This is a genomic window from Megasphaera sp. MJR8396C (assembly GCF_001546855.1).
GTDB lineage: Bacteria > Bacillota > Negativicutes > Veillonellales > Megasphaeraceae > Megasphaera.
The window spans coordinates 1-50,777 of sequence record NZ_KQ958147.1 but is presented as its reverse complement, the minus strand read 5'-3'; the positions used below and the strand labels follow the sequence as shown (position 1 = coordinate 50,777).

Annotated in this window: 51 protein-coding genes and 1 pseudogene; 8 read left to right on the top strand and 44 right to left on the bottom strand. The window is 45.8% G+C overall.

Annotated elements, in window-relative coordinates:
- Positions 1 to 132: 132 nt before the first annotated feature.
- The 10 genes from HMPREF3201_RS01400 to HMPREF3201_RS01355 form a co-directional block, all read right to left on the bottom strand.
- Entirely contained in the window at positions 133 to 402 is a 270-nt protein-coding gene (locus HMPREF3201_RS01400; RefSeq protein ID WP_062411388.1) for a TIGR04076 family protein, read from the bottom strand.
- Between the two features lie 87 nt (positions 403 to 489).
- On the bottom strand, positions 490 to 1,254 hold the full coding sequence (locus HMPREF3201_RS01395; RefSeq protein WP_062411387.1) for a TatD family hydrolase: 765 nt from the start codon (positions 1,252 to 1,254) through the stop codon (positions 490 to 492).
- The gene (gene metG, locus HMPREF3201_RS01390) at positions 1,254 to 3,197 is read right to left on the bottom strand and encodes a methionine--tRNA ligase (protein ID WP_062411386.1); all 1,944 of its coding nucleotides are present in this window, start codon (positions 3,195 to 3,197) and stop codon (positions 1,254 to 1,256) included. The genes HMPREF3201_RS01395 and metG overlap by 1 nt, the downstream gene beginning before the upstream one ends.
- Positions 3,198 to 3,232: 35 nt before the next feature.
- Positions 3,233 to 4,078: a 16S rRNA (cytidine(1402)-2'-O)-methyltransferase gene (gene rsmI / locus HMPREF3201_RS01385; RefSeq protein WP_062411385.1), complete on the bottom strand. Its 846-nt coding sequence runs from the start codon at positions 4,076 to 4,078 to the stop codon at positions 3,233 to 3,235.
- A gap of 45 nt (positions 4,079 to 4,123) precedes the next feature.
- Positions 4,124 to 4,855, bottom strand: coding sequence for a tRNA1(Val) (adenine(37)-N6)-methyltransferase (locus HMPREF3201_RS01380; RefSeq protein ID WP_062411384.1), 732 nt, complete (start codon positions 4,853 to 4,855; stop codon positions 4,124 to 4,126).
- Complete coding sequence (locus tag HMPREF3201_RS01375) at positions 4,845 to 5,690, bottom strand: PSP1 domain-containing protein (RefSeq protein ID WP_062411383.1); 846 nt, start codon at positions 5,688 to 5,690, stop codon at positions 4,845 to 4,847. Before HMPREF3201_RS01375 ends, HMPREF3201_RS01380 begins: the two co-directional genes overlap by 11 nt.
- Positions 5,691 to 6,677, bottom strand: a complete 987-nt coding sequence (locus HMPREF3201_RS01370; RefSeq protein ID WP_062411382.1) for a DNA polymerase III subunit — start codon at positions 6,675 to 6,677, stop codon at positions 5,691 to 5,693.
- 106 nt (positions 6,678 to 6,783) lie between these two features.
- On the bottom strand, positions 6,784 to 7,473 hold the full coding sequence (locus HMPREF3201_RS01365; RefSeq protein ID WP_062411381.1) for a dTMP kinase: 690 nt from the start codon (positions 7,471 to 7,473) through the stop codon (positions 6,784 to 6,786).
- Positions 7,463 to 8,932: an aminotransferase class I/II-fold pyridoxal phosphate-dependent enzyme gene (locus HMPREF3201_RS01360; RefSeq protein ID WP_062411380.1), complete on the bottom strand. Its 1,470-nt coding sequence runs from the start codon at positions 8,930 to 8,932 to the stop codon at positions 7,463 to 7,465. The genes HMPREF3201_RS01365 and HMPREF3201_RS01360 overlap by 11 nt, the downstream gene beginning before the upstream one ends.
- Positions 8,933 to 8,947: 15 nt before the next feature.
- Positions 8,948 to 9,403: an NUDIX hydrolase gene (locus HMPREF3201_RS01355; RefSeq protein ID WP_062411379.1), complete on the bottom strand. Its 456-nt coding sequence runs from the start codon at positions 9,401 to 9,403 to the stop codon at positions 8,948 to 8,950.
- Positions 9,404 to 9,625: 222 nt separating this feature from the next.
- Between HMPREF3201_RS01355 and HMPREF3201_RS01350 the strand changes: the two genes are divergently transcribed.
- Both HMPREF3201_RS01350 and HMPREF3201_RS01345 read left to right on the top strand, forming a co-directional pair.
- Positions 9,626 to 10,459 (top strand): pyridoxamine kinase, encoded by an 834-nt coding sequence (locus HMPREF3201_RS01350; protein WP_062411378.1) that lies wholly within the window; start codon positions 9,626 to 9,628, stop codon positions 10,457 to 10,459.
- A gap of 104 nt (positions 10,460 to 10,563) precedes the next feature.
- Positions 10,564 to 11,118: a biotin transporter BioY gene (locus tag HMPREF3201_RS01345; RefSeq protein WP_062411377.1), complete on the top strand. Its 555-nt coding sequence runs from the start codon at positions 10,564 to 10,566 to the stop codon at positions 11,116 to 11,118.
- A 301-nt stretch (positions 11,119 to 11,419) separates the two neighbouring features.
- Here the strand turns inward: HMPREF3201_RS01345 and HMPREF3201_RS01340 are convergent, their stop codons facing one another.
- The 7 genes from HMPREF3201_RS01340 to nifJ form a co-directional block, all read right to left on the bottom strand.
- Positions 11,420 to 12,511 carry a glycerol dehydrogenase gene (locus HMPREF3201_RS01340; protein WP_062411376.1) on the bottom strand — a complete coding sequence of 364 codons (1,092 nt, stop codon included), beginning with the start codon at positions 12,509 to 12,511 and terminating at the stop codon, positions 11,420 to 11,422.
- A gap of 23 nt (positions 12,512 to 12,534) precedes the next feature.
- Positions 12,535 to 12,810 (bottom strand): hypothetical protein, encoded by a 276-nt coding sequence (locus HMPREF3201_RS01335; protein WP_062411375.1) that lies wholly within the window; start codon positions 12,808 to 12,810, stop codon positions 12,535 to 12,537.
- 10 nt (positions 12,811 to 12,820) lie between these two features.
- Entirely contained in the window at positions 12,821 to 13,111 is a 291-nt protein-coding gene (locus tag HMPREF3201_RS01330) for a NifU family protein (protein WP_062411374.1), read from the bottom strand.
- 14 nt (positions 13,112 to 13,125) lie between these two features.
- Complete coding sequence (locus HMPREF3201_RS01325) at positions 13,126 to 14,577, bottom strand: 4-hydroxyphenylacetate 3-hydroxylase family protein (RefSeq protein ID WP_062411373.1); 1,452 nt, start codon at positions 14,575 to 14,577, stop codon at positions 13,126 to 13,128.
- 35 nt (positions 14,578 to 14,612) lie between these two features.
- Positions 14,613 to 15,029, bottom strand: coding sequence for a MaoC family dehydratase (locus HMPREF3201_RS01320; protein WP_062411372.1), 417 nt, complete (start codon positions 15,027 to 15,029; stop codon positions 14,613 to 14,615).
- A gap of 34 nt (positions 15,030 to 15,063) precedes the next feature.
- The gene (locus HMPREF3201_RS01315; protein ID WP_062411371.1) at positions 15,064 to 16,203 is read right to left on the bottom strand and encodes an acyl-CoA dehydrogenase; all 1,140 of its coding nucleotides are present in this window, start codon (positions 16,201 to 16,203) and stop codon (positions 15,064 to 15,066) included.
- Positions 16,204 to 16,334: 131 nt separating this feature from the next.
- The gene (gene nifJ, locus HMPREF3201_RS01310; RefSeq protein ID WP_369794823.1) at positions 16,335 to 19,859 is read right to left on the bottom strand and encodes a pyruvate:ferredoxin (flavodoxin) oxidoreductase; all 3,525 of its coding nucleotides are present in this window, start codon (positions 19,857 to 19,859) and stop codon (positions 16,335 to 16,337) included.
- A gap of 400 nt (positions 19,860 to 20,259) precedes the next feature.
- Between nifJ and HMPREF3201_RS12095 the strand changes: the two are divergent.
- Both HMPREF3201_RS12095 and HMPREF3201_RS01305 read left to right on the top strand, forming a co-directional pair.
- Positions 20,260 to 20,421, top strand: a pseudogene (locus HMPREF3201_RS12095) (helix-turn-helix domain-containing protein); the annotation flags it as partial.
- Positions 20,422 to 20,466: 45 nt separating this feature from the next.
- On the top strand, positions 20,467 to 21,063 hold the full coding sequence (locus tag HMPREF3201_RS01305; protein ID WP_062411370.1) for an IclR family transcriptional regulator: 597 nt from the start codon (positions 20,467 to 20,469) through the stop codon (positions 21,061 to 21,063).
- Positions 21,064 to 21,711: 648 nt separating this feature from the next.
- On the opposite strand, the gene HMPREF3201_RS01300 is transcribed toward HMPREF3201_RS01305, so the two are convergent.
- The 13 genes from HMPREF3201_RS01300 to HMPREF3201_RS01240 all read right to left on the bottom strand — a co-directional run bounded on the left by HMPREF3201_RS01300 (position 21,712) and on the right by HMPREF3201_RS01240 (position 39,440).
- Positions 21,712 to 22,473: an HpcH/HpaI aldolase family protein gene (locus tag HMPREF3201_RS01300; protein ID WP_062411369.1), complete on the bottom strand. Its 762-nt coding sequence runs from the start codon at positions 22,471 to 22,473 to the stop codon at positions 21,712 to 21,714.
- 42 nt (positions 22,474 to 22,515) lie between these two features.
- Positions 22,516 to 23,922: an FAD-binding oxidoreductase gene (locus HMPREF3201_RS01295; RefSeq protein WP_062411368.1), complete on the bottom strand. Its 1,407-nt coding sequence runs from the start codon at positions 23,920 to 23,922 to the stop codon at positions 22,516 to 22,518.
- A gap of 33 nt (positions 23,923 to 23,955) precedes the next feature.
- Entirely contained in the window at positions 23,956 to 25,248 is a 1,293-nt protein-coding gene (locus tag HMPREF3201_RS11275) for an MFS transporter (RefSeq protein ID WP_072271984.1), read from the bottom strand.
- A 46-nt stretch (positions 25,249 to 25,294) separates the two neighbouring features.
- Entirely contained in the window at positions 25,295 to 26,977 is a 1,683-nt protein-coding gene (gene ilvD, locus HMPREF3201_RS01285; RefSeq protein ID WP_062411366.1) for a dihydroxy-acid dehydratase, read from the bottom strand.
- Between the two features lie 233 nt (positions 26,978 to 27,210).
- A complete protein-coding gene (locus tag HMPREF3201_RS01280) occupies positions 27,211 to 28,479 on the bottom strand; it encodes an MFS transporter (RefSeq protein ID WP_062411365.1) in 1,269 nt (422 codons plus the stop codon).
- Positions 28,480 to 28,539: 60 nt separating this feature from the next.
- Positions 28,540 to 30,516, bottom strand: a complete 1,977-nt coding sequence (locus HMPREF3201_RS01275) for a YjhG/YagF family D-xylonate dehydratase (RefSeq protein ID WP_277752667.1) — start codon at positions 30,514 to 30,516, stop codon at positions 28,540 to 28,542.
- Between the two features lie 102 nt (positions 30,517 to 30,618).
- Positions 30,619 to 31,890 carry an MFS transporter gene (locus HMPREF3201_RS01270; protein ID WP_062411364.1) on the bottom strand — a complete coding sequence of 424 codons (1,272 nt, stop codon included), beginning with the start codon at positions 31,888 to 31,890 and terminating at the stop codon, positions 30,619 to 30,621.
- An 18-nt stretch (positions 31,891 to 31,908) separates the two neighbouring features.
- Entirely contained in the window at positions 31,909 to 33,222 is a 1,314-nt protein-coding gene (locus HMPREF3201_RS01265; protein WP_062411363.1) for a nickel pincer cofactor-dependent isomerase, group 22, read from the bottom strand.
- Between the two features lie 60 nt (positions 33,223 to 33,282).
- The gene (locus HMPREF3201_RS01260) at positions 33,283 to 34,170 is read right to left on the bottom strand and encodes a dihydrodipicolinate synthase family protein (protein ID WP_062411362.1); all 888 of its coding nucleotides are present in this window, start codon (positions 34,168 to 34,170) and stop codon (positions 33,283 to 33,285) included.
- A 26-nt stretch (positions 34,171 to 34,196) separates the two neighbouring features.
- A complete protein-coding gene (locus HMPREF3201_RS01255) occupies positions 34,197 to 35,357 on the bottom strand; it encodes a UxaA family hydrolase (protein ID WP_062411361.1) in 1,161 nt (386 codons plus the stop codon).
- Positions 35,358 to 35,359: 2 nt separating this feature from the next.
- Entirely contained in the window at positions 35,360 to 35,656 is a 297-nt protein-coding gene (locus HMPREF3201_RS01250; RefSeq protein ID WP_062411360.1) for a UxaA family hydrolase, read from the bottom strand.
- Between the two features lie 650 nt (positions 35,657 to 36,306).
- Positions 36,307 to 37,620 (bottom strand): nickel pincer cofactor-dependent isomerase, group 22, encoded by a 1,314-nt coding sequence (locus tag HMPREF3201_RS01245; protein ID WP_062411359.1) that lies wholly within the window; start codon positions 37,618 to 37,620, stop codon positions 36,307 to 36,309.
- Positions 37,621 to 38,468: 848 nt separating this feature from the next.
- On the bottom strand, positions 38,469 to 39,440 hold the full coding sequence (locus tag HMPREF3201_RS01240; RefSeq protein ID WP_062411358.1) for an alpha/beta hydrolase: 972 nt from the start codon (positions 39,438 to 39,440) through the stop codon (positions 38,469 to 38,471).
- Between HMPREF3201_RS01240 and HMPREF3201_RS12090 the strand changes: the two genes are divergently transcribed.
- Positions 39,385 to 39,624: a DUF4922 domain-containing protein gene (locus HMPREF3201_RS12090; RefSeq protein ID WP_227163209.1), complete on the top strand. Its 240-nt coding sequence runs from the start codon at positions 39,385 to 39,387 to the stop codon at positions 39,622 to 39,624. The two genes, HMPREF3201_RS01240 and HMPREF3201_RS12090, sit on opposite strands and share 56 nt — an antisense overlap.
- Positions 39,625 to 39,639: 15 nt before the next feature.
- Here HMPREF3201_RS12090 and HMPREF3201_RS01235 read toward each other — a convergent pair whose 3' ends face one another.
- The 12 genes from HMPREF3201_RS01235 to HMPREF3201_RS01180 all read right to left on the bottom strand — a co-directional run bounded on the left by HMPREF3201_RS01235 (position 39,640) and on the right by HMPREF3201_RS01180 (position 45,979).
- The gene (locus tag HMPREF3201_RS01235) at positions 39,640 to 40,197 is read right to left on the bottom strand and encodes an NAD(P)H-dependent oxidoreductase (protein WP_082709366.1); all 558 of its coding nucleotides are present in this window, start codon (positions 40,195 to 40,197) and stop codon (positions 39,640 to 39,642) included.
- Positions 40,198 to 40,246: 49 nt separating this feature from the next.
- Positions 40,247 to 40,726: a flavodoxin gene (locus HMPREF3201_RS01230; RefSeq protein WP_062411356.1), complete on the bottom strand. Its 480-nt coding sequence runs from the start codon at positions 40,724 to 40,726 to the stop codon at positions 40,247 to 40,249.
- Between the two features lie 325 nt (positions 40,727 to 41,051).
- Positions 41,052 to 41,420 carry a 50S ribosomal protein L7/L12 gene (rplL, locus tag HMPREF3201_RS01225; protein ID WP_062411355.1) on the bottom strand — a complete coding sequence of 123 codons (369 nt, stop codon included), beginning with the start codon at positions 41,418 to 41,420 and terminating at the stop codon, positions 41,052 to 41,054.
- A 61-nt stretch (positions 41,421 to 41,481) separates the two neighbouring features.
- On the bottom strand, positions 41,482 to 42,039 hold the full coding sequence (rplJ, locus tag HMPREF3201_RS01220; RefSeq protein WP_062411354.1) for a 50S ribosomal protein L10: 558 nt from the start codon (positions 42,037 to 42,039) through the stop codon (positions 41,482 to 41,484).
- A gap of 175 nt (positions 42,040 to 42,214) precedes the next feature.
- Positions 42,215 to 42,931, bottom strand: a complete 717-nt coding sequence (gene rplA / locus HMPREF3201_RS01215) for a 50S ribosomal protein L1 (protein ID WP_062411353.1) — start codon at positions 42,929 to 42,931, stop codon at positions 42,215 to 42,217.
- 56 nt (positions 42,932 to 42,987) lie between these two features.
- Entirely contained in the window at positions 42,988 to 43,413 is a 426-nt protein-coding gene (gene rplK, locus HMPREF3201_RS01210) for a 50S ribosomal protein L11 (RefSeq protein WP_044505050.1), read from the bottom strand.
- A gap of 89 nt (positions 43,414 to 43,502) precedes the next feature.
- Positions 43,503 to 44,042 (bottom strand): transcription termination/antitermination protein NusG, encoded by a 540-nt coding sequence (gene nusG, locus HMPREF3201_RS01205; RefSeq protein WP_062411352.1) that lies wholly within the window; start codon positions 44,040 to 44,042, stop codon positions 43,503 to 43,505.
- 15 nt (positions 44,043 to 44,057) lie between these two features.
- Positions 44,058 to 44,291, bottom strand: coding sequence for a preprotein translocase subunit SecE (gene secE / locus HMPREF3201_RS01200; protein ID WP_062411351.1), 234 nt, complete (start codon positions 44,289 to 44,291; stop codon positions 44,058 to 44,060).
- Between the two features lie 47 nt (positions 44,292 to 44,338).
- Positions 44,339 to 44,488: a 50S ribosomal protein L33 gene (gene rpmG, locus HMPREF3201_RS01195; RefSeq protein WP_014015374.1), complete on the bottom strand. Its 150-nt coding sequence runs from the start codon at positions 44,486 to 44,488 to the stop codon at positions 44,339 to 44,341.
- 213 nt (positions 44,489 to 44,701) lie between these two features.
- Entirely contained in the window at positions 44,702 to 45,058 is a 357-nt protein-coding gene (locus tag HMPREF3201_RS01190) for an HI0074 family nucleotidyltransferase substrate-binding subunit (protein WP_062411350.1), read from the bottom strand.
- Between the two features lie 230 nt (positions 45,059 to 45,288).
- Positions 45,289 to 45,474 carry a ferredoxin gene (locus HMPREF3201_RS01185; protein WP_044505044.1) on the bottom strand — a complete coding sequence of 62 codons (186 nt, stop codon included), beginning with the start codon at positions 45,472 to 45,474 and terminating at the stop codon, positions 45,289 to 45,291.
- Between the two features lie 232 nt (positions 45,475 to 45,706).
- Positions 45,707 to 45,979, bottom strand: coding sequence for a heavy-metal-associated domain-containing protein (locus HMPREF3201_RS01180; protein WP_062411349.1), 273 nt, complete (start codon positions 45,977 to 45,979; stop codon positions 45,707 to 45,709).
- Between the two features lie 220 nt (positions 45,980 to 46,199).
- Here HMPREF3201_RS01180 and HMPREF3201_RS01175 point away from each other — a divergent pair, with 220 nt between their 5' ends.
- A complete protein-coding gene (locus HMPREF3201_RS01175; RefSeq protein ID WP_062411348.1) occupies positions 46,200 to 47,579 on the top strand; it encodes an amino acid permease in 1,380 nt (459 codons plus the stop codon).
- A gap of 231 nt (positions 47,580 to 47,810) precedes the next feature.
- Here HMPREF3201_RS01175 and HMPREF3201_RS01170 read toward each other — a convergent pair whose 3' ends face one another.
- Positions 47,811 to 48,458 carry a flavodoxin family protein gene (locus tag HMPREF3201_RS01170; protein WP_227163210.1) on the bottom strand — a complete coding sequence of 216 codons (648 nt, stop codon included), beginning with the start codon at positions 48,456 to 48,458 and terminating at the stop codon, positions 47,811 to 47,813.
- Positions 48,459 to 48,633: 175 nt separating this feature from the next.
- Between HMPREF3201_RS01170 and HMPREF3201_RS01165 the strand changes: the two genes are divergently transcribed.
- Entirely contained in the window at positions 48,634 to 48,963 is a 330-nt protein-coding gene (locus HMPREF3201_RS01165) for a winged helix-turn-helix transcriptional regulator (RefSeq protein WP_062411347.1), read from the top strand.
- On the opposite strand, the gene eno is transcribed toward HMPREF3201_RS01165, so the two are convergent.
- A complete protein-coding gene (gene eno / locus HMPREF3201_RS01160; protein ID WP_062411346.1) occupies positions 48,954 to 50,249 on the bottom strand; it encodes a phosphopyruvate hydratase in 1,296 nt (431 codons plus the stop codon). The genes HMPREF3201_RS01165 and eno overlap by 10 nt on opposite strands.
- 144 nt (positions 50,250 to 50,393) lie before the next feature.
- Between eno and HMPREF3201_RS11970 the strand changes: the two genes are divergently transcribed.
- The gene (locus HMPREF3201_RS11970; RefSeq protein WP_156423309.1) at positions 50,394 to 50,591 is read left to right on the top strand and encodes a hypothetical protein; all 198 of its coding nucleotides are present in this window, start codon (positions 50,394 to 50,396) and stop codon (positions 50,589 to 50,591) included.
- The last annotated feature ends 186 nt before the right edge of the window (positions 50,592 to 50,777 follow it).

The window sequence follows — 50,777 nt, the reverse complement described above, 5'->3', positions numbered from 1 at the left end:
GGTGCTCTACCACTGAGCTACTTCCGCATGTAGTGTGTGTCTGTTTCAGAACACTTGAATATCATACCAAATAAAGTAACTCCTGTCAAGCATTTTTCCGTTCCCTTTTTTCCCATAAAATCACGATTTCGATTATTCGATGACTTTCGCCTTAAACACCAAGGCTACGTCGGCATCGGAACAGCAGAATTCCGCTTCTCCTGCCGGCTGTCCCGGAAGTTTTCCGCCATAGCGAAGGATGTCGATATAGGGAAAGGCACAGTGCATAGCCATGGGACAAATTTTACCTCGATCGCTGTCATAATCAAAGGTTTCGCCGATATGGTGGCCGCGATGGCAGCCCATGGTACCCAATTTTCCCGTAACGGTCAATTCTATTTTCGGTCTCTTTCCTCGTTCCATAAAAGAAGCAGCTCCTTTCTCTTATTTCCCCGTAGGGAAAGACGCGGGGCAGAAAGGTTATCCGCCCCGCGTCTGATATGTATGTCATTAAAGATTAAACAGTCTTCTGCCGTTTTCGGCCGTGATTCGGACCGCTTCTTCGGCACGGATGCCGCGAAGGGCTGCCAGTTCTTCGGCCACATAGCGGACATAGGCCGGTTCATTGCGCTGACCGCGATGGGCCTGGGGCGTCAAGTAGGGGCTGTCCGTTTCGATGAGGATCCGGTCTAAGGGAAGGTTTTCAGCGACCCGTCTGGCCCGTTTTGAATTGGGATAGGTCAGTGGCCCGTCAAAGCCGAAGTAAAAGCCCATACGGAGGAGCTCAGCCGTCATTTCAAGGCTTCCGGAGTAACAGTGGAAGACACCGCGGATTCCCTTACCGTATTGGCGAAGGATATCCAGCGTGTCGCCATGAGCCTCGCGGTCGTGAATGATGATCGGCACGTCGAGCTCGACGGCAAGCTTCACCATGTCGATGAAGACGGCCTGCTGGACGTCACGTTCCGGTTCCGGCCAATGATAGTCTAAGCCCACTTCGCCGATAGCGACGACTTTTTGCTCGCCACGAACCCACTGACGCAGCTTGGCAGCATCGTCAGGCGTCGCCGTTGCCGCCAGCTCGGGATGGATACCCACGGCGGCATAGACGCCGTCATGACCATTGGCAAGGTCGATGCAGGCCTGAGACGTAGCCATATCCGTTGCCGGGCACAGCATCAAGCCGACGCCGGCCTCGGCTGCCCGGGCCAATACGTCCGGACGGTCCGTATCGTAAGCGCTGTCATTGATATGACAGTGCGTATCGAACAACATTATCGTACGCGGCTGCCGGGAGCCATGCCGTCGACAAAGGCTACCTGCAAGTTGTCGTTGCCGTCAGAAGCTGCCAGGAGCATGCCCTTCGATTCGACACCGCAGAGTTTGACCGGCTTCAAGTTAGTGACGACGATGACGCAGTGACCGATGAGGTCTTCCGGTTTATAGTACAGGGAAATACCGCTGACGATCTGCCGCGTTTCGACACCGAGGTCGACTTGCAGTTTCAGCAGTTTTTTAGCCTTAGGAACTTTTTCGCAAGCTACGATTTTACCGACGCGGAGGTCGATTTTACCGAAGTCATCGATGGTGATTTCCGGTTTTACCGGTTCCTGAGCAGCCGGGCAGACAGGTTCGGCTTCTTCCTTCTTATCGTTCTTGGCTTCAGCGATTTCTTCGTCCAAGTCATAGCGCGGGAAGAGGGCCTGACCCTTTTCAACTTTCGTATCGGCCGGATACAGCCCCCACTGCTGCGCATCCTGGAGGTTGGCTTTAGCGAAATCGCCAAGTCCCAACTGATGCCACATATCGGCAGCACTGACGGGGATGAAGGGGCTGACCAGAGCAGCGATGATGCGCTGTGCTTCGATCAAGTTGTACAAGACCGTCTGCAGGCGCTGCGCCTTGGCTTCATCTTTAGCCAGGACCCACGGCGTCGTTTCGTCGATGTATTTATTGCTGCGGCGGATGAGAGTCCAGACGTCGTTAATGGCGTCGTTGATCTTCATGTCGTCCATGAGCGTTTCAAACTGCTTAGCCGTGTCGACGGCGCAGGCTGCCAAATCATCGTCCACAGCTTCTTTTACGGTCGGACCAGCGACGACACCGCCTTCGTATTTTTCGACCATGGCCAGGGTACGCTGCAAGAGGTTGCCCAAGTCGTTGGCCAGGTCGGAGTTGATGCGGTTGATAAAGGACGGCAGAGAGAAGTTACCGTCTTGGCCGAGACGGATTTCCTTCAAGAGGTAATAGCGAAGGGCATCGGCACCATAGCGGTCGATCAAGGGAATGGGATCGACGACGTTGCCCAAGGATTTACTCATCTTGGTCCCATCGACGATGAGCCAGCCGTGACCGAAGACCTTTTTCGGCAGGGGAAGTCCGCAGCTCATGAGCATGATCGGCCAGATGATGCTGTGGAAGCGGACGATTTCCTTACCGACCAGGTGGAGGTCAGCCGGCCAGAATTTTTTGAACTTTTCAGGATCATCGAGATATCCTGCAGCCGTTACGTAGTTGACCAATGCGTCGAACCAAACGTAGACGACGTGCTTCGTATCCCAAGGCACTTTGATGCCCCAGTCGAAGGATGTACGGGAGACGCAGAGGTCTTCGAGACCACTTTTAACGAAGGAAATCATTTCGTTGCGCCGCGATTCCGGCTGGATGAAATCGGGGTTTTCGTCAATAAATTTCAGCCACTTATCGGCGTATTTATTCATCTTTAAGAAGTAGGCTTCTTCCGAGACGAGTTCCAGCGGCCGGCCGCAGTCCGGGCAGATGTGTTTGCCTTCAGGGAGCTTATTTTCCGGCCAGAAGGTTTCACAGGGCGTACAGTACCAGCCCTTATATTCGCCTTTATAGATGTCGCCATTATCGTAGGACTTCTGCATCAAGGCCTGGACGACTTTTTCATGGCGTTCTTCCGTCGTCCGGATGAAGTCATCATTGGAGATATTCAGTTTTTTCCACAACTCTTGGAAGAGCGATACGATTTGGTCTACATATTCAATGGGCTTAACGCCTTTTTCTTCAGCAGCCCGCTGAATCTTCTGGCCGTGTTCGTCAGAGCCGGTCAGGAAAAAGACGTCGTCACCGCGCAGGCGGTGGAACCGAGCCAAGGAGTCGGCAATCGTCGTGCAGTACGTGTGCCCAATGTGAAGTTTGGCGCTTGGATAGTAAATCGGTGTGGTGATATAATACTTTCTTTTTTCAGACATGGGATTTCCCTCCTATACCGACAAATGAGCCGGTGTTATAAACTAAGCGCAGCCTGGTATACACTACGTTTGGGCACGCCGCACCGTCTGGCGACAGTCCGGACAGCCTCTTTCTTATCAACGCCCTGTTCCATCAGTTCCCGGACCAGGGCTGCATAATCAACATTTTCAGGATCGGCTTCTTCAGCCGTTTTGGTCATCCCTTCTACGAGGATGACGAATTCACCGCGCGTTCCCTGCTCGGAAAGGGCGGTTTGAAGCTCGCTGAGCCTGCCGTGGAGATACTGTTCATACCGTTTGGTCAGTTCCCGGCAGAGAACAGCCCTTCGGTCGCCCAGCACTTCCTGCATTTCACCCAGGACCTGCCGAATACGGTGAGGGGCTTCATAAAAAATGAGGGTTCCCTCATAGGCCTCGACGGACTGCAGGGCCGGCAGGCGATGTTTCTGCGTCTTCGGCAAAAAGCCGACAAAGGTGAACCGCGTCGTATCCATGCCGGAAGCGATGAGCCCCGTAAGGCCAGCATTGGCCCCCGGCAGAGGGACGATAGGAATATCGGCTTCCAAGGCCAGGCGGACCATATCACTGCCGGGATCACAGATAGCCGGCATGCCGGCGTCACTGACCAGGGCAATCATCTGGCCGTCTTGCAATTTTTCAATGAGCTGCGGCCCTTTTTCAGCTTTATTATGTTCGTGATAGCTGGTAAGGGGCGTATCGATATCATAGGCCATGAGCAGCTGTTTCGTATGGCGCGTATCTTCCGCCGCAATGAGGTCGGCTTCTCGAAGGCAGCGTACCGTGCGGTACGTGATGTCCTCTAAGTTGCCGATCGGCGTCGGGCAGAGATAGAGCGTCCCCTTTTGAAAAACTTCCGGCATAATACTCCTTTCACAGAAAAAAGACGGCTGACAAAGGACACCGCCTTATCTTCCATATAAGCGATCCACGGCCTCACTATAGCTTCCATCGGCCTTATGGACGATGAGCGGCGGCAGGACGGAAAGGCCTTTACCTCCGCCATGGATGCCCTCAATGAGGAACAGCTTGGCCTCTTTATCGGGGCGACCATGAATCATCTGCAGGACCTTAGGCTCGATGTCACGGGCCCGCAGTGCTTCTAAAATATCCGTCAGCCGCTCGGTAATATGAACCATGCGAAAACGACCGTGATACTTCAACGCGTATTTTGCCGCATCGAGGACATCGTCTAAGGACGCCGTTTCTTCATGGCAGGCTCTTCGGATTCCGTCGACGTCGCTGTAGGCGCCGCGGCTTTTTTCCCGATACGGCGGGTTGGCATAGACGGCGGCAAAGGCCCCGGACGGCGCCCATTCCCGGATGCGGCGATAATCGCCTTCGACGATGCGGATGCGGTCATCGCGTCCGTTTAAAGCCACGTTGCGGCCGGCAATATCGGCCATAACCGGATTCAATTCAATCCCCGTCAGGTCGCGTGCACCGCGAGCCGTCAGGATCAAGGGAATGGCCGCTGTCCCCGTCCCCAAATCAAGAGCCGGCCCATGGGGCACGGCTCCAAAATGAGCTAATAAAACGGTATCGATGGAAAAACAGAACTGATCGTCCCGCTGAATGACCTTCATCCCGTCGAGGATCAAGTCATCCAACCGTTCGTGAGGACCAAGCTCAATTTTCATGTTCCGTTTCTCCTACGTCGGACCAGGGAACGTTGATATTATGGCCCGATTCAAGCTGTACTTTGACAGTCTTATCTTTCATGTGAACGCGAAGGACCGTACCGACGCCTTCATCGGTCATGACCCGTTTGCCGACGGCCGGCGGCTTCTGCTGTTCACAGCCTTTCTGCTGGCAGTTGCAGCACTTCAGTTCGCCAGACGTATAGAGCTGGTTTTCATACCGCAGGCAGCACATGAGGCGGCCGCAGATCCCCGAAATCTTGGTCGGATTGAGGGACATGCCCTGGCCCTTGGCCATGCGGATCGACACGGGCTTGAAATCCCCGAGGAAGGTCGCGCAGCACAGCGGCCGGCCGCAGTAGCCGATACCGCCGATCATCTTGGCTTCATCGCGAAGGCCAATTTGGCGAAGTTCAATACGAGTACGAAAGACCGAAGCCAAATCGCGGACCAGTTCGCGGAAGTCGATACGGCCGTCAGCCGTAAAGAAGAAGATGATTTTTCCCATATCGAAGGTATAATCGACATCGATGAGCTTCATCGGCAGCTTGTGCTTGGCGATTTTCGTCAGGCAGATACCGAAGGCTTTCTTCTCCCGTTCCTTATTCCGCTCAACCTGGCGCAAATCCTTGGCCGTAGCCTTGCGGATAATCGGCTTCAGCGGCTGGACGACTTCCGAATCATCGACGTCGCGCGGCGGAATGACGACGTTACCAAACTCCATCCCTCGCGCCGTTTCTACGATGACTCCGTCATCCAAGGCGAGCTCAATATTATCGGGATCAAAATAGTATATCTTTCCAGCAGGTTTAAAACGCACACCTACAACGATCACTTAAAATCCTCCTTTGAGCCGTATCGTCCGGAGACTGACATAGTCCCAAACTAAGCGGACATTGACATGGCGCGTCACCGCTTCCAGCGCTTCATGAAGCACTGACGACACGGCAAAGACGGCATCATCCGTCCAGTACGGCAGTAATTCGGTCATATCGGAGATATAACCTTTTAAACGGACATATTCCTGGCCGGCTCCGCTGCGCAGGACGGCCATGTCCCGCAATAAGAGACTGATCCAGCCTAAGATTTCCGTCGTTTCACGATCGGTCAAATTGGCCGATACGACAAGCCATTTCGAATAAGGACAGGCATGTTTGGCCATAATCGTTAAGAAGTCCACGGCAAAATGGGCCTTCTCCGTTCCATGCCCGTCGAGATAACGAAGGACGGTGCGGACAATACCGCCGCCCCACAGGATAGCGTCGTCCAAATTACCGCCGCTGCGGTGAAGCCGCTGCAGTCCCTCCCGCATCTCATCGTCTCCGACAGGATCAAAGGTAAAGGTAACGCAGCGCGACAGAATCGTCGGCAGCAGCAAATCAGGCTGATCCGTAACCAGAATGAAACAGACGCCGGACGGCGGCTCTTCCAAGGTTTTCAGCATACGATTGGCAAATTCTACATTCATCGTCTCTACATGGTCGATGATGCAAATCCGGCGCCGGCCTCGTTCGCCTTGAAGGGCTAATACGCCTTGGAGCTGCCGAAATTGATCCACCTTCAGCATCGCCCCCATCGGCGCCAGATAAAAGGCGTCATCTCCATCGGCGACAAGGGCTTCGTCGTCTGAGGGAGCCAAGTCGCGAAAGACGGGACGACCCGCCAAGGCTGAAGCAACAGCAACGGCCATCATGGTTTTGCCGACACCGGCAGGGCCGGCGAAAATCATGGCGTGAGGGAGGCGGTCTTCATCGATAAGACGAGCCAATTTTGCCTTCAATCGGCGATGGCCGATGATAGGATCAAACAAGGTCTCATCCATAGCTTTCACCTCCCTATTAAGAAATACCTTAATAACTTATTATATTAAAAAATCCCTATAAAGTCTAGTATTTTCAGTACCTGCCAGGGCCGCATCGGGCTGGTATTTATTGATGGACAGGCTGTATGCCCGTTTCCAAAACACGGCGGTATACATCGTCATGAATGGCCTCGATGGTACGGAGCTGCCCGCCTTCAGCGCAGGCAATCCGCTTCCATTCATAGCGATGCGCCAGTTCATCATACGCTGCATGGCATTTCGCCAGAAACTGCCCGTTTTTTTCATGGATGTCCCCGGTCTCACCACCCGTTTTTCCGACGCGGTCAGCCATCAGCCCCTGGGTTACCGCTAAGGGTACGTCGAGGAGAAAGACGGCATCTGGTTCGGGCAGTCCCATCTTTCGGAACTCGAAATCCTCAAGCCAATCGAGGTAGTTTTTACGAAGGTCCGCATCGTCGATCTTAATCATTTGATAGAGCATATTGCTCGTCGTATAGCGGTCGGCAATGACGATGCCGCCTTGATCATAAAAGGCCTTCCACTTCATTTGATAGGACGCAAAGCGGTCGACGGCAAAAAAAGCAGACGCGGCATAAGGATTGACTGCATCGGCATCGCGGCCGAAGTCGCCGCGCAAATACATTTTGACGAGGGCACTGGAATCACTGTCATAATCAGGATAGCTGACGGCCATAACGGGATAGCCGTCGTTCTTCAGATGCTCCGCCAGAAGCTTGGTCTGCGTCGCCTTTCCGCTGCCGTCGCCGCCTTCAATAATGAATAATTTACCCTTCATGGGAATCCTCCTTCTGCACGCGTATCGTCTGTAAAGTTCCGTCAGCCGGGCCATTGGGTTTGTAGCCTTGCCCCATCTTATGATGGATATATTGTTGGCAGGCCTCGGTAATGATTTCACCGGCCGCCAGGGCCGGAATACCCGGCGGATAAAAGGTCACCGTTTCAGCTGCCACACGGCCACCGGCTTCGTCGAAGGGAATCTGTTCCACCGGCCCGTTCCAAACCTTGCGCGGAGCAGCAGCAACCTGGGGCACGGGAAGGGGCGGCTCATCACCGGGTGCAGCTGCACAAAGAGTTTTTCCTGAGGCAATAGCTCGGCAGGCATCGACAAGGGACTGAGCCGTTTCCTTCGTATCGCCCAGGGTAATCAAGGCCAGGACGTGATTTCCGGCGACCAATTCCACTTCAATGCCTTCTCGACGCAAGCATTTTTCGGCTTCGATACCATCGAGGCCGACTCCGGAAAAATCGATGGTGATCTTCGTTTCATCAAAGCCGGTGACGACAACGCCGTCCACAATATCCCGGCCAAACGAAGATAGACCCGGAATGGCATTGATTTCCTGCCTCACGTATCGAGCTAAGGAGAGCGCCGATTCCAAAAGGTCCGACCCATGGAGAGCCAATTGCTGCCGCGCACTATCAAGGGACGCCAAGAACCAGTAATGAGGACTCGTCGACTGGACGACAGCCATGGACGCCGCCAGGCGGTCGCTCAAGGGAAAACCGCGGCGGCAGTGAAGCATCGACGTCTGGGTCAAAGAGCCGGCCATCTTGTGCGTGCTTTGGGCAACGCAGTCGGCTCCGCACTGCAGGGCTTCCTTGGGAAGATCCGGTAAAAAGCCTAAATGAGCCCCATGGGCTTCATCAACGAGGACAAAGAGCCCTTTTTCATGGGCATAAGCGGTCATGGCTTCTAAGTTTCCAGCGATTCCATCGTACGTCGGATAGGTAAAGACGACGGCCTTGGCTTTCGGGTGGGCTTCTATGGCCTTTTTTAACGCCGATACATCCGGCCCCAGCGACACTTGCCGAGCTTTATCAAAACGGCTTTCCATATAGACCGGAATGGCACCGCTTAAGATGAGGCCGCTGATGACGCTCTTATGCGCTTCTCGTGGGATGATGATTTCATCGCCATCTCGGCAGACTGCCAAAATCATGGCCTCGATACAGGCCGTCGTCCCATTGATGGAAAAGAAGGTGCGACCGGCACCGTAAAGGTCGGCTGCCAATTCCATGGCTTCTTTCAACGCTCCTTCCGGCTGAAATAAATCATCCAAAGCATACATGACGCCAAGGTCTCTTGAAAGGGCCGGGCCAAAGAGTTTCTCCTGATACGTCGAAATGCCCTGTCCTAATTTATGGCCCGGCGTGTGGTAGGCCTTCATCTTCAGCCGACAATAGGCTTCCAATGCTTCGACAAAAGGCGCCCGCTGTTGTTTTTCTCTATTCATAAAATTCTCAATACCTCATATATATTTCAAAAAGCCACTCAGTAAGGCATGACTTTTTTCATAAGAAAATTGTTTCATCTGTTTCAAGGATTGCTGCAGCGATTCCTGCAGTCGGTAGTCCGACAGCTCTTCCGGCTTCACCCAGCGATAGTCCCGATGCTCATCCGATACGACGACCTGTTCAGAATCGGCCATGGCCGTAAAAATGACGCCATTTAAAAATTGGCCGTCGGCCTTCTGATAGCTCCAAATACCGGCAGGCGCTTCTAAGACAATGGACAGGCCCGTTTCTTCCTTGACTTCCCGCCGTAGTCCGGCTTCAAAATCTTCATGAAAGAGCAGTCCTCCGCCGGGAAATTCCCAAGGGTGCAGGCCTTCTATATCATTTTTCTGCAAGATCAGCAGCTTTCCGTCGTGAAAGACCATCGCCTTGACACTGAGTCCCATCAATACATTCCTTTCCTGCGCCATAGTATCAACTCCTTATCCGTACCTCACCTACAGTTTGAAAATTTCGATTAACTTTAATTATATCATATCGGGCAAATGAGCTGACAGGCAAATCGCAAAGCCCGGCGGCCGCCTTTAAAAAAGCCCGTGCATAGAGGACAGAATCCCGTCCATCTGTCTTATTTACACCTCGCATTATATAGGTTAAAATTATAGTACAGTTTACTTAGAGGAGGTCTTTTTATGACTACCAAACGCGTCCTTGCGATTCACGATTTATGTTCCTTTGGCCGCTGCTCGCTCACGGCAGCCATTCCGGTCATTTCTGCCATGGGCTTTCAGGTCTGCCCTTTTCCCACGGCGATTTTCAGCAATAATCTGACCTATGGCGATTTCACCTTTTCCGATTTCACGCCCCATATGACGGAATTTATGGATAAATGGCAAAAATTAGGCTATGAATACGATGCGATTTACAGCGGATTTTTAGCCGATGCCGGTCAAATCGAAGTCGTCGCCGATGCTATTTCCCGCTTTGCCAAAGACGACAGCCTCATCGTCGTCGACCCTGCCATGGGCGATAACGGCAATCTCTACCCGGTATTCACGCCGGCCATCGTTCCGGAAATGCGAAAACTCATCGCCAAGGCAACGGTGATTACTCCGAATTATACCGAAGCCTGCTTATTAGCCGGGATTCCCTACAGTGAAGACCTTCCGAAGACGACGGAAATGCTCGATCTGTGCAAGACCTTATCCGACATGGGACCGGAAAAAGTCGTCATTACCAGTGTCGCCAGCGATATGAACACCAGCAAAATCGTCAGCTATGATACGACGACGGCCTCCTTCGACGAATACCCGGTCCTCCGCCTGCCCTTCAGTACCTGCGGAACAGGCGACCTCTTTACCAGCGTCCTTACCGGGGCTTTGCTCCAGGGTACGATGCTCCATGCGGCCATCAAAAAAGCAGCCGACTTCCTGAGCTACGCCATTAACTATACCCATAAATCCGGCAGCGATCCCCGTGAAGGCGTCCAGGTAGAGCCCTGCTTAGGACAATTACTGAAAGATTAATTGTAAACCTTATAAATTCCAAATTAGTTGACCTTAAAGGCACTGTTTGCTATAATACACCTTGTGTAACGAGTCCTGTATTTATAGTAAGGAGTGCTTTTATCATGTCTGAATCACGAGAAAAGACGATGCGCCTGACGCACATCGCCCTGTTGATCGCAATGAACTGTATTTCCGCCTATCTGATCATTCCCCTGCCCTTTTCCCAGTCCCCCCTGGCGCTGCAGACATTGATCGTCAACTTAGTGGCCTTCCTCTTGCCGCCAAAAGATGCCGCCATCACCATGCTGGCCTATATCGGCATCGGCCTCATCGGAGTGCCGGTATTCACAGCTGGAACCTCCGGCCCCGGTAAGATGTTTGGTCCCACCGGCGGCTACATCTGGGCCTACGTCGTCGCCGTCTACCTCATGTCGGCGTTAAAAGGGAAAACATATAATTTGAAGCGCTATTCCCTCGTCGCCATCGTCATCGGCATTCCTATTATCTACCTCGGCGGGGCCATTCAGCTCCACTTCGTTACGGAAATGCCCTGGGCTGCCGTCATCACCAGCGGCGTCTTACCCTTCATCCCTTTGGATATCGTAAAAAGCATCCTGGCCGCCATCTTAGCCAAACCGCTGCTGAATATAATAGCGATAAGAAACACCCAACCGTAAAAACATACTTTCCCATATCTGAAAAAGCACGTCCCCCTTAACGTTAGTTTTAAAAAGCGAATAGAAAATAATATTCCATCATAACCCCGGCCGCATTAATCACGAGTCCCAATAAATAAGCGGATGTCCTCTGTGCTAATCACAGAGGGCATCCGCTTTATATTACGCTATATGCACTTATAAAAGAGACTTTCCAATATTGCCTTTAATAGGCCAAAATTTTGTCTAAAAGCGATATGATGCCTTTCTCCTAAACAGCATCTGCTGAATAAATGGCTAATGTTTTCTACCTAGTCATTACTCATTTATGACGCCCCAGCGCATCCACAGACATAATTGCGTTATATACGTCTTCTACAGTAATATCTGCGCGGACATTCTTTGTAAATTGGCTGGGGGCATTGGCTGTCTCTGCGACTTTACGAAGTTCCGGTTCGTTAACTTCCGTAACACCTAAATCAGCCAGGCAAGTTGGCAATCCCACTTGTCGAAGATACGAAAGGACTTCATCTCGTTCTTGTTCAGACGCCTGTTCCAATTGCAGCTGTACCAACAATCCAAAGGCCACCTTTTCGCCATGAGATGCCCCTTTTGCCTGAGAAAGATAGGCCAACCCATCATTTACTGCATGTGCGGCCGCCAATCCACCGGACTCAAAGCCAATCCCGCTCAAAAATACGCAGGCCTCGACTACAGCTTCTAATGAAGGCGTAACAATATGCTGTTCTACAGACTTAAGGGCGTCAACCGAATGTTCACGCAGTGTTTGATAGCATAATTCTGCTAAGGCTAATGCCGTTCTGGAGCACTGCCCTCTGGCCATCGTTTTTGCGCCGCTCCGCCAGCAGGCTCTCGCCTCAAAGTACGTAGCTAATGCATCGCCCATCCCGGAAACCAAATACTTTTTAGGCGCTTGTGCAATTAACTCCGTATCCACAAGAACCACATCGGGGTTCCGATTCATCATGAGCGCTTTTACAACAACGCCTTCGTCATTATAAATAACGGCAACACTGCTGCAGGGAGCGTCATTGGATGCAATCGTAGGGATAAGAATAGTTGATACTCCACCCATATTCGTTGCAGCTGCCTTTGCAGTATCAAGGGCTTTGCCGCCGCCAACACCAATAATGGCATCACAGCCATGGTTTTCCGCGACCATAACGGCATCGGCAATAGCCTGCTTAGAGCATTGGCCGCCAAACTCCCAATAAACCGCCTGTTTGCCAACCTCATTTAAAGAATCCATAATCCGTGTTCCGACACGCTTCTTGTTATTCGGCGATCCCACGATCAAGAAAGATGTACCCAGCTTCTTTACATATTTACCGAGTCGATCTAATTCACCGGCCCCTTGCACGTAATATCCGGGGGCTTTAATCCCAATGGTCATTCTACACTTCCTTTTTATCTAATTTATTTTTCGCGTTCCAGCTTGTCGATTTCCGTTTCCAAAAGCGCCAGCTCTTCGGAAGACCTGACCCAAACCATCTTCAGCCTGGCAGTGAGTCCGTCAGTACATGCACACGCGCTCGGACAGCCGCATACAATAATCCATATGTCTTGTGTCAATTCTCCGTCCAGAACACCATAATACCGGTTTTCCGGATGTCTTTTCTTGAAGCCTTCGATTAACTTAACGCGATCATACTGACTATTACAGCCACCGCAATACTTAATTCCAATATTCATCAAAGATTGCCTAACCCTTTGAGGCTCTCAACATGTCCCGAGCCTGCTGCAGTAAATCTTCACTGACACAATTAAACACAACCGTTTGGAATTGAGGAAACGCGTTTAATATCTTTTCCCGAATAAAATTGCCGGTAACCGTTAAGGCACTGGGGCAAGTACTGCATCTCCCGGATAATTTAACATTAATCGTTCCTTCATCAATAGATTGAATCATAATGTTTCCATCATGGGCTGCTAATGCCGGACGAATTTCCAAATCCAAAAGAGCTTCCACCTGCTGCCTAATGTCATTACTCACATCAGTCACCTGCCTTATTCAGTCACATGTGCCAATGTTTTGGCTAATTCCTTTTTCATAGCAAGATTACCCTGGCGCGAAATCATAATACGCTGAGCCTGGGGAGAGCCGGCACCATGCATGGATTCGGTACGATAACCAACCGCAGCCGTTCCTAAGCAAAGATTTTCAATCAGGCGTAAAACCTTCAGGCGATTTTCAGTAGAAACTACACCTACGCCCTTTAAATATTTTTCTACGTATTTACCTAACTTAGGATCTCTCAAGTCCAATTCAGACGGTGCCGTTACCATGAGGCCTCCGGCAATATCTTCTGCAAGCCGAACAATTTCATAAGGGAATCTCGTGACATTCTGCTTACAAACATTGGCCAGAAGCATATCAATCAAATAATTTCCAGACTCGGTTTTTCTTCCCAATGCCGAGCATGCGATCCCACAGCTGTATAGGGTTTCATTCAAGTGCTGCATTTCAATAATTTTATCTTTAACATGCGATGCATTTGCACAGCCATTGTATTCAGCAATCAAAGCCGTTGCGCCGATGAGGACATCGCCTACGCCGACTTTACAGCCGCCATAGGACTGACGGTGATAACCGGCAAATCGTTCTACCATCATTCCGGCGAATTCTACTTCACCATTAAGGAAAATTTGGTCATTCGGAATAAATACATTGTCGAAAATTACCAGTGCTTCAGTACCGCCAAATTCCGGATTTCCTGTATCCATCGGTGCGCCTTCAAGCTTACGAGTATCGCAGGATTGACGGCCGACAATCATAAAGATCCCTTCCGCATCAGTACGGCAATGGAAGGATACAGCATAATCTTTATCAGCCTCACGCATCGCAATGGTCGGCATAACAATAACTTCATGGGAGTTAATGAACCCGGTCTGATGTGCTTTGGCACCACGTACAACAATCCCGTCGGGACGACGTTCTACGACATGTAAAAACAAGTCCGGATCGTCTTGTTCATGGGGAGCTTTACCTCTGTCGCCCTTAGGATCTGTCATTGCACCATCAACAGTCCAGTCTTCTTCCTGTACTTTTTTCAAGAAGTTAACAAAATTTTCATGGTAGTGAGTCCCATATTTTTTGTCGATTTCATAGGTTGTGGAATATACGGCATTCGATGCATCCATCCCTACGCAGCGCTGGAAACAGGAAGCCGTTTTTTGACCCAACAAACGCTGCATTTTAACCTTATTCATTAAGTCGTCTGCACTTTGATGAATATGTGTAAATCGATTAATCTTTTTCCCGGTTAAATGCGACGTTGTCGTCATTAAATCTTCGTATTCCGGCATCTGTGCCAAATCATAGGTCATACGAACAGAATTAAGCGAGGGCCGCAGAATGGGATCATCGACAGGACACTCCACTTTTTTCCCAAACATATATACCTGTAAATTCAGTTTTCTCATGCTTTCAATGTATTGTTCTCCGGTTTTCAGTGTCATAAGGCATTCCTCCTTAACGTATAATTATATGAATTTTATCCTTGTTTCAGTATAACAGCCTTACCGTCAGTCACGATAACGCCATCTTGATTGGTAACGGTCGTCTTATATATCAAGCGTTTCTTTTCCGGAATTTTTTCGATCAGTTCTGCAACGCACGTAATCGTATCGCCAATCCGGACAGGTGCTTTAAATGCAAGATCTTGAGAGCAGTAAATCGATCCGCCGTGAACCGCTTTGGTGATTGTCGTAGAAATGATACCGGCTGATAAGATGCCGTGGGCAATTCGACTCTTAAAAATCGTTTTTTCCGCTTCTACTTTATTTACATGAATGGGATTGAAATCCCCTGTGATTCCGGCAAATAAGTAGACATCAGATTCGCTGATCGTTTTGCCGAAAGAGGTTTTATCACCAATTTTCATTTCATCATATGTCAAAATATCGTCCATTTCTCCTGCCTCCACTTCATCATATTGCCTTCATTTACTGCAGCAGTGCGCCTGAGATAACCATCTTTTGAACCTGATTGGTGCCTTCATAGATTTGCGTAATTTTGGCGTTTCTCATCAGTCGCTCTACACCATATTCGCGAATATAACCATATCCGCCTAAGATTTGCACAACATCGGTAGTAATCGCCATGGCAGTATCCGAAGCATACATTTTAGCCATAGCGGCTTCTTTCGAATACGGGAGTCCTTGGCCTTTCAAATAAGCAGCACGATAAATCAGTAAACGAGCTGCGTCGAGGCGAGTAGCCATATCCGCTAACATAAAGGATATCGCTTGAAATTTACAAATCGGTTTACCAAACTGCGATCTTTCTTTAGAATATTTGACAGCTGCATCCAATGCCGCCTGCCCAATCCCCAAAGCCTGTGCCGCAACGCCAATTCGTCCGCCATCAAGACTGGTCATGGCAATTTTAAATCCTTTGCCTTCTTGACCTAACAAGTTTTCTTCGGGGACCTTGACGTCCTGGAAAATCAGTTCCATCGTCTGTGAACCATGAATCCCCATTTTATGTTCTTTCTTACCGAAGGTAAATCCCGGCATTCCTTTTTCCAAAATAAACGCCGAAATGCCTTTCGTACCTTTCGACTTGTCCGTCATGGCAAAAACGACATAAATATCAGCTTCGCCGCCATTCGTAATAAAACATTTACTCCCATTCAGCAAATAATAGCCGTCCTTCTTTTCTGCATGCGTTTGCTGCGATGCCGAGTCGGTTCCGGCATTAGGTTCTGTTAACCCAAAAGCGCCTAATTTAGATCCTTCCGCCAAAGGAGTTAAATATTTCTTTTTCTGTTCATCCGTGCCATATGTAAAGATCGGCCATGCACACAAGGATACCGACGCCGCATAACTGCAGGCAATAGAATCATCTACGCGGGATAATTCTTCATTGGCTAAAATATAGCTTAAGTAGTCGCCGTCGCTGCCGCCGTATTCTTCCGGGAAAAAGATCCCCATAAGACCAAGTTCTCCAATTCTATCTAGAATGCCCCGGTCAAAAACTTCTTCTTCATCGCGCTGTTCCACCGTAGGGAGAATTTCTTTGTTCGCAAAATCACGTACCATTTTAATGATCATGCGTTGTTCATCAGAAAATTGAAAATCCATCTATCGTTCCAACCCCTTTGTCATATTCTCTATAACTCGATTATTTTTATAATAAGGAGCTTTGCCGCACTCCAGAATAGAAATATTCCCCTTTATACAATACAGCAAAGCTCCTCGCAGTTACTTAATTTTTATTTACTTTCTGCCATTTTTGCATATTTAGCGTATCTTTCTTTCGCTTCTCGAATCGTCTTCGTATACAGTTCTTCTGCACGTTCCGGGAAATTAATCTTCAAGCGGTTATAACGATTTTCTCCGCTCAAATACTCTCTCAATTTATCCGAATTCGGTTCCGGAGAATCAAGCTGGAAGGGGTTTTTCCCTTCTGCAGCAAGACGAGGATCGTAGCGATATAAGTGCCAATAACCGCATTCTACCGCTTTTTTCATTTCCAGCTGAGTCGATCCCATGCCGGCCTTGATACCATGTTCCAAGCACGGGCAGTAGGCAATTACAATCGACGGACCCGGATAGGCTTCAGCTTCCCGAATAGCTTTCAAAGTCTGTGCCTGATTGTATCCCATAGCAACCTGAGCAACATATACATATCCATAAGTCATGGCAATGGCACCAAGGTCCTTTTTCTTGACCATCTTACCGCCCGCAGCAAATTTAGCAACGGCAGCCGTCGGCGTAGCCTTGGAAGATTGACCGCCCGTATTCGAATATACTTCCGTATCCATGACAAGGATGTTAATATTGCGGTTTTGAGCAATAACATGGTCAATTCCGCCAAAGCCGATATCGTAGGCCCAGCCGTCGCCGCCAAAGGCCCATACGGATTTTCTTGCTAAGAATTCTTTATTTTGTAAAACAAATTCAACATCTTCATTTGCAGGGACTTGTTCCAATGCCTGAATCAGCTGGTCTGTTACGTCGCGCGATTTACTGCTGTCCTGATAGGACTCTAAGTAATTATCGACGGCTTCAACAGCAATCCCGTCTTTCTTCATAGACTGCAGATGGATTAATAATTCTTTTTGAATCGCATCTTGTGCCCGCAGGAAACCATAGGCAAATTCCGCATTATCTTCAAACAGGGACTGTTCCCAGCAAGGGCCAAAACCACGGGAATCCTTGCAGTACGGAGTCGTCGGCAAAGAACCGCCGTAAGCTGACGAGCAACCGGAAGCATTGGCTACATACATTCTGTTCCCGAAAAGCTGTGTAACTAATTTAATGTAGGTTGTTTCTGCACAACCGGCACATGCAGGCGAGAACTGGAAGTACGGTTTAGCAAACTGGCTTTCTTTAACGGTTTTGTCACTAATAACGTCTTTCTTCAGATATTTTTCATCCATAGCAAAGCGATTGAAATTCTCCTGCTGCTGTGCTTCTTCTTCCATGGGAACCATGGTAAGGGCGCCCTTTTCTTTCATCGGACATACGCTTACACAGACACCGCAGCCAAGGCAATCGTACGGGGAAACCTGCATCCGGAAATGATACTGACTCAACTTAGCGCCTTTGGCTTTAGCCGTTACGAACGATTCAGGAGCCTGTGATACTTCCTCTTCATCCAGCAACACCGGACGGATGGCAGCATGGGGGCAAGACATGGCGCATGTATTACACTGAACACAAGCTTCAGCGTTCCAACGCGGCACATTGATGGCTACACCACGTTTACTATATTCCGTCGTTCCAAGCGGCCAAGTACCATCAAAGCAGTTGTGCTTCTTAAAGACCGAAACAGGAAGCGAATCGCCTTCCTGACGGTTCATCGGTTCTACAATGTCGCGAATAAAATCGGGAACCTGAGAGAAATCATGTTCAGGATCTTTTGCATCAGCCCATGCATCGGGGATGTCTACCTTAACAACGCCAACAATACCAGCATCGATAGCATTATTATTTTTATCTACGATTTCCTGACCACCCTTTTTGAAATAGCTGTCGTAGTTGCCTTGTTTCATAGCATTGACGGCAATATCTAAAGGTATAATCTTAGTCAGTTCAAAGAATGCTGCCTGTAAAATGGTGTTAACACGATTGCCAAGACCGATTTCACCGGCAATCTTCGTAGCATCGATCGTATAGAAGCGTGCATGTTTGTTATACAAATCACGTTTCATCTGAGCCGGAAGCTGTGCTTCTAACTCTTCCTTATTCCAAGGACAATTTAATAAATACACACCACCATCTTTTAAATCTGCGGTCGTATTGTATTTATGAACATACGTAGGTGCATGACAGCCTACAAAATCCGCGGAATCCACAAGATACGTAGCATGAATGGGATGATCACCAAATCTGAGGTGAGACTGCGTTAAGCCGCCTGTTTTCATGGAGTCATAAGAGAAATATGCCTGTGCATACTTATCAGCCTGCAGCCCGATAATCGTGATTGCGTTCTTATTGGCACCAACCGTACCATCACCGCCAAGTCCCCAGATCTTTGCAGACATCTGCGACGGATAAGAAATGTGAATCGGTTCATCCGGTAAAGAGGTAGCCGACACATCATCAATGATACCGATCGTAAAATTGTTCTTGGGACTGCTCTGCGAAAGATTTTTATATACAGCAGCAATCTGAGACGGGGTTGTATCTTTAGAGGCTAAGCCATAGCGACCGCCGACGACGGTGATATCGCCGCGTCCAGCCTGAATGAGTGCGCTCTGTACATCTAAATACAGCGGTTCCCCAATGCTGCCCGATTCCTTTGTACGATCTAAGACAGCTACTTTTTTACAGGTAGCAGGAATAGCTTCGACAAAGTGTTTGACGGAGAACGGACGATAGAGATGGACTTGTACCATGCCTACTTTTCGGCCATTAGCATTCAAATAATCCACTGTATCACGGACCGTTTCAGCACCAGAACACATGATAACAACGACTTCTTCAGCATCCGGAGCGCCATAGTAGTTAAAGAGTTTATAGTCACGGCCGGTCAGCGCATTGATTTTATCCATGTACTTTTGAACGGTATCAGGAATCGAAGCAATTTTTTCATTTGCGCCTTCCTTGCACTGGAAAAAGATATCCGGATTAACCGTAGTGCCTCGTTCATGAGGATGTTCCGGATTCAAGCCATTTTTACGAAATGCATTAAGTTGATCATAATCTACCATTTTTTTAAGTTCATCATAATCAAGCGCTTCGATACGCTGCATTTCATGGGATGTTCTGAATCCATCAAAAACATGCATAAAGGCATATCGGCCGCCAATAGCGGACAAATGAGCGACTGCCCCCAAATCCATCGATTCCTGCGGCGAGGAAGACATGATCATGCCAAATCCGGTAGACCGACAGGCCATCGCATCCGAGTGATCACCGAAAATAGACAGGGCATGCGCACTAACGGTACGAGCTGCAATATGGAATACCCCCGGAAGAAACTCCCCGGCAATTTTAAACATAGGCGGAATCATCAGCAGCAAACCTTGAGAAGCAGTATAGGTAGTGGTAAGTGCACCAGCCTGCAGCGAACCGTGACAGGTTCCCGCAGCCCCTGCTTCAGACTGCATCTGAATAACGTCTACCGTATTTCCAAAAATATTTTTTTTGCCTTTAGCCGACCATTCATCTACTTTTTCTGCCATAACAGACGACGGCGTAATCGGGAAAATCGCAGCTACTTCCGTAAAAGCATATGAAGCATATGCAGCGGCCGTATTCCCATCCATAACTACATAATTCTTTTTCACAATACGTTCACCTCTCCAAAAATAATAAAAGCTATAAATAAAACAATCATATATCGGACACCAGACGTAGTTATATGCCGCGCCCTTACCCACTCGCCAATATTTCATAAACGCGTCTTTAGGTTCGTATATGCGTTGCTGTTCTTATATTCGTTATTTTATCATTTTACACTCAAAAATTCAATACCTGCCCCATAGTAAATCTCAAAAAAAAGCACTTTGGTCGATGCAACTTATTCATAAATTAGTCGAATCAATTCGCTAGACTATATAGAATAAATGCTATATAATTATAGATGTACATAGTTATGTAATGCCCACTCTATTAATAATCCTACCCAGCTAAGCAACAAAAAATTACCTGTTAAATTAGATATCATGATGAAAGAAGTGACTCCTCATAGCGCATACACAACATAAACCAACCTTACGCGTATTAGATATTCTGCAAAGCCTAGCTTCGACCGAGGATGAAGGATTAACGTTAACCGAAATCGCTACGCAAATACAAGTTCCCAAAAGCACTATAGTCCCCATTATCCATACACTCCGAGACCATAAATTTATTGAGCAAAAAAACGATGGGCGGTATATATTAGGAATAAATATGTTTTTAATCGGTTCCGCATCTCAAAAAAATATTACAGTCCTAAATATCTTTAAAGCTAAAATGAAAAAAATAGTCGCACAAACAGTCGAAGTTTGCCAGCTTGGAGTATTAGTGGATGGAGACGTGTTGTATTTGGCAAAAGAAGACTCACCTGAACCAATCAGGCTGGTCTCATTTGTAGGGAAACGTCTCCCTGCATATTGCACAGCAATCGGAAAAGCCTTGCTAAGTGACTATACGTACAAAGAACTATCAGAATTGTACCCGGACCCGTTACGGCCATTGACAGAAAAAACCTGTACCGATCTCAAAAAATTGTACGAAGAATATACGCAGTCTAAACAAGACGGTTATTTTAAAGAAGAAGGAGAATGCTCCCTTGATTTAAATTGCTTTGCACTCCCAATCCGGTATAATAATAAAAACATTGCCGCAATCAGTGTCAGCATACCATCATTTCGACTGACAGAAGAAAAAAAAGAGTCAACCATTCATGCACTATTACTTGCACAAAAAGATTTGGAACATAATCTGAGCACGCTGGGAATATCAGATAATCATTTATTAGAAAATTCATTCATCACAACATTATAACGAGCCATAATAAAAAGAATTTCTTATTATGGTTTTTATGCGATTATAAATTTCCGTTTCAGGCTTGAGACAAGACGATCCGGCGGGCCTTCTCGCTTTGACAGCTAAGTTCCTCAATGACGCATAGTAATTTAAAACGCCCTTTAAAGTTAGACCTGACCATCTAACTTTAAAAGGCGTTTTTTTAGTCTCTGTTTCAAAATTATAAAAGCATTCCAAATCGTCCGTATCGAAGAATATTTCGCTCACATCGCTTTCTTTGAGTACAGAATTCACTCTTTCCGTCTAATAGCTCGGTTCCATATTTAGGCCCGGTCAGTAAAGCCTTGTTTCCGTTCCCGATTATCTTTGATGGAAAGAATATAGCGTTCACACACTCCCTTCATATATATGCCAAAGCATTATAACTTTCCCATCATGTAAACACTGCTCCAATTAAAAATCCGGAAGCGTGAAGTTATATGCCATACTGACAAGAGCCTTTTTGTATAAAGGATGGGCGTACAGCGAATAGTTTAGCGCTTTGCATGAGCTGCCGGCTCAACAATATTCGTTCAAAAAAGCCGTGAGATAACTCTCACGGCTTTTACCGATTCGACATAACGCACTTGTGGGATTTCATACGTTGTCAATTATTCTATTTTTAGCTTATTTTGACTTAAAATAGTCGGCGCACTCTTTAAATCGAGTGTATAGTTCTCCTACATCGCTAGAGAAAGATACGTACTGTACCCCTCTATTTCGCCATTCAACAGCTTTCCGGACATCATCCACAAAAAAGCCGATAGCTACACCAACTTTTTCCGCTTCTTTCATAATCTGTTCCATCTGTTCAATAACTTTCGGATGATCTACTTGACCGGGAATCCCCAAAGAAGCAGACAGATCATAAGGCCCGACAAACAACACATCAATCCCTTTTACGGTAAGGATATCCGACAAAGCAGCTACGCCATCCTGACCTTCTACCTGTAAAATGACAGCCGTTTCTTCATTTGCTTTGCCAAAAAATTGATTTTTATCGATACTGCCGTATTTACCGGCTCTTACAAATCGATTGCATCCACGACTGCCCATCGGTGCAAACTTAGCAGCTTGTACGGCACGTTCTGCATCAGCCTTAGACCCGATATTCGGAACTTGTACACCATCGGCACCTAAATCTAAAGCTTTATCAATAAGCTCCGGATTTCCCTCGTATACGCGAACGATAGCAGGAATGTCGGCTACCTTTGCAGCCCTGATTAAATCACCGACAGATTCTAATGGAATTTCACCATGTTCATTATCAAGAATCACAAAATCAAAACCGGCAAGGCCTGCAATTTCTACGACAGCAGGATAGTTCATATTCAAAAAGGGGCCAAACATTTTTTCCCCCTTTTTTAATTTTTCCTTAAATAAGCTCATAATAGATCACTCTTTCAGTTCAACGTCAGAAACATAATCTTTTTATTCTGCAATATCAATAATTTTTGAAGGATTCATAATATTATTGGGATCCCAAGCTTTTTTCAGCAATTTCATTAATTTCAATTCGCCCTCAGGGGTAAACTTATTAAAGGCATCTTTCTTTTTGTACCCAATCCCATGTTCCCCCGACATCTTGCCGCCAAGGCTGTATACCAGCGAAAAGATATCATCGTCATAGGCATGAAGGGTTTCAAACCATTCTTGAGGCCCTTGGTTTTGGGTGTTCAAAATATTAACATGAATATTACCGTCTCCAATATGGGCTACAATACCACCGTCAATATGGTGCTTTTCCATAATTTCCGGTAATTTACTCGTAACATGAATAATCTGATCTAAAGGAACAACGTAATCCGAGCTGGCCCAAGTTAAGCAAAGCTCACGACAAGCATCTGCAAACATTTTTCGAGCTTCCCAGATTCTATCATCAGCCATCAAGACGTCTACAGCGCCGCAGTTATCGCACAAGTCACTTAACTGTTCCATCTTTTTGTCCAATTCATCGGGGTCATAGGTTTCGACGGTGATGATATCGTATACACCGCCGGATTTAGCATGCGGCAAATCACATTTGATGAAATCACCGCTAATATTGATAGCCCGATTATCCATATATTCAATACTGGTCGGCTCAATACCTGCCTTTAGAACTTTTCGGGGCAGGGATAAGGCTTTTGCCGGATCATCAAAAATCGCTACAACATCAAACGAATACGGAGGCAGCACCTTTAATTTCAAGGTAGCTTCTGTAATAATACCCAAGGTTCCTTCAGAACCGCTGATCAATTGTTCCAAACAATACCCGGTACTGCACTTTTCTAAACGTGCCCCAACCTTTACGATATCGCCCAAGGGCGTAACGACAGTAAGACTATAAATCTGATGACGTGTCGTCCCATACTTAACGGCTTTATTCCCGCCGGCATTCGTTGCCAAATTTCCGCCAATTTGGCAGCTTTCAGCGCTGCAGGGATCTCCTGCATACAGAAGGCCTTTCGCTTTGGCTGCATTCTGTAGGTCTACTGTACGGACACCGGGCTGGACAATACAATATAAATCATCGGCGTTCATCTCAATGATCTGATTCATTCGTTCCAATTCCACTACAATCCCATGGTGAACCGGAATGGCTCCACAAGACAAACCCGTACCTGCTGACCGTGGCGTAATAGGGATTAAGTGCGTATTGGCTAATTTCACAATAGCAGCTACTTCTTCAGTGGTTGCCGGAAAGACGACGGCTTCCGGATAACTGAAATAAATGGGATTTCCCTCTTCATCCGTTTTATAGATCTCTAATTTTTCTTTATCGGCCGTTACATATTTGTCGCCAACAATATCTCTCAATTCTTGTAAAATAGGTTCAGTAATTGGATTGTATTTCATAACGATACACACTCCCAACATTTCTTAAGAAGATCATTTGGCTTCGCCTTCACGATGGAATGCCGCAAAAAGGATCAACGATAAGATGCAGCCTACCAAGACGATAGCACCCATGAAATATAAACCGCTGGTAAAGCTTCCTGTGTAGTCCTTCAACCAGCCAATCGTAATCGGAGCAATAAAACCGCCCAAGTTACCGACAGCATTGATAAAGGCGATACCCGTTGCAGCTGCGCCACCAACCAAAAAGCTCGTAGGAATCGTCCAAAAGACGGGCATACAACCATAGAAACCGATGGCACTAATAGAAATAAGTGCAATCGTAACAGCCAAACTGCCTTGTAAGATACCGCACAGAACCAGGCAGCCGCCGGCAAGAACCATGGCACCAATCATATGCCACTTACGTTCTAAGTGTTTGTCTGAACTCCAGCCGATGGCCAACATGCCAATGGCAGCGACAACAAAAGGTACGGCACTGATAAAGCCGATTGCAGTCGTAGAAAGATCTGAACTATACGATTTAACAATTTGCGGAAGCCACATATTTACGCCGTAGACACCGATGACCTGCGAAACATAAATAATACCCAAGATCCAGACTTTGATATTCAGCATTGCTTTCCACATCGAAACCTTTTCTTTCGCTTCGATTTGCTGGGCTTCACGCTCTAATTCACCATTTAAAAAGTCTTTTTCTTCTGTTGTCAGCCAGTTGGCCTTCATTGGATTATCCGTCAAGTAATAGAAGGCAATAAAGCCAACGATAATGGTCGGAATCCCTTCGAGGATAAACATCCACTGCCAACCGGCAACATTCATCATCCCGTCAAAAGTTAAAAGCCATCCAGACACAGCAGACCCAATCATCAAGGCCAGCGGCTGAGCAAACATGAATCGAGACGTGATCGAAGCTCGATATTCAGAAGGGAACCATTTTGTTAAATAAAAAATAACCCCGGGGAAGAAACCAGCTTCTACAGCCCCCAGTAAAAACCGGACAACCAAGAATTCTGTAACATTAGTGATAAAAGCCATCCCTACAACGATACAGCCCCATACAGATAAGAGTAAGCCTAACCAAGTTCTCGCTCCATATTTCTGCAGCCCCATATTACTGGGGACACCAAAAAGGAAATAACCGATAAAGAGAATCCCTGCACCATAACCAAAAGTCGTCGCAGTCAAGCCCAAATCTCGGTTCATTTGTAATGCGGCAAAGCCTAAGTTAACACGGTCAATATAGTTTAATAAATAAGCTAAAATTAAGAATGGAATTAACCGTATTGTTACTTTTCTAAATACACTTGCCTTAAATTCTTCCATGACGTATCCTCCTTATAAAACGAACAATGTAGCCACTTAACCGATCTTATAATTTATCATAATTCATGACAGCACCTTTCGATCCCGAGGATGCCAGCTTGCAATATAAGCCTAAATAGCCCTTTGTAAATTTAGGTGCAGGCCGCTGCCACTGGTTCAGTCTGTTCGTAATTTCTTCTTCACTTACATGCAAAGTCAAGCTTCTATTATCTACATCAATTTCAATAAGATCTCCATCTTTTACAATGGCAATCGGTCCTCCTTCAGCAGCTTCCGGTGAAATATGACCAACGAAGCAGCCATTATTCGTACCGCTAAAACGACCATCCGTAATTAAAGCTGTCGTTTTGGCTAAGCCTCGACCATAGAGGTACTTCATGGCCTTAAACATTTCCCGCATTCCCGGTCCGCCTTTAGGACCTTCATAACGAATAACGACGACATGGCCGTCATGAACCTGTCCTTCCAAAATAGCTTTTTCTGCAGCCTCTTCCGAGTCAAAGCAAATGGCAGTTCCTTTAAAATGCCGCAAAGATTTATCGAACGCACCCGGTTTTGTAATGCCCGTATCCGGAGCTAAATTGCCTCTCAATACGGCAACCCCACCTTCATATCCAAACGGAGATTTCAGGGGTCGGATAACCCGTTCATCGAAGGGGTATGGATACCGATGAGTTTTGATATTGTCCATAACGGTCTGCCCCGTAACAGTCATCACATCCGTATCAATGAAAGACTGCATTTCATCTAATAATTTACTGACCCCGCCAGCCCGATAAAAATCAATCATATTATATTCCGAAGCAGGATTAATTTTAGCTAATTGCGGTGTCTTTCTAGACAATTCATCGAATTCCTTGAGTACATCGATATCGAGTTCGGCTTCATTGGCAATGGCCGTTAAATGCATGACTGCATTGGTACTTCCGCTCATCGCTAAACAAATCTTAATCGCATTCCGGATGCTGCCGTCAGTAATAATCTGCCGTGCCGTAATATGTTTCTCAACCAGTTCCATAATTTTTATGCCGGTATGTTCAGCAACAGCCAATCTGGCTGCCGAATATGCAGGAATAATGCCGCCATCGGGAACAGTCATCCCCAAAGCTTCAGATAAGGAACACATTGTATTGGCAGTACCTAAATAAGAACAGGAACCGCAAGTCGGGCAAGATAAATCTTCCAACGAAGTATACTCTTCTTCTGTAATTTTTTTGGCGCTTAACATCCCCAAAGCTTCGGCACTCGATGTCTGGTCTGATTTCCGTCCATCAAATACGATCCCGCCTTCCATAGGACCTCCTGGAAGCAAAATACAGGGAATATCCAAGCGAGCCGCTGCCATCAGCATCCCCGGGACAATTTTGTCGCATGAACCGAGCAGTACTAACCCATCAAACAAATTAATTTGCGCCATAGATTCAACGGAATTAGCGATGAGTTCACGAGACGGCAAAATATAATGCATGCCGTCATGCCCTTGAGCAAAACCGTCGCACCCGCCGATAACACCAAACTCTACCGGAGTTCCGCCTGCACGATAAATACCATCCTTTACTCGTTGAGCTACTTGTCGAAGATTAAAATGACCGGGGACACATTCACTCCAAGCATTCGCAATCCCAATAACGGGTCGCTTTAAGTCATCCGTAGAAAACCCCATCGACTTGTATGTTGCGCGATAATACTGATTATTCAAACCTTCTAAAATCTGTTTACTTCTTTCCATGCTATTTTCCTCAGTTCTTAAATACGTTTTTTATCGTATATCCGAATTATGTACTTAATATACTATATATTCGATATATATGTCAATATAAAAACCTATATATGCTTTATGCGCAAGGATTTAGTTATTTTATGAACTTATTGCATTTTTTCATATTTTTTTATTTGAATAAAATAGATAAACAAAGAAGGCCGTTCTTAAAATCAAGAACAGCCTTCTCCGTATAAGCAGTTTTAATGAGTCATACCTACTTGACCAACTTTTTTATTCAGGTTAATAATAAGCGGGAAAACGCTTACCCCTAAAGCAAATGCTAAAAATAATATAATAGCCCAGTAATAATTTCCCGTAGCCATTACAATAACTCCCACTAAAATAGGAACAATAGCACCGCCAACATTCCCTAAGGTATTCATCGCACCAGCTACAATACCAACATCATCTCGCTGCGATATGGTAGCCGGCATACTCCAAAAAGTACAGCCAATCCAACGTTCACAAAACATCGCAAATGCTAAGAAGCCAATTGCTTCATTAATGGATTCGGCATTACTTACAAAATACATAGCAATAGCCATGAGGAGTCCCAAAATACCTAAGGTCCATTTAGTAACTTTGTTTGGATCAAACCCTTTGGTCTTTAAATAATCGATTAAAAACCCGCCAAATAACTCTCCAATAACGCCAACGCCGAAGATGATAAAAATCGACATCCCTATCTTTAAAATATTAACGTTAAACACATGAGAGAGATACATAGGTCCCCAAGTCATCAGTCCATACCAAAAACAGTCATAGCAGACGAAGCCTAAAGTCATGCCCCAGAAGGTCTTACTCTTTAAGTATCGGCTTAACCCGAGCGATCCTCTGCTTTGATTATCGGACTCTTCTCCATATTCTTTTCTCAAAGCATTTTGAATGTACTCTCGTTCTGCGTCATTAATTCGCCCACTAGACTCAGGCGTAGCATGCACAAAAGGATAGCATAAAAGGACGATTAACGCAGTCAGAATACCGGCGCCAACCAGAGCGCCCCGCCAACCGCCAAACCAAGACAAAAAGGCCACAATTAAAGGCCCTCCAATGGCGGTCCCTAAGGGAGATCCCGCATCCACAATGGCTGCGCCGCGGGTTCGTTCATTTTTAGTAAGCCAAATGGACTGCAGTTTAGTACTGGCGGGATAGATGGGGGCTTCAGAGGCCCCCAACAAGGCTCGAATAGCCATAAAGGCAGTACTGCTGTGAAGAAAACCGGTAATGACTTGAAAAAGCCCCCATAATAAACCGGAACCAAGAATTGTCTTTCCCGGCCCGAATCGATCGGCCACCCAGCCTGAAGGGATTTGCATGACAGTATATCCCCAAAAGAAAGCGCTCAATATTACCCCCACCAACTCCGGACCAAAATGAAGTTCTTCCTCAATGGCAGGCATACAGATAGAAATAACCGCTCTGTCAATATAGTTAACAGTACACAGAGCAAATAAGGATGAAAATACCATCCATCTGACTCTTGTCGGTGCGTTAAGTGTCTTCACATAAGTCACCTCGATTTTTTAATCCTATTTCGATGATAAGTATTTTTTACCGGCCTCTAACACTTCTATGATCTTATCCACATCATAGACAGCGCCATTCCAGGCACCTCCGCTTACATCCTGAAGCGCCGCCCACAATCGAGTATCTGCGGGAAGATCTTCATCCGGACGTACGCCGGAATTCGTCGCTCTTTTAGCTAATACTTCCGCACCTTCTTCATATGACAAGGGATGATCTTCTGTCCCAATGAAATTCAGACTGCCTTCCAGCTTAACGGTATCTACAATAATCTCTACAATATCACCGTCCTGCAATTTGCCAATAGGACCGCCTGCTAAAGCTTCCGGACCGACATGTCCAAAACAAGCACCGGTAGATACCCCGGAGAACCTTGCATCGGTAATAAGCGAAACGTGTTTACCAAAAGGAAGATTTTTTAACGCTGACGTTAACTGGTACGTTTCTTCCATACCGGTACCCAAAGGACCTCCGCCAATTACGACCATGATGTCCCCTGCCTGGATTCTGCCTTTTTCCTTTAAAGCTGCAATCGCTGCTTTTTCGGATGTAAACACCTTGACCTTTGCGGTATGTCTAAAGACATGATCCGGAGAAATAACGCTGGGATCGATGGCAGTCGATTTAACAACCGCCCCTTCCGGAGCAATATTTCCTACAGGGAAAGTAACGGTAGAACCAATTCCCTTAGCTTTTGCCCGGTCCGGAGAAAATATTACTTCATCCGGATCTAAATTATCTATTTCTTGGAGCTGTTTTCTGCAAGAGGCTCTCCGTTCAGAATCTTTCCACCAATCAAGATTTTCACCTAACGTACTGCCGGTAACCGTCATAACGTCTTCATGCAATAACCCAAGCTCGCGCAAATGCAGCATGACCTCAGGAACCCCACCGGCCAAGAAAGCATCTACCGTAGGATAATTTACAGGCCCCATGGGTAAAACACTGACTAAACGAGGAACTTCCTTGTTTATACGGGCCCAATCATCAACGGTCGGTCGTCTGCAACCGGCAGCAAATGCAATAGCAGGAAGATGGAGGAGTAAATTCGTAGAACCGCCAAAAGCAGCATGAATGACCATAGCATTTTCAATCGACTTATCGGTTAAAACGTCCTTGGTTGTAATATTCATTTTTTCCATGGCCATGACCGCTTTGGCAGACTTTCTGGCAAGATCCTTCCAGATCACTTCTCCGGACGGAGATAAAGCGGAATGAGTCAATGCCAAGCCAAGACCTTCTGCAATGACCTGAGACGTTCCGGCTGTGCCTAAGAATTGACACCCGCCGCCGGAACTTGCACAAGAACTGCAGCCAACCCGGACAGCATCCTCAAAGGAAAGTTCTCCATTCGCATATCTGACGCCAATGGTTTGAACAGTACCCAAATCCTCCCCTTGTCGAGGCATCAAAGTCGCCCCGCCGGGAATTAAAATGGTAGGAATATCATGCATACTGGCCAAAGCCATCATCATCGCCGGCAGCCCCTTATCACAAGAAGCCACGCCAATAACGGCTTTTCTGGTAGGAATAGAGCGAATAATCCGCTTCATAACAACAGCCGCATCATTTCTATACGGCAGCGAGTCAAACATACCGGTCGTCCCTTGAGAACGACCGTCGCAAGGATCGGTAACGAAAGCAGCATGAGGAACTAATCCCATATTTTTAAGCTCATCAGCAGCTTCACTCATCTGAATATCTAATTCAAAATGCCCCTGGTGTAAACCGACGGCAATCGTCTTGCCATCAGCGGTATGTATCCCGCCATGAGTACCTAAAATCAAAACATCACCATTCGCTAAGGTTTCCGGCGTCCAGCCCATCCCTGCGTTGATCGTCATGCCAAAAATATTGCCGCTGGGCAATGACTTTAACATATCTTCAGTGAGGGGCAGCTTTCCTACCGGCCCTTCAGCATGCGTTTTTATATCATATATATTTTTAGGTTCATTTGTATATAAATCTAAAACAGACATCATATTCACCCTTTCCTACTCTGTAAAAAATAAAATGTTACTATCTTGCATTAGGCAGATCCCAATGCAAGATAGTAAACGACAGTTCATAATTACTGGAATTAACTATTCTTTCCCTTCAGTTTTCTTAGGCAATGTAAGTGTAATCACGCACCCGCATAACAACATGATCGCTAAAAAGTAAACCCCTGCGAAAACAGTCATAAATTGTGTTGTAAGCCAGCCAACGATAAAGGGACCGACAAACCCGCCTAAATTGCCTAAGGCATTGATAATCCCCAGGCTTCCGCCGGCAACCTTAGCAGGGAACAGCATAGTCGGAATCGTCCAAAAGATACCTGATGCACACTGTAAAAACAAGCCGCAGCCTACAAGGAAGGCAAAGGACACCCAAGTATACTCTTGTAAAAATGCAGACGCTAAGAAGCAAGCAGCAAACCCTAACAACGGTAAGGCTACATATTTTTTACGGTTCCCGCTCTTATCAGACAAATGGCCAAAAATATACAGACCTGCAATACATGCAAAATAAGGAAGTGTTGAAAGGAACCCAATACCGGTCATTCCGGAAGAGGTCAAATTACGGAGAATCGTAGGCAGCCACATAGCAAAACCATAAATACCAGTTTGATAGCAGAAATAAATAAGAATTAACTTCCACATATTAAGACTGCCCAATATGGTTTTCAAAGAAGCCTTACTGCCTGTTTCCTGATTTAATTCAGCTTGTTCTTTGGACAATTTTTCTTCTAAGTATTCCCGTTCTTCTTTAGAGATCCATTTAGCATCTGCAGGATGTTCGCTGATCATGGGCCACCATACGAAGATCAAGAGGAAGGAAACAAGACCTTCTACAATGAATACGTAACGCCAACCATACTCTGTAACCAAATAACCGGAAATCGGCCCGGTAATAATAGAGGCGATGGCAATATTCATAATGAAGTAAGAATTTGCTCTGCCACGTTCGTCTGCCGGGAACCAATGGCTAATGACAACCAGAATGGCCGGCCAAACCCCGCCTTCAGCAACGCCAATTAAGAAACGTAGAATCAGCAAATGAGCCGCCGTATCGACAAACCCCAGGAGTACGCACATTAAGCTCCAAGCTAATATCGAAACTGCGATAAACTTCTTAGCATGTCCGGCTTGTGCTAAGGCGCCCCCGGGGACCTGTAAAATCATATAACCAATAAAGAAAATCCCTGCAGCCAAACCGGAAAGAGTAGCTGTCATTTGTAAAGCTTCATTCATCCCCCCGGCCATAGCAAAGCCGATATTCGTCCGATCCATAAATCCAAAGATATACACTAAAATTGTCGGCGGAATAATACGCACCCAGCGTTTTTGTGGTATTTTATTCAGAACTTCAGTCATACGATCACCTTCCATCGATTAAAATAAATTGTCGTTATCATCAAAAGGCATAGGAGCCAATTCTCCAATGATTTCCAGATTTTCATTTGCTTTGACTTCCGGGAGCAGTGCTTCCGATACTTCAATTTCTTGAATTTCCATTGTATTTTTTATCCGAATGATCCGGGGAGCCTGCTTATCCGCCCCGACACAAGTTTTAACAGCAACCTGGATGGCTAATTTATCATTAGCTACACAAAGTGGTTGTTTTACCATTTCCACCAGAGTCGATGTGATCGCATTCGGATATGCCATTTCATCAATAACCTTATCCACGCAGCGCTTCGTAGTGATGTCGGCTAACCCCAAGCCATTGCCGTTGCCGTGCGTTTCTTCCGTTAAATCCAAAACAATAACTCGATCAGCATGGAAATTCCCCATCTTCGGGTCCGATCCGTCTGCTCCGCGAGGGACACCTGTTTCTTTCGGGAGTGTCCCGGAAACATTCGGGTCCATCCCATCACCGCTAATGTTTTTGCCAATTTGATCGACGATCAAAACATCTGCATTGTCAATTAAAATATGGCCCATTACTTTTTTAGCTTCTTTCAACAATTCCGGTTCTTGCTGAATAATTTCTTCCGGTGTAAGCGCTGCAAGCTTATAGGTCTGATCATACGCATTTTCAATAGTACCCACACCGCAAATAACGGGTGCATTTTTCAAGATGGCCTTACCATATCGCTGAATATTCGCGGCCATGTTCTTAAAGCCCTGTGCATGAACACCTTCTGCACCGTGCTGTTTCCCCATACCGATAACAGCCATTTTCATAAGACCGCTTTCATAGGGGCCTACAAACTGCGTATGAGCTTTAATGCGCCCGACTAAAATGATGCCGTCTGCTTCCGAAGCATATTTGTCAATAAATACAGGACGCCCATCGTCGGTAGTCGCAATTTGTTTCGTTTCCATAGAAGCTTTGATAGGACATCCCATCGCTTCTTCCGTTACCCCATAGCCGTTTACGATTTGAAGCTGACCTTCTGCCGTTGCTCCGCCATGGCTCCCCATTGCCGGAAAGACAAAGGGATTGGCCCCTAATGATTTCACATAATCGACGACCGCTTTAATAATAATATTGATATTGGCAACGCCCCGACTGCCACAGGTAATGGCAATAGACATGCCGGGCTTAATCTGCGAGGAAATCGCATCACGTTTTAAGCAATCCTGAACAACTGCGGGGATATCTTGAGGCGAAATATTATCCTCTACGAAATGCTGTCTGACTTTAATCATTTTCGGGACAGAAACATCTTGGCAAATCTTTTTAACTACATCTTCATTCATAAATCCATCATTCCTTTCTCCTTATAAATCCATCTGACCCTATAGGTTTTATAAAATAACTTATTCAATCATACTTAAAATATCTTTAACTTTTTCCACCTGATTCGGTGTGACTGCCGCAAATTCAATACAATGAGCATCGAGCGGCAAACCACGCAGTATCATGGCATGTTTCATAGCGGGGAGAAAGGGTTGTTCAACGGCATAAAAAGCCATTAATGCATTGATCTTTTTCTGGAAAACTTCAATCATTTCCAAATCCTTATCATTGATTGCTTTTACCCATGCTGCACACACTTCCGGCGCAATGTTAGACAACCCGCCGATACAGCCATTACCGCCGCTCAGCATTGTATGAACTAAGTTTTCATCAAAACCGGAATACACAATAAAATCGGGGAACTCTTCTTTTACCGCTTCAATAATGCTTCTTGTATGGCTAAAATTATCGACAGTCTCCTTATAGCCGGTGATATTTTTATATTTTTTCAGCAAGGAAAGCGTAACCGCCGGAGTCATATCATAGCCCGAAGCACCCGGATAGTTATAAATAAAGATAGGTCCGTTTATCTGAGGAGCAATCTGGTCATAATAAGCTTCAATTTGCCGTTCGCCCATCGAGAAATAATATGGGCCAATGATCATAACCGCATCTGCACCACGGTTCAAAGCATAGTTTGAGAGCTCAATCGTTTCTTTCGCACTCATGCATCCGGTGCCAATGTAACACTTAACGCGTTTATTGATATGCGAAACAGCCACATCAATCAGCAATTTTTTTTGTTCCATCGTCATGGCAAAAAATTCTCCTGTACTTCCCATGACAACAATTCCATCAACCCCACGGTCAATTAAATAGTCATATACTGCCTTATTAGCATTTTCATCAATATTTCCATTTTTATCAAAAGCCGTAATGACAGGCGTTAAGTATTCCGCTTTTTTCACGAATATCGTCTCCCTTCTGTTACCCCTTAAACGTAGTTACAAACACGAGCAATCGCGATTTCCATATAACCTAATTCTTCCGATTTAGTTTTCTTGCCGTTAGCAACCTCAATCGTTTTGTGAAGTAATTCTTCGCCTAATTCTTCAATCGTTTTTTCACCATAGATGACCGGACTTGCATTAAAATCCATATTATCTTCCATATTAGCATAGGTAATTTTATTTCCTGTGAGTTTAAAAACAGGAACAATCGGATTTCCCATGACATTGCCTCTGCCGGTCGTAAATACAACAACTTGACAGCCGCCCGCTACCATTCCGGCAACGGAGGAAAAGTCATTGCCCGGGGTGTCCATAATAACCAACCCATGATCATCGATTTGCTTTGCATAATCGTATACAGCATTGATCACGCGATGACCGCCCTTATGAATGCAGCCTAAAGACTTTTCTTCCAAGGTCGTAAGGCCACCTTCTTTATTTCCCGGAGACGGGTTCCCTTCACGAACTTCTTCCCCAACCAGTTGCAAAGATTTTTCATATCGATGAACTATATCAAAAATACGCTGTTTTACTTCTTCATTTTTAGCACGTCTGGCTAAAATATGTTCAGCACCGATGAATTCAGTCGTTTCACTCAAAATAGATGTTGCGCCCAGATCTACCAGTCGATCACTAAGATCGCCAACTACCGGATTCGAAGCTAACCCGGAAGTCGGGTCAGACCCGCCACAGTTTGTACCTACGATAAGATGTGAAATATCAACTTTTTCTCGCTGCACCAGGCTTGCTTCCCGGACCATATCTTCTGCAAACTTAACGGCTTTTTCAATAGCTTTAATAGTTCCGCCCGATTCTTGGATAATAACCTGCTTAATCGGTTTATTCGTTCGTTCCTGAATAGCTTTTACCACTAAATCCATCTGACAGTTTTCGCATCCCAGTGATACAACAACCGTCCCATAGATATTGGGGTTTGCCGCAAATCCTGCCATAACATCCATCGTAAGCTGCTGGTCAGACGGTACCTGAGAACACCCGTTTTGATTATTAAAAGTAACGGTGCCTTCTACTTTTTGTGAAATAATTCTCGTAGTATCCGATGCACATACACTGGCCGGCAAAATTAATACATTATTACGAACACCTACTCGTCCGTCCGGACGTTTATATCCTAAAAATTCCATTTTTATACCTCCCGATGTTCTAAATCTTCTCTAGCACTTTTAACATTATGGACATGTACATGCGACCCTTGTTGAATCGTATACGCAGCAAGCCCAATGTGTTCACCGTATTTGACAATCGGTTGATTTTCCTCAATATTTTTAACTGCAAATTTATGATAAATTTTAATATCATCCACAGCACTTACTTCAACGACATTTTTATTACTATCAAGATATACAATCTTACTGCCTTTTTTTACCGGTTCAATAACAACTCCAACGTTGTCTTTTGCATCGATAATCATTCCATTTACCATAGCACTACCCCTTTTCGTTTTTATTTACGTATTAATACTTATATACGTATTATCCGGCTTTTACGTGATAAAGTCAATAGAATTGCACCAGCATGCCCCATTCATATAACTTTTCATTAACAACGATATTCAGTCATGTCATTTTATCGTCGATATGAAAATATTCAAAAAAATTAATTTATTTTTTTAGGAACGGGATTCACGCCCGTTAACACACCTGTCTTGATATAATAACTTTATATTTATTCACTAATTTCTAAAATACATATCATTAAAATTATGTTGTAAAATTACTAAACACAACATATACAATGAGATTATCGAATACGCCCCTTGGCTTTCAGAATAATTTTTATCTCAAAGCAACAAGCCCTATGACAGTATCTCGTCTTACCATCATCAAAACTGCGAACAATAATCGCCATATGCATACTCCAGCAACAATTCGTCCTACCCCATTTTCTATCTGAAAAAAGACACCTGTAGTTGGACTGCTCGTAAAACGAGTAGTCCAACTACAGGTGTCTTTTAGCCGCTAAAACAGAATCATTTCTCTTACAGCAATCGCTTACCCCTGAAAAAATAATTTTGCACAATCCGGTCGGTCATCTAAATATCCGTTTTTTATTCTCGGCAATCACACTTGTTCATTAAAATAAATTACCTTTATCATCCAAAGACATGGGGGCTAATTCTCCAATGATTTCCAGATTTTCATTGGCCTGTACTTCTGGAAGTAAAGCTTCGGATACTTCAATTTCTTGAATTTCCATCGTATTTTTTATCCGGATGATTCGAGGTGCCTGCTTATCGGCCCCAACACAAGTTTTAATGGCAACCTGAATCGCTAATTTATCATTAGACACGCAAAGTGGCTGTTTAACCATTTCTATCAAAGTAGCCGTGATAGCATTCGGATATGCCATTTCATCAATGACCTTATCCACACAGCGTTTTGTAGTGATATCGGCTAATCCTAATCCATTCCCATTGCCGTGCGTTTCTTCCGTTAAATCCAATACAATAACTCGATTCGCGTGGAAGTTGCTGATCTTCGGGTCCGATCCATCTTCGCCACGCGGAACACCGGTTTCTCTTGGAAGTGTTCCGGAAACATTGGGATCCATCCCATCACCACTAATGTTTTTGCCAATTTGATCAACGATCAATACATCTGCATCGTCAATTAAAATATGGCCCATTATTTTTTTAGCTTCTTTCAATAAATCCGGTTCTTGCTGAATAATTTCTTCTGGTGTAAGCGCTGCCAGTTTATACGTCTGATCATACGCGTTTTCAATAGTACCAATACCACAAATGACGGGAGCATTTTTCAAAATGGCCTTACCATATCGCCGTATATTCTTGGCCATATTTTTAAAGCCCTGGGCATGAACACTTTCCGCCCCATGTTGTTTCCCCATGCCAATAACCGCCATTTTCATAAGGCCGCTTTCATAAGGACCTACAAACTGCGTATGCGCTTTAATGCGCCCAACTAAAATGATTCCGTCTGCTTCCGACGCATATTTATCAATAAATACAGGGCGCCCATCATCGGTAGTCGCAATTTGCTTCGTTTCCATAGATGCTTTTATAGGGCAGCCCATCGCTTCTTCCGTCACCCCATAGCCATTTACAATTTGAAGCTGACCTTCTGCCGTCGCACCACCGTGACTGCCCATTGCCGGAAAGATAAAGGGGTTGGCTCCTAATTTTTTCACATAATCGACAACTGCTTTAATGATAATATTGATATTGGCAACACCTCGACTGCCACAGGTAATAGCAATAGCCATGCCGGGCTTAATCTGCGAAGAAATCGCATCACGTTTTAAGCATTCCTGAACCACGTCCGGTATATCTTGGGGTGAAATATTATCCTCTACGAAATGTTGTCTTACCTTAATCATTTTAGGAACAGAAATGTCTTTACATATGTTTCTAATTACGTCATCGTTCATAATTTATCTTCCCCTTATTTTATAAATTAACTCATGAAAGCATACTAAAAAAATTTTAATTTTAATGGTTTCACTTACTTGGGAGTCGTCAATGAAAACGCAATACATAACCCATTACTATCTGACAAAGTCTTTTTTCGTACCCCCATACACAAAATTACTGCCTGCACTTCTATATTTCAAAATGTTTTACACTTTTTTGAATTTGATAACCGGCGCCGCTGATTCTCATCACCGTTATCACAGCTTGGTATTCAGGATCTTTATCAATCAAAACTTCCACTGTCATCCAAGATATTATTCATGAATCTCAAGAAATCCAGTGTATCATTTTTATTTGTTAAATCCCGCTAAAAACGTACCCTCGATAACATTCGTTTGCCACATATTTTTCACCAGTATCGGAGCCCATGAAGTTATCCCAAAACATAATCTCTAAAGATCCGCTTTATTTAGGCAAAACAGTAAATATCGAGCCTTCCATAAACCTTCAATACAAGTCGCTTATATTTATCTGATCAAAACACACCTCCAAACAGGAGTTAGAACAATTACGATTATTAATAACTGTAATGATATTAGCGAATATTCACTTTACCCTAATTATAGTTTTTTTACCTCAAAAAAACAAGTGGTGTGGTAGTATTCTAGTGCTCAAGTATGAAGATTTAATAATTATTTTATTTTTGTTAGCCTCATTTGAAAAAGATTGTCCGAAGGGTATAAACCGACGATCGAAAAAAAAATGCAGCTATCGCCAGAGATAGCTGCAAGAATATGTTATTGTCGCCCGTCACGGATCCAGATAGTCTCTCCTGCATTCCGCCCACACAATCTTATGTATTGTGCTAAAAATGCCGCTTGGCAAACGTCCCTATTTCTTGTAAGGACGCTACCGATGCATCGAGATCCGGTAAGCAAAGGGCAAAGTCATGAGGCATGTCGGGATAGACGGTCATCGTCACTTCGACGCCGTCATCAATGGCTTTTTCCATAAATTTCTGATTCTCCGTCAGGAAGATTTCATGACCGCCGGTCTGGATCAGCATCGGCGGAAGCCCCTTTAAATCGGCATAAATCGGCGACAGCCGCGGATCGGAAAGGGAAAGGTTCCCAGCATAGGCCGGCTCTTTGACGGCCTTATTGAGGGGCGTTCCCTGGCCTAAAATCTGATCTTTTCGATTGTTATAGATTCGTGACGCCAAGGTCGTGTTGAAATCCGTCCACGGCGACTGGAGCACCAACAGGCGAGGCAGTGCTTTTTGATGATCTCGCAAATAGAGTGTCAGGGCAATGGCCAGGTTACCGCCGGCTGAATCACCGACTAATACGATGTTTTCCGCCTTGATTCCGCTGTCGAGGAGCGACTCGTAGGTCGCCAGGGCATCATCGAGAGCCGCTGGGTAGACATGGTTCGGCGCGAGTCTATAATTGACGCAATAAGCCTCTTTGGCATCCATCAAGGCTGCCTGCTTCAAAGCCATAAGCCGATGGCCGTCACTCATGCCAAGAACATAGCCTCCTCCGTGGAGCTGCAAGAGAACCTTATCCGAATCAGATTTTGTATTGGTATATTTCTCAATTACGACCCCGCTGACCGTTTTATCCTGACGCTGCCAGCCATCAGGCAGGACAAAGGGCTTCTGATTTCGGCCGGCAAAGAGATCACCAGCAGCCTTATCAATGTATTCCTGCTGCGCCATACCCCGTAAGGCCAGACCATGTTTCGGGAGATATAGTTCTTCGGCAGAGACGGCGAAAGTCATGCTGATCAGGCAGACACCGATAGCCGAAATTCGTAACACCTTCTTATGCAACACAAAAATCCCTCCTTCTTCTGTTACACTGAAATACCGTGAAAAATACATCTGTATATGGCTGTATTTTATCATGAAGAACCATCTGTTCGTCAAGAATAAGCTTCATTCGCCAACAAGAAAATCTTCTTTCTTCCAAAAAAGCATGTCTCTCTCAAAAGAAAGACACGCTTTTCATCATTGCTAAATATATCATTAAAGATTAACCGGTAATTTCCTGAATCCGAGCAATCAATTTCGCTGCATAGGCTTTCGCGTCCGCTCTCTGAGATTCAGTCTTCGCTTCATCATCACGAGTTGTATAGCCGACACCATGGACATAGAGTGCCCCTTGGTAATCGAGACCGCAGAGGATCGCTGTCGCCGGGAATATTTCCACCATCTTTTGGATATCACCAAGGGATCCTTCGCCTCCGGTATACGCTTCGGCCGGCGCTCCCGTCGTAAAAGATACGAGCAGTTTTTTCCCGCCGAGTTTTGCCGTAGATCCATGGGAAAAACCATGAAGGAATACTTCGTCGAGCCACTTCTTCATGAGCCAAGGCAGGGAATACCACCAGAATGGGAACTGCCAGACGATGAGATCAGCCTCCAGCAAAGCCTTCTGTTCAGCTTCTACATCGATGACGGCATCCGGATAGAGCTGATCCAGCTTACGGATTTCTGCGTCCGGAAGGGCTTTTTCAAGCTCTTCCAGGATCGTCTGATTCGCTACCGACGTCGAGAGGTCCGGATGGCCGGAAATAATCAAGGTTTTCATCATTGTCGTCTCCCTTCATTAGGAAATAAAGTTAACTGTCGATACAATCTTACTGACTGTTTTTTACAGCCCATTCCTTCAATTCATCGGCCGATACATTGCTCGGGAAGCGTTTTCCTTCAGCGACAGCGGCTCCCGGTGCCAAGGCCTGCATATTCTTGCCAGAATCACCAATGGGGCTCATGCCGGATGTGGCAAAGGGAATGACCTTTTTGCCCTTAAAATCATAGCTTTCCATAAATGTGTTTATAATCGACGGTTCCTGATACCACCAGACAGGGAAACCGACAAAGACGACATCATACTGGCTCATATTTACGACCTTTTCGGCAATGGCCGGACGACTGCCGGGATCCTTCATTTCAAGTGTGCTGCGGCTCTTGGCATTCTGCCAATTCAAATCTTCCGGTTTGTAAGGGACTTCCGGTTTGATTTCAAAAAGATCGGCGCCAATCGCCTGCGATAATTTTTCGGCAACCTTTGCCGTTACACCGCTGGCGCTGAAATATGCAACTAATGCTTTATTCATCATATCTTCCTCCTTGATTATATCCAATAGAATCGAATCCTTGTTTGACCCAAGAATAGGATTAAATTTTCGTATCACTCTTCACGGCTATGTCACCGCTTAACCCCAGTCTATCATTCATGAGTCTTTATGTCTAATACCCATCACAAATCGCCAGCAATGTATTTATCGTATGTCTAACAGCAAAACCATGTTACCTAAAACGAAAAGCAATCGATTTCACTTTTTCGAAAATTTAGTATCAAAGGAGTATCAAACAAGCCTTTTGCACATGAAAAAATCCCTGCAACCACAGGTTGCAGGGATCGTAATTTCAAAAGTGAAATTATTTGAGTTCGACAGTAGCGCCGGCTTCTTCGAGCTGAGCTTTGAGAGCTTCAGCGTCAGCTTTAGCAACGCCTTCTTTGACCGGTGCAGGAGCGCCGTCAACGAGAGCTTTAGCGTCTTTCAAGCCGAGGCCCGTAACTTCACGGACAACTTTGATAACGCCGATTTTTTTGTCGCCAGCAGAAGCGAGGATGACGTCGAATTCGGATTTTTCTTCAGCAGCAGCACCGCCAGCAGCCGGAGCAGCAGCAACGGCAACCGGAGCAGCAGCGGAAACGCCGAATTTTTCTTCCATTTCTTTTACGAGTTCGGAAAGTTCGAGAACGGTCATGTTTTCAATGGCCTGCATGATTTCTTCTTTAGTCATTTTGAAATACCTCCATAGTATCAGTTTTCAAGTTTGTTTTTATTAGTTATAGTAAGCTAAATTAAGCAGTTTCTTGTTCTGCTTTCTTAGCGCGTACAGCGTCAAGCACATAAACCATGTTGCGAATATTGCCCTGGAGTACGTTGACGAAGCCAGAGATTGGAGCCTGCATGCTGCCAACCAATTTCGCGAGGAGTTCTTCGCGGCTCGGCAAGCTTGCCAAAGCATCAACAGCTGCGGCATCAATAACCTGGCCGTCGACGATGCCTGCTTTTACAGACAAGGCTTCCGTCTTTGTTTCTTTGATGAATTCTTTCAGGATTTTAGCCGGAGCTACAGCGTCTTCCGTAGAATAAGCGATAGCCGTCGGGCCTTCAAGAACTGCATCCAATGCATGGTAGCCGAGTTCGTCTGCAGCAATGCGAGTCAAAGTATTTTTGATAACTTTGTAATCGACACCGCCTTCGCGGAACTTACGGCGAAGTTTCGTGACATCAGCAACGGTAAGGCCGGTGAAACCAACGAAAACAGCGCCCTGAGCGGACTGCATTTTTTCCTTCATTTCTTCGACAACCGCGGCTTTTGCCGGGGAAACCGGATGATTTGCAAATGTGGACATGAGTTTGATACACCTCCTTGAATTAGGATTTATATCGTCTTAGCAATCAAAAACGGCCTCATGGACAAACCACGAGGCCGAACTAGTCAAAGTCAGATATCTGCTAGTTTCATAGCCTCAGATGGCGGACATAGTGTCCATTATACATACCTTCAGTCTACAGCTAAGAGAGATATTAATTTTCTTCTTTCTTGGCAGCACCTTTAATGCTGAACTGATTGATGTGGATGCCAGGGCCCATCGTGGAGCTAACCGTGACGGACTTAATGTACTGGCCTTTTGCACCCGACGGTTTTACTTTGATAAGCGTATCAACCAAAGCCGTCAAGTTATCAATCAATTTATCTGCATCGAAAGACTTTTTGCCGATTGCGGAGTGAATATTGCCGGCTTTATCCGTGCGGTATTCAACCTTACCAGCTTTGCTTTCGCTAACAGCTTTTGCAACGTCCATCGTAACAGTACCAACCTTCGGGTTAGGCATGAGGCCTTTAGGACCGAGGATTTTACCGAGACGACCGACTTTACCCATCATATTCGGAGTAGCGATTGCTACGTCGAATTCGAGCCAGCCACCCTGGATCTTTTCAACAAGATCATCAGCACCGACGAAGTCAGCGCCAGCAGCTAAAGCTTCTTTTTCTTTATCGCCCTGTGCAAATACGAGGACAGTCTTGGATTTACCAGTGCCATGAGGCAGTACCAAGGCGCCGCGGACCTGCTGATCGGCGTATTTCGGATCTACGTTAAGGTTAACAGACAATTCAACGGTTTCGTCGAATTTGGCTGTATCCATCTTTTTCAAGATGTCAATTGCTTCTGCAACATCATACTGTTTCTGTTTATCGAACAGTTTTGCAGCTTCGGCATATTTCTTGCCTACTTTTGCCATGTTTCTTCCTCCTTATGTGGTTTAGCGGGTTACCCCTTCCACGGGCAGACAGTCGATTAGTCGACGATGTCGATACCCATGCTGCGAGCGGAACCTTCAATCATTTTCATAGCAGCTTCAACGTCGTTAGCGTTGAGGTCCGGCATTTTAGTCGTTGCGATTTCGCGGACTTTGTCGCGGCTCAATTTAGCTACTTTTTTCTTGTTCGGTTCACCCGAAGCTTTGTCCAGACCAGCTGCTTTCTTCAATAAGACGGCAGCAGGCGGGGTTTTCGTAATGAAAGTGAAGGAACGGTCTTCATAGACGGTAATTTCGACAGGGATAATGAAACCAGCCTGTTTAGCTGTACGTTCATTAAATTCCTTTACGAATGCCATGATGTTGACACCAGCCTGGCCTAATGCAGGGCCAATCGGAGGCGCCGGAGTTGCTTTACCAGCTTCACACTGGAGTTTTACCATTCTTGCTACTTTTTTTGCCATGGTGAGTTACACCTCCTTACATTACAAGATGTGGTCAAACGAATCGTAACGATTCTCCCACTCGCGGCAGAAAGCCGCATTAGAAGTATTTATTCCAGACCCTTCTCGATTTGAGAATAGTCGACTTCTACTGGAGTTTCACGGCCAAACATATTTACGAGGCCTTTAACGGTACCTTTTTCTTCATTGACCTCCGTGACGACGGCGATACAATTTTCAAAAGGCCCTTCAGTAATGCGCACTTCTTCGCCAACTTCGACAGAAATGTGCGTTTTCGGTTCGCTTTCTACTTCCTGTTTACCCAGGATTCTTTCAACTTCCTTAGGTTCCAAGGGAATAGGTTTCGTAGCCGACCCGACAAAACCGGTAACACCGGGAGTATTGCGGACGACATACCAGGAACGGTCATTGACTTCCATTTCAATCAGGACATAGCCCGGGAATACTTTCCGTTTAACGGTCCGTTTTTTCCCGTCCTTTACGTCAATTTCGTCTTCCATAGGAATGAGGATTCGGTTAATGACGTTTTCCAAACCCATGGACTTGACCTTCTGTTCCAGCGTTTGCAGTACTTTATTTTCATAACCGGAATACGTATGGATGACATACCATTTCATATCTGCTTCCATTTAAGCACAGCCCTCCTATCCGACAGCAAGCTGGAATAACTTAAACAGCTGCGAGAACGCGCCGTCAGCCACACCAATGATTATCATGACGACGATGGTAGCAACAATGACCATAACCGTGTAGTTAATCAATTCCCTTTTTGTCGGCCAGATGACCTTCTTCATTTCTACCTTTACGCCAGATAAAAATGACTTGCCCGGGTTCTTCTTCTTATTCTTTTGTGCTGCTTTTTTAGCTGAAAGTGCCATATAACCTCTCACATCCAAATAAGATTAGCACAATCTTATTCAATCAATTATTTCGTTTCTTTGTGTAATGTTTCTTTTTTGCAGAACGGGCAGTATTTTTTCAGTTCCAAACGATCCGGATTATTCTTCTTATTTTTGTTCGTCCGGTAGTTGCGCTGTTTGCATTCTGTGCATGCCAAAGTGATAGCTGTACGCATTCCTTACACCTCTCTTAAAAATAGTCACAAGCCTAGTTGTACGTAAGACTGCCTTTATAATGTATCACAACAGCTACGCCTAAGTCAAGGAAATTTTTCTGTAACTTAAAAAAGCCAGGCGTTGGTGGACGCCTAACTTTTGTAATGATATCATCTTTTCATCGATTCGTCAATACCGACATCTGAAGTTTTCCCATGAAACCGGTAAAAAGATTACAACTCCTCTTGCAGCAGTGTCAAAGCCGGTACGTAAGCATCTAAAATACGTCGAACCCGGACATCGAGGGAGTCGTCACTGCCGTATCGTTCGCGCAGCATGGCCAGCCATATCGACTCATCCACAAAGAGATACTGCTCATACGCCTCAGCGATGATCTCCTTCGGTGAACCCATGGCAGACATGCCGAAGCCATCACGCTTTAGGGCATCACGAAAGACGGTCAGTCCCAAATCAAATACGCCCTGGTATAGATGGACGATACCGTGGAGGACGAAAAGATTCGACAAGTCTTGCTGCTCTGCCTGCTGTAACAATTGTAATTGTGCCGTAAACGCCTGTCGCTCCGTCATGATGAACACCTCCTGTAAAGCGCCGATGGCTAGAAATAACAAAAAGGCGGCGCCCTATATCCCTATATATAGTATATATACATTATACCATATCTTATTTTGTAGAGAAGAAAAAGTCGAAATGGCGACCGCTAATCCTTACGACAAAAAACGCCCTGCCGGGAATCACTCCGACAAGGCGTTTGCTTTAAACGACAAACAAGTAATTGAGATGGATCAAAAAAACGGAATCAGGCTTCTTCAATGGCACCGGCCGGGCAGGAATTCATAGCGTCCTGAGCCGATTCATTGGTAGCTTCTGTTGCTTCAGCATAGGCTTCGGCCATACCCGTTTCATCGTTCATGCGAAAAACTTCGGGACAAGTTCCGGCGCAGAGGCCACAAGCAATACAGGTGTCATTTACTTTGTATTTCATAACAAATCACTCCTTTGTCCGAATCATTGCGATTCGAAATACTTGGACGGGTAAGGTAATCCTTACTGTGCTTATAGTATACCCGTCGCCCGGCAAAAGAGCGGTTGCATTTACAACAAAAAAAGACAAATTGACAAACTTTATAGAAGAAGTTTTCTTTATCTATAAAGGCATCAATATTCAATTACAATCCGTTATATACTTTTAATCTCATGTATGACGGATTTGCCGATTAATTCGATTTTGGCACCAAAGAAACTTCCGTTGCGGTATAGCCGGCGTTAACAATTGTTTTCAAAATTGTATCATCACTGACATCATCGCGGACGATAAGTTCAGCTTGACCGCGCATCAAATCCACTTTTACTTTTTCAATTCCATCAACGTCTTTAAGGGCTTCGGTTACGTGTTTTACGCAGTTTTGGCAGACCATACCTGAAATAGCGACATACTTTTTCGTTCCCTCTACCTGATCTTGATGAAATAAATGGCTAAAAAACCCCATGATATTCGCATCCCCCTCTATGTTTTACACAAAAGAAATAAATTCTCATCATCAATATTATAAGTCGTTCTGGCTTTTCTGACAAGGTGGATACTGTATACACTATGCTATATATAAAAATTATGTTGACGATACCTATAAATCATAGTAAAATGAAGGCAGCTAAAACTTTATCTTATTAAATGTTTTTGTTATTTTTATTAAAAAAGGATGTGAGTGTATGTCATTTTTTCGAACGAAGTCCGTATCCCAATTGCAAGAAGATGCAAGCAGCTCTAAGCTAAGTAAGAATCTTAGCGTCATGGACCTCACCTTCCTAGGTGTTGGCGGTATCATCGGGGCCGGGGTCTTTGTCTTGACAGGTATTGCCGCAGCCCGCTATGCGGGGCCTGGCGTTGCTTTATCCTTTGTCATCGCTGGTTTCCTCTGTATTCTCGTAGGCTTGACGTATAGTGAATTTTCATCCTTCATCCCTGCTTCAGGCAGTGTTTATTCCTATACCTTTGCTTCCTTGGGTGAAGGGATGGCCTTCTTATGCGGCTGGTCATTAATTCTGGCATATACCGTTACCGCCAGTGCCGTTGCCGTCGGGTTCTCAGGCTACCTATCCGGCATGAGTGCATCACTCGGATTCGTCATTCCTGACTATCTGCTCAAGACACCGGCCGAAGGCGGGATCGTCAATCTGCCATCCATTATTATCATCCTTTTACTCTGCTCGGTACTCATCCGCGGCACCAAGCAAAGTGCAAAATTAAACTTTGCACTCATCCTCGTCGCATTGGCAGCCATCATAGCCTTCGTCGTAACGGCGGCTCCCCATGCCAATCCCGATAACCTTAACCCGTTCGCACCGTTCGGCGTCCGCGGCATCTTCAGCGGCGCATCGATTGTTTTCTTCTCGTACATGGGCTTCGACGCCGTTGCTACTTCGGCTGAAGAATGTAAGAATCCGTCCCGTGACCTTCCGATTGGGATCATTTCTTCTATCGCCATTTGTATGGCCCTGTACATCGCCGTTTCCCTGGCGCTGACTGCAGCGGTTAACTACACCCAGCTCGATACACCGGAACCGGTTGCCTATGCACTGCGTCTCCTCGGCTGGCCTGATCTTGCCAACCTCATCGCTGTCGGCGTCTTGGCCGGTATCATTACGACCCTGATCGTGTACCTCTTTGGCCAGTCCCGTATCTTCTTTGCAGTTTCCCGCGACGGCCTCCTGCCGCAGCATCTCTGCAAGATTCATGATACGTACCATACCCCGTATTTGATTACCATCGTTGGTTCCATCATCATCGCTATCATCTCCGGCTTCGTCCCCTTGATGCATATCGTTGAATTATCCAACACCGGTACGCTGGCAGTTTTCTTGATTAACTTCATCGGTATCGTCGCTATGCGCCGCAACCATCCGGAAATCACGCGGAAATTCCGTTGCCCGATTCTTCCGATCATTGCCCCCATCGGCGTTATCGTCTGCTTCTACCTTATCTATGAATTATCACCGTTGACACACATGCTCTTCATTGGCTGGCTCGTTCTCGGCTTGATCATTTACTACGCTTACAGCCGCAGCCACAGCCTTCTCAACAAACAATAAGTACGTACATTAAGTTAAGTTTTGGCTCCCCCCTGGGAATCAGATATTTTGTATCACTCTTTTATCTCCTTTCTTTAATCTAGTAAAGTGATACAAAAATAGTCTGAATTAAGTCAGTATCATCACAAAAAGGTTGCCGTGCAAGGACAATTCCTTGACACGGCAACCTTTTTTTGTGCAAAGCTGTAAGCTCCGTCACTCACGAGCCACTATCCGGCTCATCGAAAAATCTTAGTGATTAAAGTCCGTTCTATATTCTGTTTCAACATGGTCGGCAAAAACACTTTCTGCCTCTTGCTTCGCAAAGCCTTTCAGCATCCAAGCCAGATTACGGCCGACGTTGCGCATCGTTTGAAGGCCTTCTAAGTCCTTGCGCACTTCATCGGGCGACATGCCGTGGACCATGTTCCAATACGTCGAAGGAACGATTGGCATGCTGGCGATGCCAAAGTATTTGTTCAAAACGTCGATAGCTGCCGTTGTGCCGCCGCGGCGGGCCGAAACGATGGCGGCACCCGGTTTGCCGGCAAAGACCGGATAGAGTTCACCGACAGCTGACGAGTAAAATACTCGGTTCAGGAACGATAAGATCTGGCCGCTGGGATGGGCATAATAGACGGGAGAACCGAAGACGAAACCATCGGCTTCTTTGGCCTTTTCCAAAAAGCGATTGACGGCGTCGTCATTATCATCTTTAAAGATACAGCCCTGCCCCTGACACTTATTACAGCCGATACAGTCCCGCATGGGACGCGGCCCTAATTGGAAAATTTCATAGTCGACACCATTTTCTTTCAGGGTTTTGCCGACTTCTTCCAAAGCCGTGTACGTACAGCCTTTGAGATGGGGACTTCCGTTAACCATTAATACCTTCATCATTCATTCCTCCTATTCCGAATAATACACTGCATCACTTACACGATACTCCTATTATTATATGGATAAAAGGTCAAACAATCAATAAGGCACTCTTATGTAAGGTACTACCCCGAAAGAAAGTGTTGACTTCATCACTCTCTTTTTGTATCATACTGACAGAAAGGAGTGTGAATTTATGGACGAAAAACTTACATCGGTCAATGTCGAGCCCTTTGCCTACGCCTGTTCCTTATTCAACGGGAAATGGAAGATGCACATCCTCTTTTGGCTGTGGAAAAAAGAAGTCCTCCGCTATGGAGAACTAAAAAAATCCCTGGGGAAAGTCACCCATAAGATGTTATCCCAGCAGCTCAAGGAAATGGAAGCCGACGGCCTCATTTATAGAAAAGAATATCCCCAGGTGCCGCCCAAAGTAGAATATGGGCTGACGACACTGGGGATATCTCTTATGCCGATTTTACAACAAGTTTGTCTGTGGGGACAAGACCACTATACTCAGCGCTGAATAGCGAAAGCCTGGAAGCCGGGATACAAGCCCTGGCCGCGGAGTTCGTCTTCAATCTGCAGCAAGCGGTTGTATTTAGCAACGCGTTCACTGCGGTTCGGAGCGCCGGTTTTGATCTGTGCCGTATTCAAGGCCACTGCGAGGTCTGCAATGGACGTATCTTCCGTTTCACCGGAACGGTGGGAAACGATAGCGCGGTAGCCGGAACGGTGAGCCAATTTAATAGCTTCCAAGGTTTCCGAAACGGAGCCGATCTGGTTCAATTTAATGAGGATCGCGTTACCGCTGCCCTGAGCAATACCTTTGGCCAAACGTTCCGTATTGGTAACGAATAAGTCGTCACCGACGAGCTGTACGCGCTGGCCTAAAGCCTGAGTCAGTTTTGCCCAGCCTTCCCAGTCTTCTTCATCAAGACCGTCTTCGATGGAGTAGATCGGATATGCATCGGACAGTTTTTTCCAATGAGCAATCAATTCATCCGTCGTGAAAGTCTGGCCGCTCTTCGGCAGATGGTACTGGCCCTGTTTTTCGCCTTTCCATTCGCTGGCTGCGGCGTCGAAAGCCAAGACAAAGTCTGTACCCGGTTTGTAGCCGGCTTCTTCGATAGCTTTGAGGATGTACTGGATAGCTTCTTCATCGCTGCCGAGGTCAGGAGCAAAACCGCCTTCATCACCGACGGAGGTAGCCAAGCCCTTGCTCTTCAACAGAGCTGCCAGTGCATGGTATACTTCTGCGCACCAGCGAAGGCCTTCGTGGAAGGAAGGAGCGCCGGCAGGCATGATCATGAATTCCTGAACATCAACCGTGTTGGCAGCGTGGGCACCACCATTCAAGATATTCATCATCGGTACCGGCAGATAGTTACCGTTGGCACCGCCTAAGAAGCGATACAAGGGGATATCCAAGGAAGCGGCAGCAGCTCTGGCAGTAGCCAGGGATACGGCCAAAATAGCATTGGCGCCTAAGCGGGATTTATCCGACGTACCGTCAGCATCGATCATCAATTTATCAATGCCGTAAGTATCAAAAGGATCCTGGCCTTTCAATACGTCCTGTAATACCGTGTTGATGTTTTCAACGGCTTTGGTTACGCCTTTGCCGCCGTAACGGCTCTTATCGCCATCGCGAAGTTCAAGAGCTTCAAACTGGCCTGTCGATGCGCCGCTGGGAGCTGCGCTGCGGCCTACCGTGCCGTCAGACAAAATAACGTCAGCCTGTACGGTGGGGTTACCGCGAGAATCCAAAATTTCACGACCAACAACTGCTTCAATACGAATGTTCTTCATTATTCAAAGCCCTCCTCTATATACATAAAAAATTAAGTAAATTCTTATAGTGCTATTTAATTTGGTTATATTATACTATACATGTCATGATTTTGCATAGTGCTTTTTGAGAATCTTTATTATTATAAAATCATTACCTATAAAGTGTTGTTTAAAGCAGAGGAAAAGCTGCATAAAAAAGAAGCGTTGGCATTTGCCAGCGCTTCTTTTTTTAATCAACAGCGTCCCATTCCATCAGGGATAATCCCCTCCGGTAGTTTGATGTTTGCGGCCTTAACGGCCATATTCGCATGTCGCACAAGGGATATTGCCACTGAAATTATTTTACAATCCTCAGCGTAACCAATGTATAAAAATGTTTTCCTTAACGATTCTGTAATTCCGAGTAATTTTTCCTAAGAGCCGTCGCATGTTTCTAATTACAGATTCCCTTACCCACTCCGAAGCTTTGCTTCGGGATTTTTGACATACAAAAAAAGCACTTCGAATGAAGTGCTTTTTGCTGAATCAGCGGCTTCCTATCCTCCC

What these genes read in the sequence shown, in the direction of transcription:
- HMPREF3201_RS01315 (WP_062411371.1), bottom strand. Translation starts at nt 16,203, where the DNA reads ATGGATTTTCAATTTTCTGATGAACAACGCATGATCATTAAAATGGTA.
- HMPREF3201_RS01345 (WP_062411377.1), top strand. Translation starts at nt 10,564, where the DNA reads ATGTCTGAATCACGAGAAAAGACGATGCGCCTGACGCACATCGCCCTG.
- HMPREF3201_RS01395 (WP_062411387.1), bottom strand. Translation starts at nt 1,254, where the DNA reads ATGTTGTTCGATACGCACTGTCATATCAATGACAGCGCTTACGATACG.
- secE (WP_062411351.1), bottom strand. Translation starts at nt 44,291, where the DNA reads ATGGCACTTTCAGCTAAAAAAGCAGCACAAAAGAATAAGAAGAAGAAC.
- HMPREF3201_RS01275 (WP_277752667.1), bottom strand. Translation starts at nt 30,516, where the DNA reads ATGATGTCTGTTTTAGATTTATATACAAATGAACCTAAAAATATATAT.
- HMPREF3201_RS11275 (WP_072271984.1), bottom strand. Translation starts at nt 25,248, where the DNA reads ATGGAAGAATTTAAGGCAAGTGTATTTAGAAAAGTAACAATACGGTTA.
- HMPREF3201_RS01250 (WP_062411360.1), bottom strand. Translation starts at nt 35,656, where the DNA reads ATGGTAAATGGAATGATTATCGATGCAAAAGACAACGTTGGAGTTGTT.
- rplK (WP_044505050.1), bottom strand. Translation starts at nt 43,413, where the DNA reads ATGGCAAAAAAAGTAGCAAGAATGGTAAAACTCCAGTGTGAAGCTGGT.
- rsmI (WP_062411385.1), bottom strand. Translation starts at nt 4,078, where the DNA reads ATGCCGGAAGTTTTTCAAAAGGGGACGCTCTATCTCTGCCCGACGCCG.
- HMPREF3201_RS01185 (WP_044505044.1), bottom strand. Translation starts at nt 45,474, where the DNA reads ATGAAATACAAAGTAAATGACACCTGTATTGCTTGTGGCCTCTGCGCC.
- nusG (WP_062411352.1), bottom strand. Translation starts at nt 44,042, where the DNA reads ATGGAAGCAGATATGAAATGGTATGTCATCCATACGTATTCCGGTTAT.
- HMPREF3201_RS01370 (WP_062411382.1), bottom strand. Translation starts at nt 6,677, where the DNA reads ATGGATGAGACCTTGTTTGATCCTATCATCGGCCATCGCCGATTGAAG.
- HMPREF3201_RS01360 (WP_062411380.1), bottom strand. Translation starts at nt 8,932, where the DNA reads ATGAATAGAGAAAAACAACAGCGGGCGCCTTTTGTCGAAGCATTGGAA.
- rplL (WP_062411355.1), bottom strand. Translation starts at nt 41,420, where the DNA reads ATGACTAAAGAAGAAATCATGCAGGCCATTGAAAACATGACCGTTCTC.
- HMPREF3201_RS01265 (WP_062411363.1), bottom strand. Translation starts at nt 33,222, where the DNA reads ATGAATGAAGATGTAGTTAAAAAGATTTGCCAAGATGTTTCTGTCCCG.
- HMPREF3201_RS01165 (WP_062411347.1), top strand. Translation starts at nt 48,634, where the DNA reads ATGGACGAAAAACTTACATCGGTCAATGTCGAGCCCTTTGCCTACGCC.
- HMPREF3201_RS01320 (WP_062411372.1), bottom strand. Translation starts at nt 15,029, where the DNA reads ATGGACGATATTTTGACATATGATGAAATGAAAATTGGTGATAAAACC.
- HMPREF3201_RS01180 (WP_062411349.1), bottom strand. Translation starts at nt 45,979, where the DNA reads ATGGGGTTTTTTAGCCATTTATTTCATCAAGATCAGGTAGAGGGAACG.
- HMPREF3201_RS01340 (WP_062411376.1), bottom strand. Translation starts at nt 12,511, where the DNA reads ATGACCATTGGGATTAAAGCCCCCGGATATTACGTGCAAGGGGCCGGT.
- HMPREF3201_RS01400 (WP_062411388.1), bottom strand. Translation starts at nt 402, where the DNA reads ATGGAACGAGGAAAGAGACCGAAAATAGAATTGACCGTTACGGGAAAA.
- HMPREF3201_RS01170 (WP_227163210.1), bottom strand. Translation starts at nt 48,458, where the DNA reads ATGATGAAGGTATTAATGGTTAACGGAAGTCCCCATCTCAAAGGCTGT.
- HMPREF3201_RS01270 (WP_062411364.1), bottom strand. Translation starts at nt 31,890, where the DNA reads ATGACTGAAGTTCTGAATAAAATACCACAAAAACGCTGGGTGCGTATT.
- HMPREF3201_RS01325 (WP_062411373.1), bottom strand. Translation starts at nt 14,577, where the DNA reads ATGACACTGAAAACCGGAGAACAATACATTGAAAGCATGAGAAAACTG.
- HMPREF3201_RS01295 (WP_062411368.1), bottom strand. Translation starts at nt 23,922, where the DNA reads ATGAAATACAATCCAATTACTGAACCTATTTTACAAGAATTGAGAGAT.
- HMPREF3201_RS01255 (WP_062411361.1), bottom strand. Translation starts at nt 35,357, where the DNA reads ATGGAATTTTTAGGATATAAACGTCCGGACGGACGAGTAGGTGTTCGT.
- HMPREF3201_RS01380 (WP_062411384.1), bottom strand. Translation starts at nt 4,855, where the DNA reads ATGAAAATTGAGCTTGGTCCTCACGAACGGTTGGATGACTTGATCCTC.
- rplJ (WP_062411354.1), bottom strand. Translation starts at nt 42,039, where the DNA reads ATGTCCACATTTGCAAATCATCCGGTTTCCCCGGCAAAAGCCGCGGTT.
- HMPREF3201_RS01245 (WP_062411359.1), bottom strand. Translation starts at nt 37,620, where the DNA reads ATGAACGATGACGTAATTAGAAACATATGTAAAGACATTTCTGTTCCT.
- HMPREF3201_RS01230 (WP_062411356.1), bottom strand. Translation starts at nt 40,726, where the DNA reads ATGAATAAAGCATTAGTTGCATATTTCAGCGCCAGCGGTGTAACGGCA.
- ilvD (WP_062411366.1), bottom strand. Translation starts at nt 26,977, where the DNA reads ATGGAAAGAAGTAAACAGATTTTAGAAGGTTTGAATAATCAGTATTAT.
- HMPREF3201_RS01335 (WP_062411375.1), bottom strand. Translation starts at nt 12,810, where the DNA reads ATGAATATTGGAATTAAGTATTGCGGTGGCTGTAATAGTCAGTATGAT.
- rplA (WP_062411353.1), bottom strand. Translation starts at nt 42,931, where the DNA reads ATGGCAAAAGTAGGCAAGAAATATGCCGAAGCTGCAAAACTGTTCGAT.
- HMPREF3201_RS01365 (WP_062411381.1), bottom strand. Translation starts at nt 7,473, where the DNA reads ATGAAGGGTAAATTATTCATTATTGAAGGCGGCGACGGCAGCGGAAAG.
- HMPREF3201_RS01355 (WP_062411379.1), bottom strand. Translation starts at nt 9,403, where the DNA reads ATGGCGCAGGAAAGGAATGTATTGATGGGACTCAGTGTCAAGGCGATG.
- HMPREF3201_RS01175 (WP_062411348.1), top strand. Translation starts at nt 46,200, where the DNA reads ATGTCATTTTTTCGAACGAAGTCCGTATCCCAATTGCAAGAAGATGCA.
- metG (WP_062411386.1), bottom strand. Translation starts at nt 3,197, where the DNA reads ATGTCTGAAAAAAGAAAGTATTATATCACCACACCGATTTACTATCCA.
- HMPREF3201_RS01305 (WP_062411370.1), top strand. Translation starts at nt 20,467, where the DNA reads ATGTTTTTAATCGGTTCCGCATCTCAAAAAAATATTACAGTCCTAAAT.
- HMPREF3201_RS01235 (WP_082709366.1), bottom strand. Translation starts at nt 40,197, where the DNA reads ATGAAAACCTTGATTATTTCCGGCCATCCGGACCTCTCGACGTCGGTA.
- eno (WP_062411346.1), bottom strand. Translation starts at nt 50,249, where the DNA reads ATGAAGAACATTCGTATTGAAGCAGTTGTTGGTCGTGAAATTTTGGAT.
- rpmG (WP_014015374.1), bottom strand. Translation starts at nt 44,488, where the DNA reads ATGCGTACAGCTATCACTTTGGCATGCACAGAATGCAAACAGCGCAAC.
- HMPREF3201_RS01350 (WP_062411378.1), top strand. Translation starts at nt 9,626, where the DNA reads ATGACTACCAAACGCGTCCTTGCGATTCACGATTTATGTTCCTTTGGC.
- HMPREF3201_RS12090 (WP_227163209.1), top strand. Translation starts at nt 39,385, where the DNA reads ATGCTGATCAGGCAGACACCGATAGCCGAAATTCGTAACACCTTCTTA.
- HMPREF3201_RS01280 (WP_062411365.1), bottom strand. Translation starts at nt 28,479, where the DNA reads ATGGTATTTTCATCCTTATTTGCTCTGTGTACTGTTAACTATATTGAC.
- HMPREF3201_RS01300 (WP_062411369.1), bottom strand. Translation starts at nt 22,473, where the DNA reads ATGAGCTTATTTAAGGAAAAATTAAAAAAGGGGGAAAAAATGTTTGGC.
- HMPREF3201_RS01190 (WP_062411350.1), bottom strand. Translation starts at nt 45,058, where the DNA reads ATGACGGAGCGACAGGCGTTTACGGCACAATTACAATTGTTACAGCAG.